This window comes from Roseospira goensis (assembly GCF_014197795.1).
GTDB lineage: Bacteria > Pseudomonadota > Alphaproteobacteria > Rhodospirillales > Rhodospirillaceae > Rhodospira > Rhodospira goensis.
The window spans coordinates 1-55,586 of the sequence record NZ_JACIGI010000022.1 but is presented as its reverse complement, the minus strand read 5'-3'; the positions used below and the strand labels follow the sequence as shown (position 1 = coordinate 55,586).

Annotated in this window: 55 protein-coding genes (1 of these 55 running past the window's edge); 22 read left to right on the top strand and 33 right to left on the bottom strand. The window is 70.3% G+C overall.

What is annotated here, in order from left to right; all coding sequences use genetic code 11:
• Both cysN and cysD read right to left on the bottom strand, forming a co-directional pair.
• Nucleotides 1–1,006: the 5' portion of a sulfate adenylyltransferase subunit CysN gene (cysN, locus tag GGD88_RS12925; protein ID WP_184436080.1), read on the bottom strand. Its footprint begins 905 nt before the window's first position; only the first 1,006 of its 1,911 coding nucleotides appear in the window; its start codon is at nt 1,004–1,006; its stop codon lies off the left edge, out of view.
• Nucleotides 1,006–1,899, bottom strand: coding sequence for a sulfate adenylyltransferase subunit CysD (cysD, locus tag GGD88_RS12920; protein WP_246423745.1), 894 nt, complete (start codon nt 1,897–1,899; stop codon nt 1,006–1,008). Before cysD ends, cysN begins: the two co-directional genes overlap by 1 nt.
• A 445-nt stretch (nt 1,900–2,344) precedes the next feature.
• On the opposite strand from cysD, the gene GGD88_RS12915 reads away from it, so the two are divergent.
• Nucleotides 2,345–2,635, top strand: coding sequence for a hypothetical protein (locus GGD88_RS12915; protein ID WP_184436076.1), 291 nt, complete (start codon nt 2,345–2,347; stop codon nt 2,633–2,635).
• A gap of 17 nt (nt 2,636–2,652) precedes the next feature.
• Here the strand turns inward: GGD88_RS12915 and GGD88_RS12910 are convergent, their stop codons facing one another.
• The 10 genes from GGD88_RS12910 to GGD88_RS12865 all read right to left on the bottom strand — a co-directional run bounded on the left by GGD88_RS12910 (nt 2,653) and on the right by GGD88_RS12865 (nt 11,818).
• Complete coding sequence (locus GGD88_RS12910) at nt 2,653–3,498, bottom strand: 4'-phosphopantetheinyl transferase family protein (RefSeq protein WP_184436074.1); 846 nt, start codon at nt 3,496–3,498, stop codon at nt 2,653–2,655.
• A 10-nt stretch (nt 3,499–3,508) separates the two neighbouring features.
• Nucleotides 3,509–4,804 (bottom strand): MFS transporter, encoded by a 1,296-nt coding sequence (locus GGD88_RS12905; RefSeq protein ID WP_221237137.1) that lies wholly within the window; start codon nt 4,802–4,804, stop codon nt 3,509–3,511.
• 246 nt (nt 4,805–5,050) lie between these two features.
• Nucleotides 5,051–5,698 (bottom strand): nitrogen fixation protein NifQ, encoded by a 648-nt coding sequence (locus GGD88_RS12900; protein WP_184436070.1) that lies wholly within the window; start codon nt 5,696–5,698, stop codon nt 5,051–5,053.
• A gap of 33 nt (nt 5,699–5,731) precedes the next feature.
• Nucleotides 5,732–6,034, bottom strand: a complete 303-nt coding sequence (gene fdxB, locus GGD88_RS12895) for a ferredoxin III, nif-specific (protein WP_184436068.1) — start codon at nt 6,032–6,034, stop codon at nt 5,732–5,734.
• Nucleotides 6,035–6,063: 29 nt separating this feature from the next.
• Nucleotides 6,064–6,555 carry a NifX-associated nitrogen fixation protein gene (locus tag GGD88_RS12890; protein WP_246423741.1) on the bottom strand — a complete coding sequence of 164 codons (492 nt, stop codon included), beginning with the start codon at nt 6,553–6,555 and terminating at the stop codon, nt 6,064–6,066.
• Between the two features lie 3 nt (nt 6,556–6,558).
• Nucleotides 6,559–6,990, bottom strand: coding sequence for a nitrogen fixation protein NifX (nifX, locus tag GGD88_RS12885; protein WP_343056356.1), 432 nt, complete (start codon nt 6,988–6,990; stop codon nt 6,559–6,561).
• Between the two features lie 55 nt (nt 6,991–7,045).
• Nucleotides 7,046–8,458, bottom strand: coding sequence for a nitrogenase iron-molybdenum cofactor biosynthesis protein NifN (gene nifN / locus GGD88_RS12880; protein ID WP_184436065.1), 1,413 nt, complete (start codon nt 8,456–8,458; stop codon nt 7,046–7,048).
• Nucleotides 8,455–9,894: a nitrogenase iron-molybdenum cofactor biosynthesis protein NifE gene (gene nifE, locus GGD88_RS12875; protein WP_184436063.1), complete on the bottom strand. Its 1,440-nt coding sequence runs from the start codon at nt 9,892–9,894 to the stop codon at nt 8,455–8,457. The genes nifN and nifE overlap by 4 nt, the downstream gene beginning before the upstream one ends.
• Nucleotides 9,895–10,189: 295 nt before the next feature.
• Nucleotides 10,190–10,408: a hypothetical protein gene (locus GGD88_RS12870; RefSeq protein WP_184436061.1), complete on the bottom strand. Its 219-nt coding sequence runs from the start codon at nt 10,406–10,408 to the stop codon at nt 10,190–10,192.
• A 549-nt stretch (nt 10,409–10,957) separates the two neighbouring features.
• Entirely contained in the window at nt 10,958–11,818 is an 861-nt protein-coding gene (locus tag GGD88_RS12865; RefSeq protein WP_184436059.1) for a squalene/phytoene synthase family protein, read from the bottom strand.
• Between the two features lie 251 nt (nt 11,819–12,069).
• Between GGD88_RS12865 and GGD88_RS12860 the strand changes: the two genes are divergently transcribed.
• Complete coding sequence (locus tag GGD88_RS12860) at nt 12,070–12,669, top strand: superoxide dismutase (RefSeq protein ID WP_184436057.1); 600 nt, start codon at nt 12,070–12,072, stop codon at nt 12,667–12,669.
• 103 nt (nt 12,670–12,772) lie between these two features.
• On the opposite strand, the gene GGD88_RS12855 is transcribed toward GGD88_RS12860, so the two are convergent.
• The 4 genes from GGD88_RS12855 to yajC all read right to left on the bottom strand — a co-directional run bounded on the left by GGD88_RS12855 (nt 12,773) and on the right by yajC (nt 16,764).
• Nucleotides 12,773–13,135 carry an Mth938-like domain-containing protein gene (locus GGD88_RS12855; protein ID WP_184436055.1) on the bottom strand — a complete coding sequence of 121 codons (363 nt, stop codon included), beginning with the start codon at nt 13,133–13,135 and terminating at the stop codon, nt 12,773–12,775.
• Between the two features lie 270 nt (nt 13,136–13,405).
• On the bottom strand, nt 13,406–14,524 hold the full coding sequence (gene secF / locus GGD88_RS12850; RefSeq protein ID WP_184436053.1) for a protein translocase subunit SecF: 1,119 nt from the start codon (nt 14,522–14,524) through the stop codon (nt 13,406–13,408).
• 12 nt (nt 14,525–14,536) lie between these two features.
• The gene (secD, locus tag GGD88_RS12845; protein ID WP_184436051.1) at nt 14,537–16,099 is read right to left on the bottom strand and encodes a protein translocase subunit SecD; all 1,563 of its coding nucleotides are present in this window, start codon (nt 16,097–16,099) and stop codon (nt 14,537–14,539) included.
• A 155-nt stretch (nt 16,100–16,254) separates the two neighbouring features.
• Nucleotides 16,255–16,764, bottom strand: a complete 510-nt coding sequence (yajC, locus tag GGD88_RS12840) for a preprotein translocase subunit YajC (protein ID WP_184436048.1) — start codon at nt 16,762–16,764, stop codon at nt 16,255–16,257.
• 234 nt (nt 16,765–16,998) lie between these two features.
• On the opposite strand from yajC, the gene GGD88_RS12835 reads away from it, so the two are divergent.
• Entirely contained in the window at nt 16,999–17,877 is an 879-nt protein-coding gene (locus GGD88_RS12835) for an ATP-binding protein (protein WP_184436090.1), read from the top strand.
• A gap of 78 nt (nt 17,878–17,955) precedes the next feature.
• On the opposite strand, the gene GGD88_RS12830 is transcribed toward GGD88_RS12835, so the two are convergent.
• The 7 genes from GGD88_RS12830 to GGD88_RS12800 all read right to left on the bottom strand — a co-directional run bounded on the left by GGD88_RS12830 (nt 17,956) and on the right by GGD88_RS12800 (nt 23,122).
• Nucleotides 17,956–18,591 carry a MerR family transcriptional regulator gene (locus tag GGD88_RS12830; protein ID WP_343056355.1) on the bottom strand — a complete coding sequence of 212 codons (636 nt, stop codon included), beginning with the start codon at nt 18,589–18,591 and terminating at the stop codon, nt 17,956–17,958.
• A gap of 38 nt (nt 18,592–18,629) precedes the next feature.
• Entirely contained in the window at nt 18,630–18,947 is a 318-nt protein-coding gene (gene ihfA, locus GGD88_RS12825) for an integration host factor subunit alpha (RefSeq protein ID WP_184436044.1), read from the bottom strand.
• A 277-nt stretch (nt 18,948–19,224) separates the two neighbouring features.
• On the bottom strand, nt 19,225–20,199 hold the full coding sequence (locus GGD88_RS12820) for a beta-ketoacyl-ACP synthase III (protein WP_184436042.1): 975 nt from the start codon (nt 20,197–20,199) through the stop codon (nt 19,225–19,227).
• Nucleotides 20,199–21,260: a phosphate acyltransferase PlsX gene (plsX, locus tag GGD88_RS12815; RefSeq protein WP_184436040.1), complete on the bottom strand. Its 1,062-nt coding sequence runs from the start codon at nt 21,258–21,260 to the stop codon at nt 20,199–20,201. The genes GGD88_RS12820 and plsX overlap by 1 nt, the downstream gene beginning before the upstream one ends.
• Nucleotides 21,261–21,329: 69 nt before the next feature.
• Nucleotides 21,330–21,512, bottom strand: a complete 183-nt coding sequence (gene rpmF, locus GGD88_RS12810) for a 50S ribosomal protein L32 (protein WP_184436038.1) — start codon at nt 21,510–21,512, stop codon at nt 21,330–21,332.
• 384 nt (nt 21,513–21,896) lie between these two features.
• Entirely contained in the window at nt 21,897–22,466 is a 570-nt protein-coding gene (locus tag GGD88_RS12805; RefSeq protein ID WP_184436036.1) for a YceD family protein, read from the bottom strand.
• Complete coding sequence (locus GGD88_RS12800) at nt 22,463–23,122, bottom strand: ubiquinol-cytochrome C chaperone family protein (RefSeq protein WP_184436034.1); 660 nt, start codon at nt 23,120–23,122, stop codon at nt 22,463–22,465. Before GGD88_RS12800 ends, GGD88_RS12805 begins: the two co-directional genes overlap by 4 nt.
• Nucleotides 23,123–23,276: 154 nt before the next feature.
• On the opposite strand from GGD88_RS12800, the gene GGD88_RS12795 reads away from it, so the two are divergent.
• Nucleotides 23,277–23,771 (top strand): outer membrane protein assembly factor BamE, encoded by a 495-nt coding sequence (locus GGD88_RS12795; protein ID WP_184436032.1) that lies wholly within the window; start codon nt 23,277–23,279, stop codon nt 23,769–23,771.
• Nucleotides 23,772–23,893: 122 nt separating this feature from the next.
• Here GGD88_RS12795 and GGD88_RS12790 read toward each other — a convergent pair whose 3' ends face one another.
• Genes GGD88_RS12790 through GGD88_RS12775 form a run of 4 tightly spaced genes read right to left on the bottom strand, consistent with a single transcriptional unit; the run spans nt 23,894 to nt 27,284 of the window.
• Nucleotides 23,894–24,829 (bottom strand): branched-chain amino acid ABC transporter permease, encoded by a 936-nt coding sequence (locus tag GGD88_RS12790; RefSeq protein ID WP_184436030.1) that lies wholly within the window; start codon nt 24,827–24,829, stop codon nt 23,894–23,896.
• Entirely contained in the window at nt 24,829–25,689 is an 861-nt protein-coding gene (locus GGD88_RS12785; protein WP_184436028.1) for a branched-chain amino acid ABC transporter permease, read from the bottom strand. The genes GGD88_RS12790 and GGD88_RS12785 overlap by 1 nt, the downstream gene beginning before the upstream one ends.
• 6 nt (nt 25,690–25,695) lie before the next feature.
• A complete protein-coding gene (locus GGD88_RS12780) occupies nt 25,696–26,400 on the bottom strand; it encodes an ABC transporter ATP-binding protein (RefSeq protein WP_184436026.1) in 705 nt (234 codons plus the stop codon).
• Entirely contained in the window at nt 26,397–27,284 is an 888-nt protein-coding gene (locus GGD88_RS12775) for an ATP-binding cassette domain-containing protein (protein ID WP_184436024.1), read from the bottom strand. The genes GGD88_RS12780 and GGD88_RS12775 overlap by 4 nt, the downstream gene beginning before the upstream one ends.
• A 357-nt stretch (nt 27,285–27,641) precedes the next feature.
• On the opposite strand from GGD88_RS12775, the gene uvrA reads away from it, so the two are divergent.
• A complete protein-coding gene (gene uvrA, locus GGD88_RS12770) occupies nt 27,642–30,512 on the top strand; it encodes an excinuclease ABC subunit UvrA (protein ID WP_184436022.1) in 2,871 nt (956 codons plus the stop codon).
• A 9-nt stretch (nt 30,513–30,521) separates the two neighbouring features.
• Here uvrA and GGD88_RS12765 read toward each other — a convergent pair whose 3' ends face one another.
• From GGD88_RS12765 to ectA, 4 genes are all read right to left on the bottom strand, one after another.
• Nucleotides 30,522–31,205: a FecR domain-containing protein gene (locus GGD88_RS12765; protein WP_184436020.1), complete on the bottom strand. Its 684-nt coding sequence runs from the start codon at nt 31,203–31,205 to the stop codon at nt 30,522–30,524.
• Between the two features lie 149 nt (nt 31,206–31,354).
• Nucleotides 31,355–31,750 carry an ectoine synthase gene (locus GGD88_RS12760; RefSeq protein ID WP_184436018.1) on the bottom strand — a complete coding sequence of 132 codons (396 nt, stop codon included), beginning with the start codon at nt 31,748–31,750 and terminating at the stop codon, nt 31,355–31,357.
• Between the two features lie 262 nt (nt 31,751–32,012).
• On the bottom strand, nt 32,013–33,302 hold the full coding sequence (gene ectB / locus GGD88_RS12755; protein ID WP_184436016.1) for a diaminobutyrate--2-oxoglutarate transaminase: 1,290 nt from the start codon (nt 33,300–33,302) through the stop codon (nt 32,013–32,015).
• A 63-nt stretch (nt 33,303–33,365) separates the two neighbouring features.
• On the bottom strand, nt 33,366–33,956 hold the full coding sequence (ectA, locus tag GGD88_RS12750; RefSeq protein WP_184436014.1) for a diaminobutyrate acetyltransferase: 591 nt from the start codon (nt 33,954–33,956) through the stop codon (nt 33,366–33,368).
• A 635-nt stretch (nt 33,957–34,591) separates the two neighbouring features.
• Between ectA and GGD88_RS12745 the strand changes: the two genes are divergently transcribed.
• The 9 genes from GGD88_RS12745 to GGD88_RS12705 all read left to right on the top strand — a co-directional run bounded on the left by GGD88_RS12745 (nt 34,592) and on the right by GGD88_RS12705 (nt 46,534).
• A complete protein-coding gene (locus GGD88_RS12745) occupies nt 34,592–34,834 on the top strand; it encodes a hypothetical protein (RefSeq protein ID WP_184436012.1) in 243 nt (80 codons plus the stop codon).
• Nucleotides 34,835–34,999: 165 nt separating this feature from the next.
• Nucleotides 35,000–37,159 carry a VTT domain-containing protein gene (locus GGD88_RS12740; RefSeq protein ID WP_184436010.1) on the top strand — a complete coding sequence of 720 codons (2,160 nt, stop codon included), beginning with the start codon at nt 35,000–35,002 and terminating at the stop codon, nt 37,157–37,159.
• A 3-nt stretch (nt 37,160–37,162) separates the two neighbouring features.
• The gene (locus GGD88_RS12735; protein WP_184436008.1) at nt 37,163–37,966 is read left to right on the top strand and encodes an endonuclease/exonuclease/phosphatase family protein; all 804 of its coding nucleotides are present in this window, start codon (nt 37,163–37,165) and stop codon (nt 37,964–37,966) included.
• A 160-nt stretch (nt 37,967–38,126) separates the two neighbouring features.
• On the top strand, nt 38,127–39,887 hold the full coding sequence (frdA, locus tag GGD88_RS12730; protein ID WP_184436006.1) for a fumarate reductase (quinol) flavoprotein subunit: 1,761 nt from the start codon (nt 38,127–38,129) through the stop codon (nt 39,885–39,887).
• Nucleotides 39,884–40,630 carry a succinate dehydrogenase/fumarate reductase iron-sulfur subunit gene (locus GGD88_RS12725; RefSeq protein WP_184436005.1) on the top strand — a complete coding sequence of 249 codons (747 nt, stop codon included), beginning with the start codon at nt 39,884–39,886 and terminating at the stop codon, nt 40,628–40,630. The genes frdA and GGD88_RS12725 overlap by 4 nt, the downstream gene beginning before the upstream one ends.
• Nucleotides 40,627–41,019, top strand: coding sequence for a fumarate reductase subunit C (locus tag GGD88_RS12720; protein WP_184436004.1), 393 nt, complete (start codon nt 40,627–40,629; stop codon nt 41,017–41,019). The genes GGD88_RS12725 and GGD88_RS12720 overlap by 4 nt, the downstream gene beginning before the upstream one ends.
• 2 nt (nt 41,020–41,021) lie before the next feature.
• Complete coding sequence (gene frdD / locus GGD88_RS12715; RefSeq protein WP_184436003.1) at nt 41,022–41,369, top strand: fumarate reductase subunit FrdD; 348 nt, start codon at nt 41,022–41,024, stop codon at nt 41,367–41,369.
• 178 nt (nt 41,370–41,547) lie between these two features.
• Nucleotides 41,548–44,664, top strand: a complete 3,117-nt coding sequence (gene treY / locus GGD88_RS12710; protein ID WP_184436002.1) for a malto-oligosyltrehalose synthase — start codon at nt 41,548–41,550, stop codon at nt 44,662–44,664.
• 163 nt (nt 44,665–44,827) lie between these two features.
• Complete coding sequence (locus GGD88_RS12705) at nt 44,828–46,534, top strand: PAS domain S-box protein (protein ID WP_184436001.1); 1,707 nt, start codon at nt 44,828–44,830, stop codon at nt 46,532–46,534.
• Nucleotides 46,535–46,869: 335 nt separating this feature from the next.
• Here the strand turns inward: GGD88_RS12705 and GGD88_RS12700 are convergent, their stop codons facing one another.
• Nucleotides 46,870–47,745: a hypothetical protein gene (locus GGD88_RS12700; RefSeq protein WP_184436000.1), complete on the bottom strand. Its 876-nt coding sequence runs from the start codon at nt 47,743–47,745 to the stop codon at nt 46,870–46,872.
• A 413-nt stretch (nt 47,746–48,158) separates the two neighbouring features.
• Between GGD88_RS12700 and GGD88_RS12695 the strand changes: the two genes are divergently transcribed.
• The 8 genes from GGD88_RS12695 (at nt 48,159) to GGD88_RS12660 (ending at nt 54,566) form a co-directional block, all read left to right on the top strand.
• Complete coding sequence (locus GGD88_RS12695; RefSeq protein WP_184435999.1) at nt 48,159–49,358, top strand: tyrosine-type recombinase/integrase; 1,200 nt, start codon at nt 48,159–48,161, stop codon at nt 49,356–49,358.
• 197 nt (nt 49,359–49,555) lie between these two features.
• Nucleotides 49,556–49,873, top strand: coding sequence for a DUF4258 domain-containing protein (locus GGD88_RS12690; RefSeq protein WP_343056354.1), 318 nt, complete (start codon nt 49,556–49,558; stop codon nt 49,871–49,873).
• 12 nt (nt 49,874–49,885) lie between these two features.
• Complete coding sequence (locus GGD88_RS12685; RefSeq protein ID WP_184435995.1) at nt 49,886–50,437, top strand: helix-turn-helix domain-containing protein; 552 nt, start codon at nt 49,886–49,888, stop codon at nt 50,435–50,437.
• Between the two features lie 377 nt (nt 50,438–50,814).
• Nucleotides 50,815–51,201 carry a hypothetical protein gene (locus GGD88_RS12680; RefSeq protein ID WP_184435993.1) on the top strand — a complete coding sequence of 129 codons (387 nt, stop codon included), beginning with the start codon at nt 50,815–50,817 and terminating at the stop codon, nt 51,199–51,201.
• Between the two features lie 73 nt (nt 51,202–51,274).
• Entirely contained in the window at nt 51,275–52,081 is an 807-nt protein-coding gene (locus GGD88_RS12675) for a bifunctional DNA primase/polymerase (RefSeq protein ID WP_184435991.1), read from the top strand.
• Nucleotides 52,074–53,597, top strand: coding sequence for a DUF3987 domain-containing protein (locus GGD88_RS12670; RefSeq protein WP_184435989.1), 1,524 nt, complete (start codon nt 52,074–52,076; stop codon nt 53,595–53,597). Before GGD88_RS12675 ends, GGD88_RS12670 begins: the two co-directional genes overlap by 8 nt.
• A gap of 241 nt (nt 53,598–53,838) precedes the next feature.
• A complete protein-coding gene (locus tag GGD88_RS12665) occupies nt 53,839–54,246 on the top strand; it encodes a hypothetical protein (RefSeq protein WP_184435987.1) in 408 nt (135 codons plus the stop codon).
• Nucleotides 54,243–54,566 (top strand): hypothetical protein, encoded by a 324-nt coding sequence (locus tag GGD88_RS12660; protein WP_184435985.1) that lies wholly within the window; start codon nt 54,243–54,245, stop codon nt 54,564–54,566. Before GGD88_RS12665 ends, GGD88_RS12660 begins: the two co-directional genes overlap by 4 nt.
• 867 nt (nt 54,567–55,433) lie before the next feature.
• On the opposite strand, the gene GGD88_RS19415 is transcribed toward GGD88_RS12660, so the two are convergent.
• On the bottom strand, nt 55,434–55,586 hold a 153-nt coding region (locus tag GGD88_RS19415; RefSeq protein ID WP_184435983.1), incomplete at its 5' end, for a DUF1353 domain-containing protein.

The window sequence follows — 55,586 nt, the reverse complement described above, 5'->3', positions numbered from 1 at the left end:
CCATCTGGTCCGCCACCTGCGGCCGGTCGCCGGCCGGCACGATCAGGTCGCCGCGTGCGACGTCCACCGCGTCCGCGAGCGTCAGGGTCACCGATTCGCCGGCCGCCGCCTGCGCCCGGTCGCCGTTGAAATCGACGATGCGCGCCACTGTGGTCTCGCGACCCGACGGCTCGATCACCACGCGGTCGCCCGGCCGCACCGTGCCCGAGGCCACGGTCCCGCAGTAGCCGCGGAAATCCAGGTTCGGCCGGTTGACCCACTGCACCGGGAAGCGGAACGCGGCGTCCGGGCTCTCCGGCGCGACCTCCACCGTCTCCAGGTAGGGCAGCAAGGCCGGTCCGTCGTACCAGGGCGTGGCGGCGCTGGGGTTGACCACGTTGTCGCCCATCAACGCCGAGACCGGGATGCACACCGGCTCCGGCAGGCCAATGGCGGCGGCGAAGGCGCCGAAGTCGGCGCGGATGGCGTCGAAAACGTCCCGGTCGTATGCGACCAGGTCCATCTTGTTGATGGCCAGGACGACGTGGCGCAGGCCCATCAGGCGGGCGATGGTGGCGTGGCGGCGGGTCTGCACCAGCACGCCCTGGCGCGCGTCCACCAGCAGCACCGCCAGTTCCGCGTTGGAGGCCCCGGTGGCCATGTTGCGGGTATACTGCTCGTGACCCGGGGTATCGGCGACGATGAACTTGCGCCGGTCGGTGGTGAAATAGCGCCAGGCCACGTCGATGGTGATGCCCTGCTCGCGCTCGGCCTGCAGGCCATCCACCAGCAGCGACAGGTCCAGCGCCCCGCCGGCGTTGCCGCGCGCCTTGCTGTCTCGCTCCAGGGTCTTGAGCTGGTCCTCGAAGATCAGGTTGGAATCGTAGAGGATACGCCCGATCAGGGTGCTCTTGCCGTCGTCCACGCTGCCGCAGGTCAGGAACCGCAACAGGTCGCGCTGGCCGCGGCGGCCGGAGAGGACCGCCTCGGTGGCGGCGGCGTCGAAAAGGCGTCCGTCGTCGGCCATCAGAAGTACCCGTCCCGCTTCTTGAGTTCCATGGACCCGGCCTGGTCATGGTCGATGGCACGGCCGGCGCGCTCCGAGGTGCGCGAATTGAGCATCTCGGCGACCACCTCGGCCACCGTGGTCGCGGAGCTCTCCACCGCCCCGGTCAGCGGGTAGCACCCCAGGGTGCGGAAGCGCACGCGCTTCATCTCCGGCTGCGTCCCTTCCGGAATGGGCAGCCGGTCATCATCGACCATCACCCACATGCCGTTGAAGCGGATCACCGGGCGCGGCTTGGCGAAGTACAGTGGGACGACCGGAATATCCTCCTGCAGGATGTACTGCCAGACGTCCAGCTCGGTCCAGTTGGACAAGGGAAAGGCGCGGATGCTCTCGCCGGTCGTGATGCGGCCGTTGTAGATCGACCACAGTTCCGGGCGCTGATTGCGCGGATCCCACTGGTGGGTGGCGGTGCGGAAGGAGAACACGCGCTCCTTGGCGCGGCTGGCCTCCTCGTCGCGCCGGGCGCCGCCGAACGCGGCGTCGAAGCCGTGCTTGGTCAGCGCCTGCTTGAGCGCCTGGGTCTTCATGACGTCGGTGTGCACCGACGACCCATGGGTGATCGGATTGACCCCGTCGCGCAGGCCGTCCGGGTTGGTATGCACCAGCAGCTCCAGCCCCAGGTCCCGGGCGGTGGCATCGCGGAAGGCGATCATCTCGTGGAACTTCCACGTGGTGTCGATGTGCATCAGGGGAAACGGCAGCGGCCCGGGCGCGAACGCCTTGCGCGCCAGATGCAGCATCACCGAGGAGTCCTTGCCGATGGAGTAGAGCATCACCGGCTTGCGGAATTCCGCCACCACCTCCCGGATGATGTGGATGCTCTCGGCTTCGAGACGTTGCAGGTGCGACAGACGCGCGGCGGTGCTGGACATGGGCACTCCGGCCTGGGGGAACGGGGACGGGCGGGACGGCGCACGGGGAGAACCGAAAACGGAGGACGGCCGTTATGTGTGGAATCGGGCCGGCCGATGCAATGCAGAATCGCGCCCCCATGCCGTCTCGGCGGGCCAACAACACCGTGCCGGTAACACCGTGCCGGCAACACTTTGGCAACCTGTATGCCAGAGGATGGCCCACTGATCACCGCTCATCGGCCCGCGCGACGGTGTCGCGCCAATGGATGGTCGGCGAGACGATGACGAGACCGGCGACGCAAACGATGCCGTTTGCCTGGCCCCCGTCCCCGCCGGTATGGTGGCGGCCGTCGAGACCAGAGTGGCGTCCGGGCCGCCCAAGAGCCGATCACCCAGCCCGCCGGTCGCGCCGGCAACGTGTACCTCAGGGAGACCGAAGACGATGTCCGATCTCGCAATGCAGCAGGTGGCCGAACTGGTCCACAAGGTGGCCGGCGACGTCCGCCGCATGGGCGACATGACCACCGAACAGTCGACCCAGATGCTCAGCGCCCTGGACGACCTGGCCGCCACGATCATGGCGCTGAAGGCGGTGGCTGCGGCCCAGCTCAAGGTGACCCCCGTCGACCCCACGGCGGTCCACGCCTGGATCGACACCAATATGGACCCCGCCGGCGAGGGCACCGACAAGGCCCGGGCGGTCGTCGACGATCTCCTTCAGGCCCAATCGTAACCGCCCTCGCCGGCCGGTCAGAGCGCCCAGCCCACCGCGTCGCGCCGCGTCAACCGGACGCGGCCGGCGCGGCGGTGGCCCGGCAGCCGGACGGCCCACGACAGGCGGTGCACGGGGGTGGCATCCTCGCTGCCCAGTTGCCAGCAGTCGGGATCGCCGACCAGGGCGGCCGACCCGGCAAGGTGGGCCGGTTCTCCGACGCAGGAGTACAGCCCCAGATTGTTGGCGATGCCGAGGCCAAGCGCCTTCAGAACCGCCTCCTTGCGTGTCCACAGCGTGAAAAACAGGGACTCCCGGCGCGGCCCGCGCGGCACGGCCTCCAGCGCCGATGCCTCGTCAGCATGGAAGAACCGGCGGGCCAGCCGGCCGGCCGGCAGGCTGCGTGCCGTCCACTCCGCGTCGACCCCCAGGTCCGCCCCCTCCGGCCAGGGTCCCAGGCTGACCGCGCAGGCCGCCAGGCCACGGGTGTGGCTCAGGCTGAAGCGCGGCCGGGTCTCCGGGGACAGGGCGTGTGGCGTGCGCGTCATGTCCACGTGCGGGCGCCCGCCCGGTTCCGTGACGAAGTGCCACGCCAGCGGATCGGCGCCATGGAACCGGCTCAGCATGACCCGCAACAGGGCGCGGGTGGCCGCGCTCGACCAGGCGTGATCCGGGTCGCGAAACGACGAGACCCGGGCCCACTCGTTCTCGGACAGGTGCCCGCGCAGAGCGCCCAGATCGGGCTGGCCGTCGGCGTCCGGCCGCAGCGTCCACAGGGCCAGGTCAAGCGGCGGCTCCGGCGCCGTGGGGTGGGCGCCGGGGTGGGCGGCGGCGTGGTCGTCGGGGACGGCCGAATCCTGGGGGGACGGCGGTCTGGCGTCCATCCTCGCGGTCTCAGTCCTCTCGCTGGCGGCAGCGGGTCTCGCGCGTCAGCACGGCGGCCACCAGGGCGACCCCCTGCATCCCCACGAGCACCCAGACGGCGCTCTGGAACGCCTCGACCGAGTAGACCGGACGCCCCGCCTCCATGGTGCCGTCCCAAGCCCGGTCCAGCAACCATCCCAGCAGCGGCTGGAACACCGCGCCCGCCGCCATCGCCAGCATGTTGACGACACCCAGCGCCGCCCCCGCGGCCCAGGCCGGGTTGTGCTCGCGACCGGTGGCGAAACACAGCACCATGCCACCGCCGACCACGCCGTTCAGCACCATCAGCGCAGCCACCGCCTCGAACGGCAGGCCGGGCGCGTACAGCGCCGCGGCCAGGGTCGCCAGCGAGCCGCCCGAAGCGATCAGCATCACCCGCCGCCGGCGCCGCCAGCGATCCGACAGCCACCCCATGGCCGGCGCGCCCACGGCCCATCCGATCATCATGCCCGAGGTGGCCAGCGCCGCGACCTCGCGCTCCACGTCGTACAGGCGTTGCAGGTACGGCACGCCCCACAGGCCGGCGAAGGACAGCATCGGCGAGGTCAGCGCCGCCCCATAGAGGCCGACGATCCAGGTCTGCGGGTTGCGCACCACCCGGGCCAGGCCGCGCCCCAGCGACGGCCGCGGCGCGTCCGCCGCGGCCGACCCCGGCGCCGGGAGCGGCGGCGAGAACGGTCCCCGGTCGCGCACCAGCAGCGCGATCAGCGCCGCCAGCACGAGCGCCAGGGCCGCCGCCGTGGTCAGCGCACCGCGCCAGCCGATCTCGCCGATCAGCAGCGCCAGCGGCGCCTGGCCACCGACGCCGCCGGCCATGCCGAGGGCCAGCGTCAGGCCGGAGACCATTGCGAACCGATGCGGCGGGAACCAGCGCGTGATGATGAGCAGCGCGCCCACCCAGGTGAACGCCACGGCACCGCCGATCATCAGGCGCCCGGCGTAGGCCACCATGAGCGACTCGGCGAGCGCGAACAGAAGGCTGCCGGCGCCCGCCAGGGCACAGGCCACGGCCAGCACCCGGCGCGGCCCGAACCGGTCCAGGATCAGGCCCACGGGAATCTGAATGCCGGCATAGGTGTAGAAGTACAGGCCCGACAGCGTGCCCGTCAGCGCGGCGCCGACGGCAAACTCGCGCATCAACTCGTCGACCATCACGCTGGGCGCGGTACGCTGGAAGAAGCCGTAACAGTAGAACAGCGCGCCCAGACCCCACATGACCCAGGGCAAGGCCCCCTGCCAGGCCCCTTTTTCGTTTTGTTTCAACACTTTAATGAACCTGAACAAGACCCCGGTCGAAACCGCCCCGTGACGCCGAGAACCATATGGGAGTTGTTGCCCGGTGTCTTGTTCGATTTTTCGCAGCTTGTCCACGCAGGCGCGCACGCCGCGGTCGTGCCGCGCGCCGGCGACCGGACCGCCCCGCTACAGCCGATTGCGACAAACCGGACTCGCGACGCGATCTCGGCGTGCCACAATCATAGGCCGCGACTCATCCAGTGATCGCGATCTCCGCTATCGCGCGCCATCCCCCGCCAGAGCGCCGCCGGCCGGGGTGCGGGCCGGCCCGAACAGGACGCCGGCTCCGGCGATCGCCTCCTCCGGCGCGAAGCAGAGCGCGTAGTCCTCGCAGACCTCGCAGTTGGGAGCCTTGCAGAGCAGGACCCCCTCCTGCTCGCACAGGCTGCGGTAGAAGAACTTCTTCCAGCGCATGCCTTGATTCCGCTCCGACAGCGGCCCGAAATGGCGGGCCATGAGGCGGCTCAGGTCGGCCCGCGCGCCGAGCCCCAGGTCCTCCCAGAGATGGCGGTCGCCCAAAGACCGGCGGGCGATGATGCGCGCCAGCCAGCGCGCCAAGTCGGGATCGCCGCCGGGCGTGCGGTTGTCGTACAGCAGGGCGCGCAGGGCCGGCTCCTCGGGCTCGTCGTCGCGCGGTCCGGGCCAGGGCGGCTGCCAGTCCAGCAGGGCGCCGGCATGCGGGAACACGGTGGCGATCAGGCGCGCCAGATCACAGGGCGACAGCGCCAGGGACTCCGTCAACGCCCGGTGCGGCGGCAGGCAGCCGGACGCGATCGCCGCCGCCAGCACGTGGCGGTCGAACGGGTCCGGACCAGACTCCGCCGTCGGGCCGTCCATCAGATGGGTGTACAGGTCCTCGGCCATCGCCCCCTCCCCGGGTCGCTGGGTCCTTGCCGGCTACGCCGCCTCCTCGACCGGCGCGTGGTGCTGGGCGCCGGTCCCGCACACCGTGGCGCAGGACCCGCAGCCGACACAGTCGCCGGCGGCCACCAGAACCGAGATCTTGCGCTCGATCTCCTCGTCGTCGTCGAAGGGATCGCACAGGTCCCCGTCCTCGGTCACACCGCGCAGCGCGATGACATCGCGGGCACAGACCTTCACGCAGCGACCGCAACCGATACAGACGTCGGGGTCGATGGCCTCCAGGTAGGACGGCACCCAGGGGCGCCCGTCGCGGGTCGCGAAGGTCCGGACCGACATGATGGTCTCCTTTCGAGTCAGGGTTGGGATCACGCCGCCACCAGGGCGGGGTGGCCGGCGATCATGGCCGCCCCCTCCTCGACCAGGGCGGCCCCGGCGGCATCCAGGGCCGCCAGATCGTCGAAGCCGAAGCGGTGTACGTCGCGCAGCGGCCGGGCCACGGCCACCAACCGCCCGGCGATCAGCACGACGCGGCCGAAGCCCTCGTCCGAGAGGTCCACCAGCGGCGTCGCCACATGGCCGGTATGGCGCCCGATGGCGGTGCCGACGGCCTGGTAGTACGTGTGCAGGCGGCGCAGCACGCGCGGGTCCGGCTCACCGAGGATGGGAATGGCGCGCCGCTGGTCGCGCGTGACCACGTAACCACCGAGCAGGCGGGCGTCACTCTTGCCCTCCCACAGGCCGCAGCAGTCGCCGGCCCGGATCAGCGCCGCCAGTTCGGGCAGAAACACCGGGTCGGCGGGCCACGCCGGTTCGGGCGCCAGAGTGCGGGCGGCCATCTTGCGGGCAAGCGCCGTCATCGCTCAGGCCTCCGCGCCGGTCTCGGCGTCCTCATCGAGGAAGGCCGGGCGCCGCCCGCCCTCGCCCCCCATGGCCTTGCGCAGCCACGGCGGCGGGGTGCCGTTCAGCATGGTCCGCACCCGCTGCAAGACCTGCTCCAGGGGGGCGTCGTCGGGCAGCTTGATGGGATGCACGCGCGCGCCCACGACCCGCGCCGCGGCCGGCCCGCCGATGGCCCGCACGAACAGCAGCGTGCAGCCGTCCAGCGCGGCGACGCGTGGTGCCACCCGATCATCGTCGTGCCCGGCGCCGTCCTCGGCGCTGGCGTCGTCGAACTGCACCGCCTCGACCAGCGACCAGCCGGCCGGGGTGACGTCGTAGATGGCCAGGGTCCGCGCCCCGGCGAAGTGGGCGTTCACGGCGAACATGTCCTGGGTGGCGAGGGCGACTTTCACGGTCGGGACCTCCTCGGTCGGGGGTGGGGGCGCGGCGTGCGCGCCGCCGCCGGTGTCAACGAGCCGCAGACGGCGAGCCGGCCTCATGGTCACTCTCCTGCGCGGACGGCTGGCCCTGGCAAAGGGGCACGGGGGCACGGGGATCAGCATGGGCGGGACCCTCGCGGTGGACGGCGTCGGTGAGGGCGTTGGCGACGGCAAAGGCCAGGTCGCGGCTGCCGCGGTAGCCGACGGACACGACGTGCTGGCTGCCGACGCGGTCGAGCTGCGGAAACCCGGCGCGCAAGAGCGGCGCGCCCAGGGCCTGGGCGGCCCTTTGGGCGGGCGACGGCCCGATCACCAGATCGACCCCGCCGGCCGCGTGGGCGGCGGTCTCCAGGTCGTCCAGGTCGCCGACCAGCAGGCGCTCCACCGGCAGTCCATCCAGCCCCGGCGCCCGGGTGGTGGTCACCGCCACCGGCACCCGACAGCCCAGATCCGTGACCAGGGTCACCAGGGCGCGCAGCAGATCCGGTTCGGCCGCCACCGCCACCCGCTGGCCGACGGCGGCGAAATGGGCGTCGATCAGGGCATCGAGCAGCCGGGAGCGGTCGCGCCGCACCCCGGCCGGGGCGCGGCGGCCGGCCAGGCGCGACAGCCACGCCACCAGCCGGTCGGCGGCGCGCAGCCCGGTCGCGGTGTCCATCACCGTCGCCGGCACGCCGGTGCGGGCCTCCAGCAGCGCCGCCGCCGGCGCCATGTGCGCCCCCACGGCCAGCACGGCTTCGGCCGCGCCCAGGTCGTCCAGCGCGGCGCGCGGCGTGCCACCCAGGCTGACCGGGCTCCAGGTGTCGGGGATATGGCCGTCGAGCGCATCCGACAGGTCGGGCAGCAGGGTGCAGGTGAGACCAAACGCTTCGATCAGATCGCGCAGCGCGTCGAGGTCGCCGACCGTCAGATGGGCGCCCGCCAGCACGACCACATGCCCGGACCGCCGCGGGCGCGGGCGCGCCGCCGCATCGACGATGCCCTGCACCGCCGCCGCCCAGCCCTCCTGAAGGCCGCCGACGAAATCGGGCGCGGGCGCGTGCACCAGCAGGGTCTCGCCCAGCTCCGGCCCCAGTCGGGTGGCGATGCCCTTGAGGTCGGCCGCCAGATCCTCGCTTCGGGTATCGGTCAGGGCGGTCGGACAGACCCCCAGCACCGCCGGTTTGGACTTGCTGCAAATGGTGCGGATGGCGGCCTCCAGGTTGTCGGCCCCGCCCAGGATGGTCTCGATCTCCCCCAGGGCCGTGGTCTGCAACGGGATGGCCTCGCGGAAGTGCCGCACCAGCAGCACCAGGGCGAACGCCGTGCACCCCTGGGCGCCGTGCAGCAGCGGCAGGCCGCGCTCCACCCCCAGCAGCGCCAGCGCAGCACCCAGCGGCGGCGACACCTTCAGCGGGTCGATGGTGAGGGCTTTGGTCCGACGGGTCTCCATCGTGGTCATGCCAATCCCTCCCCGGTCGCCGTCCCATCCCAGCCGTCATCCCAGTCGGGGTCCCAGCCGTCATCCCAGGGCGCCGGGCCGTTGACCAGCGGCCACACCGGCGCATCCAGGGTCAGGGCGATGCGCTCGGCCAGCACCAGGAAGCCCGCGTAGCCGGCGTAGGCATGGTGGCGCTCCTGGTTGGTGTCCAGCCACGGCCGGCGCGCCTTCAGCGCCACGAACTGGCTGCGGCCGCCGGACAGCATGATGTCGGCCTCGCCGTCGCGCAGCATGCGGTACATCTCGGCATTCGGGATGGCGCCGAAGAGCTGGCCGTCCTCACCGAGCAACGCCCGGGCGCGGGCAGCGTCGTCCTCGGTGGCCTTGCGCACCGAGGTGCCGATGACGGTCATGCCCATGTCCTGGAGCGTCGAGACGATGGACCAACTCTTGTGGCCGCCGGTGTAGAGCAGCACCCGCTTGCCGGCGAGACGGTCGCGAAGCGGCGCGAAGCGGCGCCAGACGGCCGCCTCCTCCTCCGCGATCAGGGTTTCGGTGCGGTCGATCAGATCGGCCGGCGCGCCGCGTTCGACCAGCAGGCGGGCGAAGCCGCGCAACGCCTCTGACGTCGCGCGCACGCCGTGGAACGAGCCCTCGAAGAACGGAATGCCCCAGCGCTCCCGCAGGCCCCGGCCGACGTTCAGCATGGCCTGGGAGCACACCACCATCGCCGCCCGCGCCCGATGCGCCTGCGCCACCGAGCGGAAGCGGGCATCGCCGGTGATGCAGGACAGCAGGCGGATCCCCAGGCGCTCGAACAGCGGGGTAAGCTGCCACAGCTCGCCCTGGATGTTGTACTCGGCGATCAGGGCAATGTCGGTCGGGGTGGTCGTCTCCGGCTCGACGGTGCCGATGACATGGTCGACCAGGGTCTGCCCCGCCAGCCGGTTGCCCAGGTTCTTGCTGCCGACGAAGCCCGGCGTCTCGACCGGGATGACCGGCCGGGCGAACCGCTCCGCCGCCGCCTGGCAGACCGCATGCAGGTCGTCACCGATCAGGGCGGGAACGCAGGTCTGGTAGACGAACACGGCCGGCGGATCAAACCGCTCCACCGCCTCGCGGATGGCCCGCCACAGCTTTTTCTCACCGCCCTGGATGACGTCCATCTCGCCGAGGTCGGTGGTCAGGCCCCGGCGGTACAGGTCGGGTCCGGACGAGGCGGCGTGCCGGTTGTCCCAGTTGTTGCCCTCGCAGGCGATCGGGCCATGCACGATATGGGCAGCATCGACAATGGGCTGGAGCGCGATCTTGGCACCGTCGAAGGCGCAGCCACCCGCCGCCGCCCCGGGCGCCGGCCCCTTGGTGCGGCAGCCGGCCTTGCGGTCCGCGTCGGTCTTGGCGCGGTTGGTGGCGCAGGCCGGTTCGTCGAACACCGGGGCCAGACGATCGGTGAGCATGCGCGACCTCCTGAAGGCGAACACCCCCCACGGGGCGACGCCCGAAGCCGCAGCAAGACCGGTGCCAACTCCCTCTGTGCCGCGATTTCAATGTGTTGGGCCGGGTGTGCACCACACCGTGTCGGAGATCCGACATGCCGACTGTCGCACCCGCGACGCCCGGCGCCGACGGCCCCGATACACAAAACCCGGCGGTGTCCGGCCGCCGGGTCTGGTCCGATGAAGGGCCGCGCCGTCACCCGGCCTGGCCTCTGTCGTTGTCACAGGTCGCGGGTCGCGGGTCGCGGGTCGCGGGTCAGGGCATGCCATTGAGGCGGAGCACCGCCCGTCCCCAAACCGCGGAATCCGGCGCCGCAATGTGCGGTCCGGGGCCGTCCTCCAAGCCCGGGATCGACGCCGGCGCCGCCAGGTAGGTGGCTCCGGTGTGCAAGCCGGCGTGCAGGATCATGCTCAGCCCCACCACCGCGACGACACCGGCCAGATGCTCAAGCGGGGAGCATGTGTCACGTTTCATCCGATCCTCCGTCACGACCCATCGCCCGGTCTGCCCGTTCGATCCGGTTCCGGTCGCTCTGCTTGCCGGTCGTTTTGTTTGATGACTCTGTCTGAATTTCTTCAGTCTACAGACCGTCCCGAGGGATGGCAACCCTCGGCCCTGCAAGACAGCCCCGTCGCCGATACAGGACAGCCGGTTGACTGCTTCGCCCGTGACACGGCATGGCGGTCCGAAGCCGGACCGATACCTCCTGAAGGCATATGATGTTATAACGAATGTATGAGATCGCGGCTGAACTCCTGGGGTCACTGCACGCGGCACGCGGGGCCGGCTTCCGGTCGACGCGTCGCCGGGGCCGGTCAGAATACACCCCGCCACACCGAAATAATTCGCCCGGTCAGGGGCTTGGCGCGGCAAGTCACAGCACAATCACAGCCACGCTCCAACCGCCGCCGTCCATGTCCTTGTCCTGTCGACACCCCGTCAACACCCTGTCATCACCGTGTCGTGACCCTGTCACCTTCACCGTCCCACCGTCCGCGTCCTCACGGGGGCCGGTCGGACCGATCAGGCCCCCCACCGCAGGCGGTCCCAGACCAACGCGGTCAGAGGCGGCGGCACCCGGGCCAAGCGCCCATCGAACGGGTCGCAGCCGGCGCGGCGCAGCGCGGCCAGGATCCGGCGGGCCTGCACCGCCTGCCGCAGCGCCGGGCGGGCGGCCCGCTCCACGGGCCCACCCCGCACCGCCGCCGTCGCGGCCGCGAGTTCGGTGTCGGCCAGCGCCACCAGGGCCGCCACGCCGGCGCGGATCCCGATCCTCTCGGCATCCGCGCCGGCCAGCACGGTCCGGGCGTCGCGACCGGCTGCGCGCAGGGCATCGAGCGGCAGCCGCAACCGCCCGTGCGCCAGCAGCCCCGGCGTGGCCCGGGCCACCGCGACCAGGCCCCAGGCGGTGCCCACGTGGCGGGCGACCGTGAGGCTGTCGGCCTCCCGCGCCCCCAGCAGCCGGGCCGAGGCCTCGGCCAGGGCACCGGCCGTCGCCGCCGCCTGTCGCCGCGCCGCGGCCTCGTCGGGCGGCGCCTCCGGGGCCAGATCCGCCCCCCACCCCTCAAGGTGTTCGACCAGCAGGGCCCGCCCCGCCGTGTCCACATCCACCAGGACCGTCGCCGCCAGCGCCTCGGCCACCGGATTGCCCCGTGCCGCCGCCGCCGGATCGTCGGCGGTGACCAGATCGCGCCAGTACTGAAGCCGGATCACCCCGAGCATGGGCTCGCTGACCAGCCCCGGCACCCGCGCCGCCTCGGTGGCCATGGCGTACAGCGCCAGCAGCGCCGGCCGGCGCTCCGGCGGGGCCAGCATGGCGAGCAGATAGCGGTCTCGGTCCTGCCGCCGCACCAGATCGGCACACGTCTCGGCGCCCCGGGTCATGGCCCCGTCCTCCCGTCAGCCACGGGCCGGGCGCCGGATGCGCCCGGCCTCCCGCGCCCGCTTTGAACGGTTCCACACTTCACACGCCCGCGACCGCGCCCTATGTACGCTGGTGTTCGGTGCATCCCACGTTCGTTTCGCACTTTCGCAGCACCCGCGGACCGGGACCGGCCCGCCTCCCCGATGGGGCGACCCGTCGGGGCCGCCCACAGCACAGTCAGACGAGACAGCACAGTCAGACGAGGTTGAGAATGGCGTTCGAGCTTCCCCCCCTGCCCTACGACACGTCCGCGCTGGAGCCGCATATGTCGGCGCAGACGCTGGAGTTCCACCACGGCAAGCACCATCAGACCTACGTCACCAACCTGAACAACCTGACCAAGGACACGCCCATGGCGGACATGGGTCTGGACGAGGTCATCATGAAGTCCTGGACGGACAAGAATACCGGCGTGTTCAACAACAGCGCCCAGGTCTGGAACCACACCTTCTTCTGGCACGGCATGAGGCCCGGCGGCGGCGGCGCCCCCACCGGCGCGATCGCGGGCAAGATCGACGAAGCCTTCGGCTCCTTCGAAAAGTTCAAGGAGGAGTTCAAGGCCGCCGGCGCGACCCAGTTCGGATCCGGCTGGGCCTGGCTGGTGCTGGACGGCGGCACCCTCAAGGTGACCAAGACCCCCAACGCCGAGAACCCGATGGTGCACGGCCAGACCGCGCTCCTGACCTGCGACGTCTGGGAGCACGCCTATTACCTGGACTTCCAGAACCGGCGCCCGGACTTCCTGACCACGTTCCTGGACCACCTGGTGAACTGGGACTTCGTCAACGAGAACCTGGCGAAGGCCGCCTGATCCGCCGGCCACACCGCTTTGATGACGAACGGGGCTCCGCCGCGGAGCCCCGTTTTTCGTTGGTAAGGCGCGGTCGCGACCACGGGCGGCGATGCGTGCGCGATCACACCGCGACCAGGGCCGCCGCCACGCGCCGCTCCTCGGCCAGCAGGACGTTGTAGGTGCGGCAGCCGGCCCCGGTGTCCATCGGCTCGACCGCGATGCCGTGGGCGCGCAGGGTCTGGCGCAGCGTCGACGGCACCAGCGTCATCGCAGGTCCGCAGCCGAGGATCAGGATCTCGACCGCGTCCGCCGCACCCACCACGGCGTCGAGGCCATCGGCGCTGATCTCGCCGGACCAGGGCAGCACACGATCCGGAAATACGATGACCGAGCCGGCGTGCTGGACGCCGCTGATCCGGAATGCGCCGTCACCATACGCCTGCACGAGTTGGCGGTTGGCGGGAACAAGGGGGGTAATGTCCATGAGCGGCCGCCTGCCTGGGTCCTGAGTTGACGCGTCCTGACCTGTCCGCGTTCAGACGTGTCCGCGTTCAGACGTGGGGCCGGGGCGGACGCGATCAACCCCGCCCCGGTGCCACTCTGGGCCGGCCGGCCCCTGACAGCCGATTGCGACACACCGGACTCGCGGCGGGATTTCGGTGTGTCGCGATCATCGGCTGCAACTCATACAATGATCGCGGAATCAAGCGATCAATCCGTACCACGTCGTGGTTCAGATTGATCGCGATCCGCGCTAGCGCCGCTTGCCGCGCCCCTTCTTCTTGCCGCCGCGCGCCTTGGCCCCGCCGCCGCGGCCCTGCGCCGGGGACGCGGGCGGGGCGGCCGGCGCGCCGGCCGGTGCGGTCTCGGGGGCCGCCGTCGGCAACCCTTCCGCCGCGCCCGCTCCCGTCTCGTCGGGAGCCGACGCGTCCGTCTCGCCCTCGGCGGCGGCCTCCTCCTCGCCCACGATGGCCTCGCGGCGGAGGTCGAAATAGACCAGGATCGGCACCGCCACATAGATGGTCGAATAGGTGCCGATGACGATGCCGAAGGCCAGCGCGGCGCTGAAGTTGCGCAGCACGTCGCCGCCCAGGAACAACAGCGACAGCACGGCCATCAAGGTCGTCACCGACGTCAGGATGGTGCGTGACAGCGTCCGGTTCAGTGCCAGATTCAGCAGGTCCACCAGCGCCAGCTTCTTGTACCGGCGCAGCTTCTCCCGCACCCGGTCGTAGACCACCACGGTGTCGTTGATGGAGTAGCCGGCCAGGGTCAGCAGCGCCGCCACGGTGGTCAGGTCGAACTCCAGACGCAGGACCGAGAACAGGCCGAGCGTGATGAGCACGTCGTGGATCAGGGCCACCATGGCCCCGACCGCGAACTGCCATTCGAAGCGGAACCAGATGTAGACCACGATGGCCAGGATCGACAGCGACACCGCCCAGATTCCGGCCTCGATCAGCTCCCCGCCGACCTTGGGGCCGACCAGTTCGACCCGGCGGTAATCCACTCCGTCGCCGAGCACGCCCTGGATGGCGTTCAGGGCGGCGTTCTCCTGCTCCTCCGTGGTGTCGTCCGGCTGCTGCACGCGGATCATGACGTCGCGCGCATCTTCCCCGATGTGGGTCAGCGAGACCGCCCCCAGCCCCAGCCCGTTGAGGCGGTCGCGCAGGTCGGCCATGTCCGGCTCGCCGGGCATGCGGGCCTCGACCAGGATGCCACCAGCGAAATCAATGCCGAAGTTGAGCTGCTGGACGCCCAGGGAGACGACGGCCGCCACCATCAGGATGCCCGACAGGATCAGCGCCTGGATGCGGCGCTTCATGAAGTCGATGCTGGTGTCGACCGGAACGATGTTGATCAGCGGACGCATGGGATCGGGACCTCAGATCGGCAGGGCTTTGGCGTGGCCGCGCCGCAGCCACGTGACGACCATCAGGCGCGTGACCATGACGGCGGTGAACATCGACGAGAGGATGCCGATGCTGAGGGTCACGGCGAAGCCCTTGACCGGGCCCGACCCGAAGTAGAACAGCAACCCCGCCGCCACCAGCGTCGTGACGTTGGCGTCGACGATGGCCTTGAACGCCTGGCGGAACCCGGTGTCGATACTGTTCATCAGCGAGCGGCCGTTGCGTGCCTCTTCCCGCATGCGTTCGAAGATCAGCACGTTGGCGTCGACCGCCATGCCCATGGTCAGCACGATGCCGGCGATGCCGGGCAACGTCAGGGTGGCCCCCAACAGGCTGAGCGCGCCCAGCAGCAGGAACAGATTCACGAACAGGGCCACCACGGCCATGCCCCCGAACAGGCCGTAGGCGCCGATCATGAACACGATCACCAGGATCAGGCCCAGCACGCTGGCCAGGGCGCCGGCCTCGATCGAATCCGCCCCCAGGCCCGGACCGACGGTGCGCTCTTCCAGGACGGTGAGCGGCGCCGGGAGCGCGCCGGCACGCAGCAGCAGCGCCAGGTCCTGGGTTTCCTGCACCGAGAAGCTGCCCGAGATGACGCCGGATCCGCCCAGGATGGGCTCCCGGATCACCGGGGCGCTGATGACCGCTCCGTCCAGCACGATGGCTAGGTTCTGGCCCACGCTCTCCTGGGTGACGCGGCCGAACTGGCGGCCGCCGGCGGTGTCGAACCGGAAGCTGACGACGGGCTGGTTGTCCTGGAAGTTGGGCTGCGCATCCACCAGCCGATCGCCGGAGACCTCGACCCGCTTGCGCACGGCGTAGCGCGGCGGCCCGGCGGCGTTGTTCTCGGCCGCGGGCATGATCGCCGTGCCGGGCGGCACCTGCCCGGACGCCAGGTCTTCCGGCGACACCCGCTCGTCGAGCAGGTGGAAGTTGAGCTTGGCGGTGCGCCCGATCAACTCCTTGATGCGCTGCGGATCGTCCACGCCCGGCAATTCCACGATGATCCGGGTCTGGCCCTGGCGTTGGATCGAGGGCTCGCGGGTGCCGGTCTCGTCCACGCGCTTGCGCACGATCTCGATGGACTGCTCGACGGCCTGGTTGCGGCGCTCCGCCATCGCCTGCTCGGTGAGGGTCAGCACGAAGCGGCCGTCGGCCTCGGTGGTCATCTCCACCTGGTCATCGAGGTCGCGCAACAGGCGCCGCGCCTGATCGCGCTGCGCCGAGTCCGGAATGGTGACGGTCGCGGCCGTGCCCTCGACCCCGAGCCCGAGGTAGCGGATGCGGGCCTCGCGCAAGGCGCTGCGCGCGTTCTCCACCAGCGCCTCGAGCTGCTCACGGACCACCACGTCGGTCTCGACCTCGAGCAGCAGGTATGAGCCCCCTTGCAGGTCGAGGCCCAAGGTGACCGGCTGCCACCACTCCGGCAGCGCGTCCGCCTGGCCCCGGATCACGTTCGGCACCGAGAAGACCAAGCCGGCCAGGCAGATGGCCAGGACCAGCCCGATCTTCCATTTCGCGAAATACAGCATTGCGGCTCTTTCTCGGACAGGGGATCCGGGGCCGCGCCCCGGACCACGCAGCGTCACGGTCGGCGGCGCCGCCGGCCGTGGGTGCCCCGGACGGCTCAGGGCTTACGGCGCCAGGGCTTACGGCGCCACGACGACCGGCGCCGGGACGGACGGCGTCAGGACTTCTTGCCCGACAGCAGGCTCTTCAGCTTGCCAGACTGCCCGGCGTCGCCCGTGCCCGACCCGCTGGTCGCGGAGTCCGGGCCATCGTCCGCGTCGTCGCCGGCGTCCCCGTCGTCGTCCCGGCCTTCGTTGGCCGCATCCTTGCGCGGCTTGCCGCCCTTGGTCTTGTCCGCCCCGCCCGAAACCGGCTCGGTCTTGGACAGCACGTTGGCGATCATCTCGCGCATCACCCGCACGCGGACGCCCTCGGCGATCTCCACCGACAGCTCGGTCTCGTTCACCACCTTGACCACGGTGCCGACGATGCCACCATTGGTGACCACGCGATCACCGCGGCGGACCGCCTCCAGCATGGCCTTGTGCTCCTTCATCCGCTTCTGCTGCGGGCGGATCAGAAGGAAGTAGAAGATCACGAAGATCAGGATCAGGGGCAGGAAGGCCCCCAGGCTTTCCATGGCACCGCCGCCACCGGCGGCCTGGGCATAGGCGGGGCTGATGAGCATCCGCGCGCTCCTTGCATGCGGTGAGTCGCCGAAGCGGCGGGCCATGAGAGCGTCGGCCCGGCCGCCCTGTCGTAGGAGCCCGGACTATACCCATCCGCGCCCCCGTTGCAAACGCAGCCGCACAAAACGGCATGCCGGGCGGGCGCTGCCGAAGGGCACCGCCTTGCTGGCCCGGGAGGCCATGGTATGGTGCGCGCCACCGTCGACCCCCCATGCCGGAGCTTCGCGCTGCCCATGCCCGAACAGGATGCCACCCTCGTCACCGTCGCGCAGGCCCTGACCCGCATCGCCGACAGCCTGGACCGCCTGGCGCCCCCGGCGCGCCCCGAGCCCGACCTGGACGCCGCCGACGCCTTTGTCTGGCACGCCGACCGCGAGTGGCTGGAACCGGTGGCGGCGGTGAACCGGATCCCGCTCGGTCTGCTGCGCGGGATCGACCGCCAGATCGACACCCTCGCCGAGAACACCCGGCGCTTCGCGCGCGGCCTGCCAGCCAACAACGCCCTGCTGTGGGGCGCGCGCGGGACCGGCAAGAGTTCGCTGGTCAAGGCGGTGCATGCGGCCGTCGCCGAGGCGTTGCCAGACGCCCGTCTGGCGCTGGTGGAAATCCACCGCGAGGACATTCCCACCCTGCCCCGCCTGCTGGCCATCCTGCGCGGCAGCGGGCGGCGCTGCCTGCTGTTCTGCGACGACCTGTCGTTCGATGGCGACGACACCAGCTACAAGTCCCTGAAGGCCCTGCTCGAAGGCGGCATCGAGGGGCGCCCGGCCAACGTCCTGTTCTATGCCACCTCGAACCGGCGTCACCTGCTGGCGCGGGAGATGGTCGAGAACGAGCAGTCCACCGCCCTGCACGCCGGTGAAGCGGTGGAGGAGAAGGTGTCGCTGTCGGACCGCTTCGGCCTATGGCTGGGCTTCCACAACGTGGATCAGGCCACGTTCGTGGAGATCGTGCGGGGCTACGTCCGCCACCACGGCCTGACCGTCGACGACGAGACGCTGCGGCGCGAGGCCATCCAGTGGGCCACCAGCCGGGGCAGCCGCTCGGGACGCGTGGCCTGGCAGTTCATCCAGGATCTCGCCGGCCGCCTGGGCCAGCCGCTGGCGGAGTAGTCGGAGGGAGGTTATGGAGACCGCCCCGGCGCCGGGCCCGGGGCGAGACTCCGATGCCACGCATGGGCCCGGGCGCGATCAGGCGCTGTCCGGGGGGGCCGACGGCGGACGGGTCGCCTCAAGGGCCTGCGTCAGCAGGCCGCGCAGCGCCGCCAGGTCGTCCGCGATGGCCGTCAGTTCGGCCCGTTGCGCCGGTGTCAGGCCCGTTGCCGCGGGTGTAGCGGGTGTCGCCTCCGCCTCGGCCCTGGGCTCTTCGGGGGCCACCATCCCGGCGTCTGGCGACTCCGGCGTGAGGGCCTCGGCCTCGTCGCCCTCCGCAGCCGTCCCGGTGTCCTCGCTGGCGCGGCTTTCCGCCAGCGCCAGCCCCACCGGACCGACGGTGCCGCCCTCGGACCGCTCCTGGCGCTCCTTGACGGTGTTGACCAGGGCCTTGGCGCCGTTGTCCCGCAACAGCTTCTGCACGCCCTTGATGGTATAGCCTTCGCGGTACAGGAGATCGCGCAACGTGGTCAGCAGGACCACGTCCTCGGGCCGGTAGTAGCGCCGGCCGCCGCCACGCTTCATGGGACGGATCTGCGAGAACTTGGTCTCCCAGAACCGGAGCACGTGCTGCGGCACGTCCAGTTCGGTCGCCACCTCGCTGATGGTGCGGAAGGCGGCATCCGACTTCCTGGACCGCCGCCCGCCATTGTCCCGGGCCTGGCCTTCCGCCACGGCCTTCTCCTTTCGTTCCGGCGTGCCGGCGCCGCCCATCAGGCGCTCCCGGAGCCGTCGGACGCGGCCTTGTTGATGCGGTTCTTCAGCAGTTGCGAGGGCCGGAACACCAGGACCTTGCGGGGCATGATGGGCACTTCCTCGCCGGTCTTGGGGTTGCGGCCGATGCGCTGGCCCTTCTCGCGCACCGAGAAGCTGCCGAACGAGGAGATCTTCACCGTCTCGCCGCGCGCCAGGGCCTGGGACATCTCCTCCAAAACGGATTCGAGCAGGTCCGCCGACTCGTTCCGTGACAGCCCAACCTCCTGATAGACCGCTTCGCTGAGCTGCGACCGCGTGATGGTTTGCCCGCTCATGACCTCCGACCCCTCGTGTTCGTCCGAGACATCCCGTCCACTCCGGGGCTCCCGCGGCGCCGCCGCACCCCCGATCGCGTCACCCGCGACCGCGCTCGTCCACGGCCGGAGATCGCACCCTGTGGCGCCACGGGGCCGAGACACAGGCCGCCGCGCGCCGGGCGGACCCCGAAAAGCCCGCATGGACGGAAAGAGTACCGGCTCGCCGGAAAGCCGTCAATATCAGGGATTTGTGGGGAAGAGATTAAACCGGTATGGAAGCCGGTTCCGCGGCCCCCTACACCCGCACGAGCACGGAGCCCCAGGTGAAGCCACCGCCCATGCCTTCGAGCAGGACCAGATGACCGGGCCGGATGCGGCCGTCCCGCACCGCCTCGTCCAACGCCAGCGGGACCGACGCGGCCGACGTGTTGGCGTGGCGGGCCACCGTCGAGACCACCCGCTCGGCCGGCAGTCCGATCTTGCGGGCGGTACTGTCCAGGATGCGCTGGTTGGCCTGGTGCGGCACCAGCCAGTCGATATCATCCACCGTCAGGCCATTGGCCGCCAGGGCCTCGTCCACCACCTGCGCCATGTTCACGACCGCGTGGCGAAACACCTCGCGCCCCTGCATGCGCAGGTGCCCGGTGGTCTGGGTCGAGGACGGCCCCCCATCGACATAGAGAAGGTCGTGCTGGCGCCCGTCGGCATGCAGATGCGAGGACAGGATGCCCTGGTCGCCGGCGTCGCCGCGCCCCTCCCCCGCACGCAGCACCACCGCCCCGGCGCCATCGCCGAACAGGACACAGGTCGCGCGGTCCTCCCAGTCGAGAATGCGGGAGAAGGTCTCGGCGCCGATGACCAGCGCGGTCCGGACCTGACCGGCCCGGATGAACGCATCCGCCGTGGCCAGCGCATAGATGAAGCCGGTGCACACCGCCTGAATGTCGAAGGCGATGCAGCCATGGGCGCCCAGCGCCGTCTGCACCTTGGTGGCGGTGGCCGGAAAGGTGTGGTCGGGGGTCGCGGTGGCGACGACGATCAGGTCGAGCGCGTCCGGCGCGACGTCCGTCCCGGCCAGCGCGTGGCGGGCCGCGGCGATCGCCAGATCCGACGTCACCTCGCCCTCGGCGGCGATCCGCCGCTCGGCGATGCCCGACCGGTCACGGATCCACGCGTCGCTGGTGTCGACCCGATGCGACAGGTCGTCATTGGTGACCACCCGGGCCGGCAGATAGGACCCGGTCCCGACGAGCACGGACCGCGTGACCATCAGCCGTTCGCCGCCCGTTCAAGTCCCTTCAGGTCGAGCCCCGAGGCCCGCTGGACCTTCATGAACTCGCCCTTGATGGTGTCGTTGAAGCCGTGAGTCACCAGATCGACCGCCACCCCCACGGCGTTGGCAAAGCCGAGCGCGTCGGTGCCGCCATGGGACTTCACGGCGATGCCGTTAAGGCCCAGGAACATGGCGCCGTTGTAGCGGCGCGGATCGGTGCGCACCCGCACCTTGTTCAGGGACGGCCGTGCCAGAAAGTAGCCGATCCGACTCAGGATCGAACTCTCGAAGGCCCCGCGAATGAACGAGGTATACAGCTTTGATGTCCCCTCGATGGCCTTCAGGGCCACATTGCCGGTGAAGCCGTCGGTCACCACGATATCGACCGTGCCCTTGCCGATGTCGTCGCCCTCGACGAACCCCTGGAACCGGATGGGCAGGGTGCTGTCGCGCAGGAGCGCCGACGCCTGGCGGAGCGTGTCCGTGCCCTTCTGATCCTCGGTGCCGATGTTGAGCAACCCGATGGTGGGGTTGCTCAGGCCCAGGACGGTCCGCCCGAACACTTCGCCCATGATGGCGAACTGCACCAGGTTGTCGGCATCGCACTCGGCATTGGCGCCGAGGTCAAGCATCACGCAGTCGCCCCGCAAGGTCGGCATCAGGGCCGCAATCGCGGGGCGGTCGATCCCCGGCAGCGTCCGCAGCGCCAGCTTCGCCATGGCCATGAAGGCGCCGGTGTTGCCGGCCGACACCACGCCGGCCGCCTCGCCGCTCTTGACGGCCTGGATTGCCTGCCAGAGGCTGCTGTCACGGCCCCGGCGCAACGCCTGGGATGGCTTCTCGTCGTTGCCAACCACGCCGTCGGTGTGGCGCACCTCGCAGACCGCCGCCAGGTCGCGCTCGCGTTTCAGACTCGGCCCCAGCGCGGCCTCGTCCCCGAAGAGCAGGAAGTGCGCCTGTGGATGCCGCTTGCGGGCGATCTGAATCCCTTTCAGCACCATTTCGGGGGCGCGGTCGCCGCCCATGGCATCAAGGGAAAGGGTGAGGCGTGCGCTCACGAGGACCCCATTTCACCGGTGTCGGGTGTGTTGCCGCCCGGATCGGACGGCCCCCCTGCCATCACTCTATCAAGCCGCTTCGGGGTTGACGACCTCGCGGCCATCGTAGTGGCCGCAGTGCGCGCACACATGATGCGGTCGCTTCAGCTCACCGCAGTTCGCGCACTCGTTGTACGGGCCGTTGGTGAGGGCGTGATGAGCGCGGCGCATGTTGCGCCGGGACTTGGAGACTTTACTCTTGGGAACCGCCATTGGACTTGTCCACGTTTCTGGGCTGCGAGGGCCTGGGATGGAAGCCGCCGGCCGCACGGCCACCGACAGGCGGTAGCCCCGGCACGGCGCGTCGCCGCGGCGACGCGCATCGGGGACTCGCCACGAGTGGAATTCGCCGCGGGTCGCGGGCCGTCGCGGCGGCCCCAGGCGCGAGCGCGTTTGTGTAGCGGAATTCCGATGCGCCCGCAAGCGACGGGATCCGGCCCGCCGATGCTTTTTCCACGTCGCTTTTTCCGCGTCGGCCGAGCGGCGCTGGCCGGCGGCCCCCGCGCCCTCCTCTTAGATAGGGGGCGGGCCGGGCCGCGTCACCCCGTGGAGGACCAGCGCCCGATCCGGCCCGGCCGGACGCGGGCCAGCGGACCGTCAGGACTCGTCGGCGCCGCGCTTCAGAGCCGCCAGCGCCGCGAACGGCTTCGGGGCCGGCGTTTCCGGGATCGGCTCGGGCGGGACGGCCGTCGCCTCGAAGGTGGCATCCGGCGCCCGCGGATGCGGGTCGATCGCCAGGCCCAGCGTTTCCGCCAGCAGTTCCCCCACGTCAATGACCCCGCCGACGATCGGCCCGGGGGGCTCTTCCAGATCGCCCTCCCCGGCATCAATGTCCACCGCCCCGGGCGTCGCGTCGTCCTCGTCGGAGTAGCGCTGACGCACGGCTTCCTCGATCCGGCGATGCAGCGGCGCCAGCGTCACCACGCAGGTCTGACCCACGTCGGCCTCCAGCCGGCCGGCTACCTCCAGCCGCGTTGCCCCGCGCCGAGCGCCCAGCCGGCGCACCGTCAGTTCGGCCACCAGCCGGTCCAACGCGTCCAGCCCGAACCGCTGGGCCAGGGCCGCCCGCTCGGCCTCGGTGGCGTCCAGAGTGAGGACGCGGCCCTCGGGCGTGATCTGGTCCGCCACGACGGGACGCGCGAATTCCGCCACCGGCCCCGCCGTCATGCCGGGGTCTCCGCCGTCCCCGCGTTCCGGGCGGCCGGCGCGGACGGCGCGGCCGCCGCCGGCAGCTCCGGGAACCGGATCACGCCATGCGACAGATCGTCCCACGTCCAGGTCTCGGACGCCGCCACCAGGGCATGCACATAATCCGCCAGCGCGGCCAGACCCTCCGGCGGCGCGGTGCTCTTCTGGAAAACGTTGCGGTCCAGCGCATCGCGCAGCGCGGCCTCGTCGCCGGCCGCAAGGGCCGTGTCATAGCCGCCGACGCGCCCGTAAAAGCCCTTGGTCAGCTTCTTCATGCGCGAGCCGATGCGCATGTCGCTCACCCCCGCCTCACGCAGGTTCGTGTCCAGGTCGCGCAGCATGTGATCGAACACGGCCTGCGACAGCCCGCCGGCCTCGGTCTCCGCCTCGTCCCGCCCGGTCCGCGCCGCCTCCTCGCGACGCAGCGCTCCCAGGCGCCGGAACAGCACATAGGCGTGCAGCACCAGCATGTCGTAGCGGCCGTCCAGGGTGTCCGGCACGCCCCAGGTCAGATACAGCGCCGGCTGGCGCGCCCGCCGCACCACCTCGCCGTAGAGGCTTTCCACCACGGCCCGGGCTTGGGCGCGGTCACGGGCGCGCGCCCGGGCACGGGCGCCGAACAGGGTGTCGAACATGACGTCAGGTTATCCATTCACTTCACTGTCGATCGATCGCGGCGCGACGGCGCCGGCGGCGCTGTTTCTCCGCACCGCCCGCGTGCTATATAGGCGCCTGTACCGGCCGGTGCAAAGAGACCGGCGATCCGCGGGGTTTTCGGGAGGGTCAGCCATGCTCAACGGACTGGGATCGCGTCGAGTCGGCCCGGCGCGCGGGGTGGCCGCCGCCCTCGCCCTGGCCGTCGTCGTCGGGGCCTGTGCCCCGGAGATCAGCGCGCGCGGCAACGAGCCGACGCGGGAGCGGCTGAGCCAGATCCAGGCCGGCGAGCAAAGCCGCGCCGAGGTGGCCGCGCTGCTGGGCACGCCGTCCACGACGGCGACCTTCGACGACGAGACCTGGTACTACATCAGCGCCCAGACGCAGCAGTTCGCGATCTACGAGCGCGAGGAGCTGGAGCGGCGCGTGATCGCGATTTCGTTCGGCGACGACGGCCGCGTCAGCGACGTGCGCGAGTTGACCCTGGACGACGGGCGCGAGGTCGAGGTGGTGGATCGCGAGACACCGACGCTCGGCAACGAACTCAGCGTTCTGGAACAGCTTCTCGGCAACCTGGGGCGGTTCGAGGGCGGCGAAGGCGGCCTCAACCAGACCATCGACGGACTCTAGCGCGGATCGCGATCACGCCGCGCTCCATGTATGAGTCTCAGCCGAGTATGGCGGCACCCCGAAATCGCGCCGCGAGTCCGGGGTGTCGCGATCGGTCGTAGGGCGCGGCCGGCCGCCGCGCCTCAGCGGCGGCCCTTGCGGCCGTGTTCCGGCAGGATGCCCTGCGGTCGCAGGATCAGGATTACCTGGAGCAGTACGCCGATCAACAGCACCCGCAAGGCGCCGGCCTGGGTGGCATACTCGGCGCCCAGGGCGTCGGTCATGAACTGGGTGGCCGACCACAGCATCCAGATGGCGAAGGCGCCCAGAACGGCGCCCCGGTTGTTGCCGGCGCCGCCCGCGATCAACATCACCCAGACCAGGAACGTGCCGTACAGCGGCAGGAACGCCTCCGGGCTGATGAACCCGATGAAGTGCGCATACAGGCCGCCGGCCATCCCCATCAGCCCGGAGCCGAACACGAACGCCTGCAGGCGGAAGCGCGCCACATCCTTGCCGGCGGCCATGACGCCGTCCTCGTTCTCGCGGATGGCCCGCAGCACGCGCCCCCAGGGCGAGACCCGGGCGCGCTCCACCAGCCAGTAGGCCAGCAGCACGAACGCGAGGATGACCGCCAGGGAGATCAGCGGGTCCGTGCCCAGGGTCTCGACGAACGGGCGCGGAATGCCGGGCACGCCGCGCACGCCGTTGGTCAGCCAGTCCTCGTTCTTGAGCGTCAGGCGGATGATCTCGGCGATGCCGATGGTGGCGATGGCCAGATAGTCCGAGCGCAGCCGCATGGTCACCCAGCCGATGCCGACCGCCACGATGCCGGACGCCACCACGGCACCCGCGATTCCGACCAGGAACGGCAGATCGAAGCCGCCCAGGTGGGCCGGCGTGACACTGGTGGTCAGGATCGCGCTGGTATAGGCGCCGACTGCGAAAAAGCCGGCCACACCGATGTTGATCTGCCCGGTCAGGCCGAACTGGACGTTGAGGCCCAGGGCCAGGACGGCGTAGATGCCGGCCTGGGTCAGGAAGAAAACGCCGTACGTGAGAAGACCGCCCAGTTCCATCACGCGTTCCCCTTGAAGAGCCCCTGGGGCCGCACAACCAGCATCAGCACCATCAGCGCGAACGCGACGGCCGGCTTGTAGGTCGGGTTGATGACCATGGTCGACAGCTCCATCGACAGCCCGATCACCATGCCCCCCGCGATCGCCCCGTAGGGCCGCCCGATGCCACCCAGGATCGCGGCGGCGAACACCGGCAGCAGGAGCGACCAGCCCATGACCGGATGCAGGCGGGTGTCCATGCCCAGAAACACCCCGGCCACCGCGGCCAGGCCGCCGCCGACCGCCCATGTGACCATGATGACGCGTTCCGACGGGATGCCGGAGACCAGCGCCAGGTCCATGTTGTCGCTCATGGCGCGCATGGCCTTGCCCATCTTGGTCCGGGTCAGGAACAGATGCAGGGCGGTCACCAGTACCACCGCGCCCAGCACGATCCAGACGTGGTCCGGCTTGATGACCAGATCGCCGAGGCGGTAGGGCATCTGGATGCCGCTGGCATAGACCTGATTGTGCGGCCCCCAGATGAGCTGGACGACGCTGCGCAGGGCGATGGCGATGCCGAACGACGAGATCAGCAGGATGATGGGTTGGACGCGTCGCAATCGGCGGTAGACCGTCTGGTCGATGGCGATCGCCAGCAGCGCCCCGCCGACCACTGCGAACGGCGCCGAGGCCCAGATCGGAAAGCCCAGCCCGACGACCAGGGCGAACGCGAAGTAGGCCCCCATGGTCATGATGTCGCCGTGGGCGAAGTGGGCGAAGCGCAGGATGCCGTAGATCAGCGACACGCCGATGGCGCCCAGGGTGAGGATGCTCCCCAGCACCACGCCGTAGATCACAAGCTGCAGGAACTCGGTCATGCCCGCTCAGCCCCCCAGGAACATTTCGGCCACGTCCTTGTTGGCCAGCAGGTTGGCGCCGGTGTCGTCGATGCGGTTGCGGCCCATGGTCAGCACATAGCCGCGATCGCACACGGCCAGCGCCTGCTTGGCGTTCTGCTCGACCATCAAAATGCCGATGCCGGCCTCGTTGATCTTGCGGATCCGCTCGAACGTCTGGTCGATGAACAGCGGCGACAGTCCCGCCGTGGGCTCGTCGAGCAGGAGCAGCTTGGGGTCGAGCATCAGCGCCCGTCCCATCGCCAGCATCTGGCGTTCGCCGCCCGACATGGAGCCGGCGATCTGGTCGCGGCGCTCACCCAGGCGCGGGAAGAAGTTATAGATGCGCTCCAGTTGCGGCCGGATGTCGTCGGTCCGGATGAAGGCGCCCATCTCCAGGTTCTCCTCCACCGACAGGGAGGGGAACACGTTGTTCTCCTGCGGCACGTAGGAGATCCCCTGACGCACGATCTGGTCGGGGCGCAGCGGCGTGATGTCGCGCCGTTCGAACAGCACGGCCCCCTCGCGGATCTTCACCAGGCCGAAGGCGGCCTTCATCAGCGTCGACTTGCCGGCGCCGTTGGGGCCGATGATGACCACCATCTCGCCCGGCTCGACGCGCAGGTCGACCCCGTGCAGGATATCGGCCCCCCCGTACCCGCCGGTCAGTCCCTCGATGGCCAGCAGGGTCATGGGCGCCACTCCTCCTCGCCGTTGTCCGTGCCGTTGTCCGTCCCGTCACCGGCCTCCTCCCCGGGCCCGCCCGCGCCGCGGGTGCGCGCGACGTCGGCCTCGGTAATCGCCGAAACGCCGCGGCCGGAGACGCCGCCGCCGAGATAGGCGTCCTGCACCAGGGGATCGGCGCGCACCTCGTCCATGGTGCCCTGCGCGATCACCTGGCCCTGCGCCATCACCACCACGGGATCGCAGAGCTGGGCGATCAGGTCCATGTCGTGCTCGATGAGACAGAAGGTGTAGCCGCGATCCCGGTTCAGCCGCCGGATGGCATCGCGGATGTTGTTCAGAAGGGTGCGGTTGACGCCGGCGCCGGGCTCGTCCAGCAGGACGACCTTGGCGTCGATCATCATGGTCCGGCCCAGCTCCAGCAGCTTCTTCTGCCCCCCGGAGAGGTTGCCGGCCAGTTCATCGGCCACATGGGTCAAGTTGAGAAAATCCAGGACCTCGTCGACCTTCTCCCCGATGCGGCGGTCCTCCCGCTTGACCTTGCCCCAGCGCAGCCAGCTCATGGACAGCCGTTCGCCCGACTGCGCCGGCGGCACGATCATCAGGTTCTCCCGCACCGACATCCGGGAGAATTCCTTGGGAATCTGGAAGGTGCGGACCAGACCGCGATGAAACAGCTTATGCGGCGGCAGGCCGGTGACGTCGTCGCCGTCCAGCAGCACACGGCCCTGATCGGCGGTCAGGAATCCGGCCAGGATCGAGAACAGGGTCGTCTTGCCGGCCCCGTTGGGCCCGATCAGACCGGTGATGCCGCCGCGTTCGACGGTGAACTGCACCGAGTCGACCGCCTGCAGGCCACCGAATGCCTTTGAGATGCCTTCGATCTGGATCACGGGAGGACCTTCCGTCGCGGCGCGCACCAAGGGAACAGCCGGGGCCGGGGGGCCCGTCAACCGTCGCGCCCGGGCGCGCCGTCTCCCCCCGCAAAGCGCGGCTATGTAAACCAAGGCCGGCCAACGGACAAGCCCCCTCGGCGCCACACCCGCGCGCCCCGGCCGAGATGAAGCTCCGCGCTCCGGACCCGCGACTCGGACAGGGACTGTCACAATGCCGGGCCGGCGCCGGCAGGGCAAGGTTCCCGCAGCGCCCCGTCCCCGGGCCGTCGCCTTGCCTTGGTCCCGGCCGGCTTCTATGTAGCGAGGACAGGGCGTCCCCGCCTCCCTCCGTCCGTTTCTCGCCAGAAGGGCCGCATGACCGCGCCAACCACCCAGGATATCCGCGTCACCGGCGCGCGCGAACACAACCTGAAGGGCATCGACGTGACGTTGCCCCGCGACCGGCTGGTGGTCATCACCGGCCTGTCCGGCTCGGGCAAGTCGTCGCTGGCCTTCGACACCATCTACGCCGAGGGACAGCGGCGCTATGTCGAATCCCTGTCGGCCTACGCGCGCCAGTTCCTGGAACTGATGCAGAAGCCGGACGTGGAGTCGATCGAGGGCCTGTCGCCGGCCATCTCCATCGAGCAGAAGACCACCAGCCGCAATCCGCGCTCGACCGTCGGCACCGTCACCGAAATCCATGACTACATGCGCCTGCTGTGGGCGCGCGTGGGCATTCCCCACTCCCCCGCCACCGGGCTGCCGATCGAGAGCCAGACCGTCGGCCAGATGGTGGACGCCATCCTGGGCATGGGCGAGGGCACACGGCTGTACCTGCTCGCCCCGATCGTGCGCGGGCGCAAGGGCGAGTATCGCAAAGAGCTGGGGGAGTTGCAGAAACGCGGCTTCCAGCGGGTGCGGGTGGACGGCACGGTGTACGACATCGCCGACGTGCCGGCGCTCAACAAGAAGCTCAAGCACGACATCGAAGTCGTGGTCGACCGTTTGATCGTGAAGGCCGGGATCGAGAGCCGTCTGGCCGACTCGGTGGAGACGGCGCTCGGGCTGTCCGATGGCCTGCTGATCGCCGAGGACGCCCGCACCGGGGCCACAACCGTCTTCTCGGCCAAGTTCGCCTGCCCGGTGTCCGGGTTCACCATCGAGGAGATCGAGCCGCGCCTGTTCTCCTTCAACAACCCGTTCGGCGCCTGCCCGGCCTGCGACGGGCTGGGCGTGAAGCTGCACTTCGACCCCGACCTGGTGGTGCCGAACCCGGAGAAAACCCTGCGCCAGGGCGCCCTGGCGCCGTGGTCCGCGTCGGGGTCGCCGTCGCCCTACTACGCCCAGGCGCTGGAAAGCGTTGCGGCCCACTACGGCGCCGATATGGACACACCCTGGGCGCGGCTGCCCACGCGCGTGCGCGAGACCCTGTTGCATGGATCCGGCGACGAGGTGGTGGCGCTGCGCTTCGACGACGGCAGCCGCACCTACCGCACCGAAAAGCCGTTCGAAGGCGTCATTCCGAACATCGCCCGGCGCTGGCGCGAGACCGAGTCCCAGGGCATCCGCGACGAGTTGTCGCGCTATCAGGCGTCGCATCCCTGCGAGGCCTGCGGCGGCTACCGCCTCAAGCCGGAGGCGCTGGCGGTCAAGGTCGACGGCCGCCACATCGGCGAGATCTCCGACCTGTCGATCGGCGCCGCGCACGCCTGGTTCGCCGACCTGGAGGACCGCCTGCGGCCCAAGGACCGCGAGATCGCGCGCCGCATCCTGCGTGAGATTCACGAGCGGCTGGGCTTCCTCACCAGCGTGGGGCTGACCTACCTCACGCTGTCGCGCACCTCCGGCACCCTGTCCGGCGGTGAAAGCCAGCGCATCCGTCTGGCGAGTCAGATCGGCTCCGGCCTGACCGGCGTGCTGTACGTGCTGGACGAGCCCTCCATCGGCCTGCATCAGCGCGACAACGACCGCCTGCTCGCGACCCTGCGGCGGCTGCGCGACCTGGGCAACACCGTCATTGTGGTCGAGCACGACGAGGACGCCATCCGCGCTGCCGACCATCTGGTGGACATGGGACCCGGCGCCGGCCTGCACGGCGGCCGCGTCGTGGCCGAGGGCACCCCCGAGCAGGTGATGGCCAACCCGGCCAGCCTGACCGGGCAGTACCTGACCGGCCGGCGTCAGGTCCCGGTCCCGCCGACGCGCCGCCCCGGCAGCGGCAAGGTGCTGCGGGTCGAGGGTGCGCGCGCCAACAATCTACAGAACCTTTCGGTCGACATCCCGCTGGGGACCTTCACCTGCGTGACCGGTGTGTCCGGCGGCGGCAAATCCACCCTGGTGGTCGAGACGCTCTACAAGGCCCTGGCGCGCCAGCTTCACGGCGCGCGCGAACTGGCGGGGGCACACGACGCCATCCGCGGCATCGAGCACATCGACAAAATCGTCGACATCGACCAATCGCCGATCGGGCGCACCCCGCGCTCCAACCCCGCCACCTACACCGGCGCGTTCACGCCCATCCGCGACTGGTTCGCCAATCTGCCCGAGGCCAAGGCGCGCGGCTACAAGCCGGGCCGGTTCTCGTTCAACGTCAAGGGTGGCCGCTGCGAAGCCTGCCAGGGTGACGGAGTCATCAAGATCGAGATGCACTTCCTGCCCGACGTTTACGTAACGTGTGATGTCTGCAAGGGCCAGCGCTACAACCGCGAGACCCTGGAAGTTCTGTTTCGCGGCAAGTCGATCGCCGACATTCTTGACCTGACGGTCGAGGAAGCGGTGGACGTCTTCAAGGCCGTGCCGGCGATCCGCGACAAGATGGAACTGTTGCAACGGGTGGGGCTCGGCTACATCCATCTGGGCCAGCAGGCGACCACCCTGTCCGGCGGCGAGGCGCAGCGGGTCAAGCTGTCCAAGGAGCTGTCACGGCGCGCCACCGGCCGCACGCTCTATATCCTCGACGAGCCCACCACCGGGCTGCACTTCGAGGACGTGCGCAAGCTGCTGGAGGTGCTGCACCACCTGGTGGATCAGGGCAACACGGTGCTGGTGATCGAGCACAACCTGGAGGTTATCAAGACCGCCGACCACATAATCGACCTGGGACCGGAAGGCGGATCCGGCGGCGGCCGCCTGATCGCTCAGGGCACCCCGGAAGAGGTGGCGGCGACGCCGGAGAGCCACACCGGTCAGTATCTGAAAGGCCACCTGCCAGGCTTCGATGCGCGGGCGCGCAAGCCGGCGTGACCCCGCGTCTCAGGGGTACGACGCCCGCAGCCGCATGTCCGTGGCCCGGCTGGCCGGCCAGGCGGTCGGCGCGTAGGGCGGCTGACCGCGCGCCACATCCACCCCGCTGCCGGCGCCCAGCACCGTGACCGTCCCGTCGTCGCCCGCGTCCGTGCCCCGCACCATGACGCGGCCGTCGTCGGCGTAGACGGTGGTCAGGAGGCCGTTGGACTCGACCAGGAAATGCCCGCCCTCGCAGGTGGCGGTGGCGGCCCGCGTCGCGACGGTGAAGCCGGCCCACTGCGACCCCGATGCGAACTCGATCCGCACCAGACCGCGCCGCAAGGTCGCCCGACCCTGCCAGCCGTCGGGGTCCGGGGTCTGCGCCTCGATCCGCAGGTCGGTGGCGGCGCCCAGGGTCAGCACGACGCCGCCATCCAGGCGCACGGAGGCGCGCGCGCCCTCCCCGGTCACGACGTGCGACCCGGCTCGCACCCGCATGCCGGTCTGCATCGGCCGCGCGAAGGCGTCCTCGATCACGCTGGCGCGCCCCATGAAGAGGGTGACATGCCCGATGCTGTCGGCACCGATGCCGTCGGGGGCGGCGGTCGCCGCTCTCGGCGGCCCGGCTGCGATCATGCCGGCCGCCACGGCGAACAGCCCACCCCCGAGCCGCAGCGCCGTGCGCCGTCCGATGCGCGCGCCCTTCGTCATCGGCGATCCTCTTTTTCCGTCATCTTTCCGTCTTCCGCCCCGCGCCGGACTGGCGGTCGCCACCGGGACACGAAAAACCCGGCGGGCGCGGGCCAGTGTCGCCCACACCGCCGGGTCACGCCAGCCCTTTTCGGCGCGCCAGGGTGGCGCTACGCGTCGTCGGTCAGGACCGGATAGACGCCATTCTCGTCGTGTACCTCGCGCCCGGTCAGCGGCGGCGTGAAGACGCAGACCATGCGCATGTCCTGCGTGCCGCCGCGCAGCTTGTGGCGTTCGTGGCCGTTCAGGACGTAGAGCATGCCGTCGCTGATCGGGTGGACGGTGCCGGTCTCCAGGTCCTCGATCTCCCCGTTACCGGCGACGCAGTACACCGCCTCCAGATGATTGGCGTAGTGGATGTAGGTTTCGGTGCCAGCACGGATAACGGTGTCGTTCAGCGAGAAGCCGGCGCCGTCCTTGCGCAGGAGAAAGCGGCGGCTGACCCAGTTGCCGCCGTCCACCTCGGCGTCGGTGCCAACGATATCCTTCAGGTGCTTCACGATCATGGGTCTGGATGCTCCGTAGTTCGGGTCCGCATCGAACCGGGCGATGCACAGAAAAGGCTTATCCCCCCTGCGCCCGGCGACCAAAGAAAAGAATGGTGCGGTCGCATGGATACGAACGGCTCTCCATTATGGGCCGACCTGCAACAGGGGATAAGCCGGGCACAGAAAAGCACCCGCCCCGGCCCAGAGAGCGGGCGGGGCGGGCGAGGGTCTTGCCCCGGACCGCGCGGGCGCGGACCGGGAGGTCATGATGCGACCGCCGTCAGGCGGCGGGCCGGTCCGCGCCGGCGATGCGCGCGGCCACCGTATCGACGGCGCGGGCCATGATGTCCAGGCCCTCGCGCAGGGCGTCTTCCGGGATGGTCAGCGGCGGCAGCAGCTTGGCGACCTCGGAGTCCGGCCCCGAGGTCTCCATGATGACACCGTTGGCGAACGCCTCGGCGCAGACCTGATCGGCCGCCCCCTCGACCCCCAGGGCGATGCCGCGCATCAGGCCGCGGCCGCGCACCTCGGGCTGCAACTGCGGATGCTTGGTGGCCATGGCGGTCAGCGCCTCCTCGATGATGGCGCCCTTGCGCTCCACCTCGCGGGACAGCGCATCGTCGGTCCAGAAGCGCAGCGCCTCGGTCGCGGTGACGAAGGCGGTCGCGTTGCCGCGGAAGGTGCCGTTGTGCTCGCCCGGGCTGAACACGTCCATGTCGGGGCGCACCAGGACCAATGCCATGGGCAGGCCGTAGCCGCTGATCGACTTGGACAGACAGACGATGTCCGGCTTGATGCCGGCCGGCTCGAAGCTGAAGAACGGGCCGGTGCGGCCGCAGCCGGCCTGCACGTCGTCGACGATCAGGGGCAGGTCCCAGCGCGCGCACAGGTCGTTCAGGCGCTTGAGCCAGCCGAACGACGCGGCGTTGATGCCGCCCTCGCCCTGCACGGTCTCGACGATCACGCCGGCCGGCATGTCCATGCCGGAACCACCGCCCGCCAGCATGCGCTCCAGGTAGTCCAGGCTGTCGAAGCCGCCGTCGATGAAGTCGGCGAACGGCATGAACACCGTGTTGTCGAGCGGCAGACCGGCGCCGCCGCGCTTGAAGGCGTTGCCGGTCACCGCCAGCGAGCCCAGCGTCATGCCGTGGAAGGCGTTGGTGAAGCTGACGATCTTCTCGCGACCGGTGACCTTGCGGGCCAGCTTGAGCGCGGTCTCCACGGCGTTGGTGCCGGTCGGCCCCGGGAACAGCACGCGATGTTCCATTCCGCGCGGGGCGAGAATCACCTCGTGGAACCGCTCCAGGAAGCGGGCCTTGGCGCTCGTACCCATGTCGAGGGCATGGGTGATGCCGTCGTTGGCGATGTAGTCCAGCAGCGCGGCCTTCATGCCGTCGTCGTTATGGCCGTAGTTGAGCGCCCCGGCACCGGCGAAGAAGTCGATGTACTGGCGACCGTCCTCGGCGTGAATCAGGTGCCCCTTGGCCGTGGTGAACACGGTCGGGAAGGAGCGGATATAGCTGCGGACGGCCGACTCGTGGCGGTCGAAGACGTCGAGGGTGGCGGTCATGGAAGTCATCCGTATTCGGTTACTCTCAGGTCGGATCGGGTCGGGCGGGTCGGGGACGCGGCGTCAGGCCGCCTGGGCCTGGCGCAACGGGCCGATGCGGAACAGGCGCTCGGCCTCGAAGGTGGCGTCGGCCTCCTCGGGCGACGGGAAGGCGTCCTCCTCGAACAGCGGCGCCACCTCGCAGGGGGCGCCGTGGCGCCGCGCGATGGCGCGGAACAGGCGCTCGGACGGCTCGTTCGACGGCGTGACCGAAGCCTCCAGCCACCGCGCCTGGCCCTTGAGCGGCGCGGTCCACAGCAGGTGCTCGATCATCCGCGAGGCCAGACCCTGGCCGCGCGCCTGTTCGGACACGGCCACCTGCCAGACGAACAGCGCGTTCGGACGCGCGGGCGGCGCGAACCCGATCACGGATCCGACCGGCTCGTTGTCCATTTCGGCCAGGACGCAGGTCTCGGGGAAGAAGTGGCCCATCATCATGTACGCATAGGGCGAATTCAGATCCAGCTTGCCGCTGTCGCGCGCCAGCGTCCAGATCGTGGCGCCGTCGTCACCCGTCGGCCGGCGCAGGCGCACCGGCGGGGTGGCCTTCGCCTCGGGCGCGGACGGCCGGGCGGCGGCGGGAGTCCGGATGGGGGAGATGGACGTCTGGGTCATCGATCCCTCGGTCTTCTGTGGCTGGGGCGGGTGGGGCTGCGGTGCGTGGGGGGCCGGAGCGCCGCAGGGCCTCCGGTTCGGGACAGTCACGGTCTGGAAAAGCGCCGACCCGGCAAATGCTCGCCGCGGAACGACCGGATGCCCGACAGGCACGGGCGCCATGGTCGGGCATGCCCGACCGGCGACGACGCCGCCGCCACACCGGGCGGTCCAGGAGATCGGGTCGGATGATCTCGCATCGTCGGAGAGGAGAATACGCCTCTCGTCGAAATTGTCAACCCCTTAGCCATAACACTCGCACTGGCATGAAAAGAAAATATCTGGAAATAAAATTTATTTTCCCTCATGGCCCTCTCAAATTTTGCTTCAATATAGCGATTTCAGAACGTCATGGTCGGATTTTTTTCTCTTTCGGGGGGTTGCGTTTCCCCGTCCAATCCGTATCCTCCTCACCGAACGCCGGGCTCTGCCGCCTGGCGCGCCACGGGTCCCACGCGCTGTGCGGTGCGACCCGCTCTCTTGGGGATGCCGCCGGCCCGGACACCCTGTTGTCTGCCGTGACCCTGTGCAACGCCGGCGCAATTCTGGCTCACCCTTCGTTTCTTCAGCCATTTCCGTAGTGGAGGATGACCGCCATGAAAGGTCATATTGTCGTCGTCTCGCATCACGCCGAGGGCTACCGGGCCGACGTGGTCGGCGTCGCGAACTGCCACGCCGTCGCACCGACGGTGGACGACGCCGTCAACGAAGCGTCCAAGGTGCTGACCGAGCGCGTCCGGACCGGCGCCAGGCTTCCGGCGCCCCGCCCCTCCATCGCCATGCTGGACGAGGTCGCGCGCCGCGACGGCTGCGCCGGTGCGTGCCTGCGGGTGGCGTAAGACCGGGCGCGGCATTACCTTCGGGGCATGTCGCACATCCCACCCTCCGATGGCGCCGGTATCGGCGCAAACGGTGGCGCGCGCCCCGCGGGGGCGCCGCCACCGCCGCCTGTGGCCGAACCCGGCCGCACCTGCTGGCAGATCAGCCGGGCTGACCGCCTCCGCGTGCTGGTCGACGGCGCGGCGTACTTCGAGACGCTGCGCGCCGCGCTGATTCAAGCGCGCCGGCAGATCCTCATTACGGCCTGGGACATCTCCAGCGCCGTCGCCCTCGTGGACTCCCGGACGCCGCCCGACGACGGCTGGCCGACGACCATCGCTCCGCTGCTGCGGGCGTTGACGGAGGCACGGCCGGCGTTGGAGGTGCGCATCCTGTTGTGGGACTTCCCGATGCTGTACGCCAGCGACCGGGAACTGCTGCCCGCCCTGCGCCAGGACTGGAATCCCAACCCGCGCATGCGCCTGCGCCTGGACGGCAGCGGTCCCGTCGAGGCCTCGCACCACGAAAAGATCGTCGTCATCGACGACCGCGTCGCCTTCACCGGCGGGCTGGACATCGCGCCGGCGCGCTGGGATACCCGCGCCCATCATGCCGACGACACACGTCGGCGCTTGAGCGGCAACGGCGACCCCTACCCCGCCTTCCATGACATGCAGGTGATGATGGAGGGGCCGGTTGCCGGCGTGCTTGGCGCCCTGGTGCGCGAGCGCTGGGCGCGGGTGACCGATGAACCGGCACCCGCCGCGCCCCCGGCCGACCTGCCCGCGCCCTGGCCGGCCGGCGCGCCCGCCGACATCGACCGCCTGCCGGTGGCGCTGGCCCGGACCGCCCCGGCGACGGCCCATGCCGCGCCGGTGGAGGAGATCGCTCGCCTGATCGAGGCCGACATCCGCGCTGCCCGGCGCTGGATCTACATTGAGGACCAGTACCTGACCGCCCGGGTGGCGGCGCACGCCCTGGCCGACCGGCTGGCCGAGCCCGACGGACCGGAGGTGGTGGCGGTGGTGCCGCGCATCTGGGACGGCTGGCTGGAGACCGCGACCATGGGGGTGGGGCGCGAGCGGTTCCTGCGCCTGATCAGGGCGGCCGACCGTCACGGCCGGCTGCGCGTGGTCACGCCGGTGGTGGAGGGCCGGGGGCCGGGCCATTTGAAGATCCACACCAAGCTGATGATCGTCGATGACATCGCCCTGCGGCACGGCTCGGCCAATCTGAACAACCGCTCGATGGGCCTGGACACCGAACTGGACCTGCACATCGAACCCGGCCTGCCGGATCCTGACACCGGCGAGCCCCGAGGCGCCGCCGTGTCGGACTTCATCGAGCGGGTCCTGTGCGACCTCCTGGGCGAGCACCTGGCGACGGCGCCGGACACCGTCCGCGCCACCCTGCGGGAGACGGGATCGCTGCGCGCGGTGCTGGACCGCCATGGCGATCCCCAAAGGCGCGATCTGGTCCCGGTCGAAAGTGGCGATGCCCCGCCCGAACTGGTGGAAGCGCTGCCCTACCCCGTCCCCGGGGACTTCGAGAAACCGGTGGCCGCCGAGGACCTGCCCAACGTCTTCCTGCCCGAGGGCACCGAACTGGTGGGCCGCCGCCGGCATCCCTACGTCCGCGCGGCGGCGTTGATCGGGGTGGTCGTGACCCTGGTGGCGGTGTGGCGGCTGACGCCGCTGCACGGCTCGCTCACGCCGGAGGTCGTCTCGGCCTGGATCGAGGCCGTGCGCGCCCATCCGCTGGCGCCCCTGGGGGCGATCGGCACGATGTTCTTCGGCACCCTGCTGCTGGCGCCGATCACCGCGCTGATCGTCGCCATGGCCCTGGTCTTCGGACCCGTGCTCGGATTCATCTACAGCACGGTTGGGGCCCTGGCGAGCGCCGCCGTCGGCTTCCGGATCGGCCGCGCGCTGGGCCGCCAGGGCGTCTCCAGACTGATCGACCATCACGAGCGCCCGCGCAAGGTGATGACCGCGCTGCGCCGTCACGGCATCAAGACGGTGCTGTTCTTCCGCATCGTGCCCGTGCTGCAGTACACCCTTACCAACCTGGCCTGCGGCGCCGCCGGCATCTCGTGGCGGGCCTACATCTGGGGTACGCTGATCGGCATGGTGCCCGGCATCGCGGTGATGAGCCTGTTCGGCGAGGGGCTGGGCCGGCTGCTGCGGGCCAGCACATGGGGAGAGGCCGCCGTCATCGCCGCCGCCCTGTTGGGCCTGGTGCTGCTGGTGCGCGCCGGCTCGCGGGCGCTGGCGCGCCGGCGTGGCCCCGAGACGGACCCGGCGGCGTCGGCGACCGGCGCGCCGACGGCGGACCGCGGGGACTGATCCATGCCGGTCCCGACCGCCGCGCCGGCCCTGCGCGTCGCCACCTATAACGTGCATGCCTGCGTGGGCCTGGACCGGCGCCGGGATGTGCGCCGGGTGGCCCGCGTCCTCGGCGAACTGGATGCCGATATCATCGGCCTTCAGGAGGTTCTGGGTCCCGGCGCCGACCTGGAGGACATGACCGTCTGGCCGCTGACGTCGGACAGCGACAGCCGCGACATCGACCAGCTCGCGGTGTTCGCCGACACCCTCGCCTACGAGGCCCGCGCCGGCGCCAACCTGCTGCGTGCCGGCCGCCGCTATGGCAACGCGCTGCTCAGCCGCCACCCCATCGTCACCGCGCGGCGGCTCGATCTGGCCCAGGACGGGCGCGAACCGCGCGGCGCCATTGACGCCCTGGTGCGCACACCGGGCGGGCCGTTACGGGTTGTCGTCACCCACTTCGGTCTCGCCGGTCCGGAACGGGCCTGGCAGGCGGACCGCCTGGCCGCCCTGCTGGAAACACCCCACGCCGAAGCCGGGCAGCCGCCGGCGGGCACCGTCCTGCTGGGCGATTTCAACGACATGTGGCCGCCCTCGCCGACCTACGGCCCGCTGATCGACCGTCAGGGCTCGCAGCCACCGTGGCGGCGCACCTGGCCGGCCCTGACGCCGCTGTTGCCGCTCGACAAGGTGTGGCCGTGCCGGGGCGCGCCGCTGGTCTCCGCCGCCGCCTGGCGCAGCCGGACGGCCCGTCTGGCCTCCGACCACCTGCCCCTGGTCGGTCGACTGGCGCTCCCGGCCGGCGCCGGACCGGTCCTGCCCTGATCTGCCCCAGGCCCGCAGCGCGGGCGGTCGGTGAACTTTCACGGGCCGCCGGGCATATCCGCCTTACCCCCTGTGGCGGAAATCTGTTAGCGTTTCGCTCCCGTAGCCTGAGCACGGATCCGGGCTGTCGGGCCGGATCCCAGAGCGTGGAGCCCACCTTATGGAAACCATCCAGTCCGATGTCGTGATCGTGGGCGCCGGGGGCGCCGGTCTGCGTGCCGCGATCGCGCTCGCCGAGGCCGACCCCAAGCTGCGGATCGCGCTGCTGTCCAAGGTCTACCCGATGCGCAGTCACACCTGCGCGGCCGAGGGCGGCGCCGCCGGCGTCGTCAAGGGGGACGACAGCCTGGACCTGCACTTCGACGACACCGTCGGCGGCGGCGACTGGCTGTGCGATCAGGACGCCGTCGAGTTCTTCATCAACGAGGCCCCGCGCGAACTGACCCGGCTGGAGCACTGGGGCTGCCCGTGGAGCCGCGAGAGCACCGGCGCGGTCGGTGTGCGCCCGTTCGGCGGCATGAAGATCATGCGCACCTGGTTCGCCGCCGACAAGACCGGCTTCCATCTGCTGCACACACTGTTCCAGACGTCCCTAAAGTATCCGTCGATCCGGCGCTTCGACGAGGTCTTCACCACCGACCTGCTGGTGGCGGACGGCCGCATTCAGGGCTGCTGCGCCCTGGAGATGCGCAGCGGCGCCATGCTCCAGTTCCAGGCCCCGGCGGTGATCCTGTGCACCGGCGGCGCCGGCCGGGTGTTCCCGTTCACCACCAACGGCGCGATCAAGACCGGGGACGGCATGGCCCTGGCCTACCGGGCCGGCGTGCCGCTGAAGGACATGGAGTTCGTGCAGTACCATCCCACCGGCCTGCCCGGCACCGGCATCCTGCTGACCGAGGGCTGTCGCGGCGAGGGCGGGGTGCTGCGCAACAAGAACGGGGACCGCTACCTCAAGGACTACGGCATGGGGCCGGAGACACCCCTGGGCGAGCCGGTGCTGAAGACCATGGAGCTGGGGCCGCGCGACCGCCTCAGCCAAGCGTTCTGGCACGAACAGCAGAAGGGCAACACGGTCCCGACCAAGTGGGGCGACTGCGTCTACCTTGACATGCGCCACCTGGGCGAGCAGAAGATCAACGAGCGCCTGCCCTTCGTCCGCGACCTGGCCAAGAGCTACGTCGGCGTGGACATGGTGAGCGAGCAGGTGCCGATCCGCCCCGTGGTGCACTACATGATGGGCGGCATCCATACCGACATCCACGCCGCCACCCCGCTGCCCGGGCTGTTCGCCGCCGGCGAGTGCGCCTGCGTCAGCATCAATGGCGCCAACCGGCTCGGCTCGAACTCGCTGACCGAGCTGCTGGTGTTCGGCCGTCGCGCCGCCGAGAGCGCCGCCGCCTACGTCAACAGCGACGCGCCGCCGATCGACACCGCGGCCGCCGACCGCCAGGCGGCCGAGGCCGAGGCCCGCATCCACGCCCTGTTCGACCGCGCGGACGGGGGCGAGACCCTGGCCGGCATCCGCACCGCGATGACCGACACGATGGAAACCGGCGCCGGCATCTATCGTGACGAGGCCCTGCTCACGGACACCGCCAACACCTTGGCGGCGCTGCGGCGCCGGCAGGGCGGCATCGCGCTGAAGGACAAGAGCAAGGTCTTCAATACCGAACTGACCCAGGTGCTGGAACTGGCCTGCATGCTGGAGGTGGCGGAGACGGTCGCGGTCAGCGGCCTGGCCCGCAAGGAATCCCGCGGCTCTCACCAGCGCCTCGACTACGTGGACCGCAACGACAGCGACTACCTCAGGCACTCGATGGCCTATTCCCAGGGCGAGGAGGCGCCGCGCATCGACTACCTGGACGTCGTCATCACCAAATCCCGTCCCGGCGTGCGCGACTACTCGGGAGCGAAGTCATGAGTCAGCGGCAGATCACCTTCGAAGTCCTGCGCTACAATCCGGAGGCTGACAGCGCCCCCTGGATTCAGACCTATTCCGTCCCTTGCGAGGAGGAATGGGTGATCCTCGACGCCATCAACTACATCAAGGACCACCTCGACAGCACCCTGAGCTACCGCTGGTCCTGCCATATGGCCGTGTGCGGCAGTTGCGGCATGACGGTGAATGGGGAGCCCACCCTGTCCTGCAAGGCGTTCCTGCGCGACTACAAGGGCAGCAAGATCCGCGTCGAGCCGCTGACCCACTTCCCGGTCGAGCGGGATCTGGTGGTCGTGCTGGACGACTTCATGGAAAAGCTGCAATCCGTGAAGCCCTATCTCATGCCCAAGACGGAAAAGCCGGTCGAAGAGGGTGAGTACAAGCAGACGCCGCGCCAGCTCAAAAACTACAAGCAGTACACCATGTGCATAAACTGCATGTTGTGCTACGCCGCCTGTCCCCAGTACGCCCTCAATCCCGAGTTCATCGGTCCCGCCGCCCTCGCCCTCACCCACCGCTACAACCTCGATTCCCGCGACGCCGGCCGCAGCGAGCGCCAGGAGGTGGTGGCCCAGCACGAAGGTGTCTGGGAGTGCTCGTTCGTCGGCGCCTGCTCCGAGGTCTGCCCGAAGGACGTCGATCCCGCCGGCGCCATCCAGCAGATGAAGATCGCCAGCACCGTCGACTGGCACCTGGAGCACCTGATGCCGTGGAGGCGGAAATGAGCCGCAATCCCTACATGCGCGTGGTCCCCAAGACCACGTGGTACCTGCGCAATGGCCGGTATCTGCGCTACATGGCGCGCGAGGTCACCTGCATCTTCATCGGGCTCTACGCCATTATCCTGACCATGGGACTGGTGCGGCTCGCCCAGGGACCCGATGCCTGGAACCGCTACATCGCCGGCATGGCGGAGCCGGTCGCCCTGGTGTTCCACCTGGTGGCGTTGGGCTTCGCCTGCTATCACGCCATGGGCTGGTTCAACGTCACTCCCAAGGCCATGCGGATCCCGAAGGGGGACGGCTTCGTGCCCGACAAGACCATCATCGGCGTCCACTACGGCATCTGGGGCGGTGTCTCGCTGGTGTTGCTGATCCTGATGGGAGTGCTGTGATCATGGCCAAGTCCAACAAACCCATCGTCTGGGGCCTGTTCGCCGCCGGTGGCACGGTCTCGGCCTTCGTCATCCCGGTCATGATCCTCATCACCGGCCTCCTGGTGCCGCTGGGTGTGTTCGGGTCGGAGGCCATGTCCTACGACCGCATGACGGCCTTCGCCGGCAACTGGCTAGTGAAAGTCATCCTGTTCGGCGTCCTCACGCTGACGCTCTGGCACGCCGCCCACCGCCTGCGGGTGACGGCGCACGACTTCGGCCTGCGCAATGACGGGCCGATTGCCATCGCCGTCTACGGGCTGGCCGGGCTCTTTACCGCCGTCGCCCTGTTCGCGCTGCTGTCCATCTGAGCGTCGCGGCCCGGAGCATGGTCACGGACCGTAGGGCACGGACCGTAGGGCACGGACCGGAGGCCACGGAACGGAGGGGCGGTCGGCGGCGTTGCCGCATCGCCATCGGTCGCGGTCGCAGGCGTCCGCGGCGTGGCCGGCCCGTCCGTCCGTCCGTCCGTCAGCAAAGAGGTCTCCGATGCCGTCCCATCCGGCTCTCGATCCGTCCGCCGCCCCGCACGCCGGCACCGCGGCGCAGGGATCTCCGCCGGCCGCGCCGCGCGCCACCTACCGGCTACAGCTCACGCCCGATTTCGGCTTCGATGCCGCCACCGCCATCATCCCCACCCTGGCCGCCCTCGGGGTCAGCCACGTCTATCTGTCGCCGATCCTGACCGCGCGACCGGGCTCGGCCCACGGCTACGACATCATCGACCACGGCCGCATCAACCCGGAGCTGGGCGGCGCCGAGGGCTTCCGTCGGTTCAGCGACGCGCTCCTGGTGCAGGGCCTCGGGCTGATCGTGGACTTCGTGCCCAACCACATGGGCATCGGCGTCGGCGAGAACCACTGGTGGCGCGACGTGCTGGAGTGGGGCCGGGACAGCCCCTATGCCGACTGGTTCGACATCGACTGGGAGCCGGCGGAGCCGTCGCTGTACGGCAAGATCCTGCTGCCGGTGCTGGGCGACCACTACGGCGCCAGTCTGGAGCGCGGCGAGCTGACCCTGCGCCACGACGCCGAACAGGGTGGCTTCGTGGTGCGCTACTACGAGCACGCCTTTCCGATCCGGCCGCACGACTACGGCGACATCCTGCGCCGGGGCATGCGCATGGAGCGTCCGGAGGACAGCGTCCTGGCGCTGGTCGTGGCCGGCGCCGACTCCCTACGCGCGCCGATCCAGGACACCGGCGGCGTCCTCAGCCGGCACCGCACCGCCCAGGTGGTGAAACGCCGGCTGGCCGAGCTGATCGCCGACACCGCCGAAGCCCGCGCCGTGGTCGCCGCCGCCGAGGCCGCCTTCAACGGCACGCCCGGCCGGCCCGCCAGCTTCGACGACCTCGACGCGTTGATCGAACGCCAGAGCTACCGCCCCGCCTTCTGGCGCGTCGCCGCGCACGAGATCAACTATCGGCGCTTTTTCGAGATCAACGACCTCGCCGCCCTGCGCATGGAACGCGGCGACCTGTTCGAGACCGCCCACCGTCTGCTGTTCGACCTGATCGCCGAGGGCCGGGTGCAGGGCGTGCGGCTGGACCATGTGGACGGGCTGTGGGATCCGCAAGCCTACGTCCAGCGCCTCCAGGCCGACGCCCGCGACGCCCTGGTGCGCGGCGTGAAGGCCGGTCGGGTCCAGCCGGGACCGGCGACGGAGACGACGACCGAGCCCGCGCCGCCCCCCTCGCCGTTCGGCCCCGACCAGCCGATGTACGTCCTGGTGGAAAAGATCCTGGCGCCGCATGAACGCCTGCGCGCGGCGTGGCCGATCGCAGGGTCGACCGGCTACGAGGCCCTCAACCAGATCCTGGGGCTGTTCGTGGATCCGGTCGGCGAAGATCCGCTGAACGCGACCTACGCGGCGGTCGTGCCCGGCAGTATCCCCTTCGAGGCCGAGGTGCGCGCCGCCAAGCGGCTGGTCATGGAGGAATCCCTGGCCAGCGAGATTGGCGTCATGGCCAACCGCCTCAACCGTCTGGCCAAGCGTGCGCGCGCCACCAAGGACTACTCGCGCATGGCCCTGCGCGCCGCCCTCATCAACGTGATCGCGCACTTCCCCGTGTATCGCACCTACGTCAGTCCGCGGCCGATAGGCGAATGGGCCGGCCCGCCCCAAGAGGCGCCCGACGCCGACGCCGCCCGCATCGACGACCAGGACCGGCGCGACCTGCAATGGGCCATCGGGCGCGCCCGCAAGGCCGCGCGCACGCCGGATCTGTCGGTGTACGATTTCCTCTACGACGTGCTGACGGGCGATCTGGCCGGCGCCGGGGCCGGTCACCCGCCCGATGCCGTGCTCGAAACCGCCATGCGGGTGCAGCAGATCACCGGCCCGGTGATGGCGAAGGCGATGGAGGACACCGCGTTCTATCGCTACGTCCGGCTGGCGGCCCTCAACGAGGTGGGCGGCGAACCGGATCGCTTCGGAGTGTCGCCGGCGGCGTTCCACCATCTGTGTCAGGCCCGCCAGGAGCACTGGCCGTTCAACCTGATTGCGACAGCAACCCATGATCACAAGCGCGGCGAGGACGCCCGCATGCGCCTGGCCCTGATCTCCGAATGCCCGGAGCTGTGGACCGACCGCGTGCGCCGCTGGCAGGACCTCAACCACCGGCGCCTCACCACGCTGGCCGAGACCCGTCGCGGCCCGAGCGCCAAGGACGAATACCTGCTGTACCAGACCCTGCTGGCCACGTGGCCGCTGGAGATGGCGCGGACGGACGACACCGGCGCCCCGCTGCCGCCGGAGCCGGAGGCGCTGGCGGCCTATACCGAGCGAGTCGCGGCCTACATGCTGAAGGCAGCGCGCGAGGCCAAGGTGGATACCGCCTGGACAGCCCAGGATTCGGACTACGAGGCCGCTCTGGACGGGTTCGTGCGGGCCGTGCTGTCGCCCACGCTGGGCGGCGCCTTCGTCGCCGACATGGCCGCCTTCGTGGCCCGGCTGGCCCCGGCCGGCGCGGTCAACGCCCTCAGCCAGACCACGGTGAAGCTGACCATGCCGGGGGTGCCCGATCTGTACCAGGGCACCGACCTGTGGGATTTCAGCCTGGTGGATCCCGACAACCGGCGCCCGGTCGATTTCGCGGGCCGGGCCCGCAGCCTGCGCGAGGGCGCCCGGCCGCCGGCACGGCTCGACACCTGGCGAGACGGCCATGTCAAACAGGCGTTGATCGCGGCCGTGCTGGATCTGCGTCGCCAGGCCCCGGCCCTGTTCGCGCAGGGCGGCTACGTCCCGCTGGAGACGACCGGCGCCGAAGCCGACCGGGTGCTGGCGTTCGCCCGTACCGCGCCCGAGACGACGGCGTCCACCGAGACCACGACCGTTGCTTCGCCCACCGTCGCCGCCATGGTGGTCGTGGTGCCGCGCCTGGTCTGGCCGCTGATGGGCGACGCCGCGCGCCCCCTGCCCCAAGGCTGGGGCGATACCCGCGTCATGCTGCCCGACGCCGACGGCTGGCCGGCCGGCGCGCTGCGGTCGGCCCTGCATGCGCCCGACACCCCGCCGCACCGTGCGGCGCCTGCGGACGGGAGCCTGTCCGTCGCCGACCTGCTGGCGGACTTCCCGATCGCGGTGCTGGTGGCGGACGCCCGGTAACCCGGCCCGCCGCGGTGCGCGCGGGCCCGATCACCGGTATAGTCCTTATGGCTATACGACGTCCTTGTACTGCCGTGGTATAGGGTGCCTGTTGGCAGCGGCCGCGTCGCGACCGTGTTCGGGCGCCGGCCGTCGTCCGCATTTCCGGACGCGAGCGTGACCCATGTTCTCGTCAATCACAACGCGGCGCGCCCTGAAGCTGGCCGCGACCTACGGCGCCATTGCGGCGGTGTGGATCCTGTTCTCCGACGCGGCGCTCCACCTTGTCGTGCCCAATTCGGACGGGTACGTCGCCTGGTCCACCGTCAAGGGCTGGGGCTTCGTCGCCGTCACCGCCACGGTGCTGTTCTTCGGGGCCCGCGCCATGCTGCGGCGCGGCTGGTCCGAGGGCAACCAGGCTCGCCGGCTCCTGGCCTGCACCGGTGACGGGATCTATGGCTTGAATCTCGCCGGCGCCTGCACCTTCGCCAACGATGCGTTGGCCGAGATGCTCGGCTACGACTCGGTCGACGCGCTGATCGGCCAGACCATGCACGACCGGATCCACCACCACCACCCGGACGGCGCGCCATATCCGGCCGAAGAGTGCCCGATCCACGGCGGCCTGATGAAGGGCCGCAGTTTTCACAGCAGCCGCGAGGTGGTGTTCCGACGCGATGGGACCCCGGTTCCCGTGGCGGTGTCGAGCCAGCCCCTGACCGATGATCGGGGCGCGCTGGTGGGGGCGGTCATTGCGCTCCGGGACGTCACACCGCTGGAGCGGGCGCGCGCCGCCGTGGAGGAAAGCGAGCAGAGGTTCCGCCGCCTGTTCGAGAACACCCCGGTGCCGTACCAGTCGCTCGATGCCGATGGTCGCATCGTCGCCGTCAACAAAGCCTGGCTCGATGCCCTGGGCTACCGCCGCTCCGACGTCATCGGCCAGTGGTTCGGCGATTTTCTGGTCGAGGCGGACCGACGGCTCTTCCCCGAACGGTTCGAGGCCTTCAAGGCCCAGCGCGTCGCCGCCGGTGCCGAGTACGACGTTCTGACCGCCGGCGGGCACGTCCGCCGCGTCTCGTTCGAGGGCCGGGTCAGCCTGGATCTCGCCGGCGCGGTGGTCCAGACCCACTGTGTGATGACCGACCTGACCGAACGCCGCGCCTTCCTGAACGCGTTGGAGAGCAGCGTGACGGGGATGGCGAAGTCGGACGCCGAACTCGTCCGGTTCAGTCAGGTCGTGGCCCACGACCTGCAGGAGCCGGTCCGGGAAGTGGTCAGCTTTTTGGACTTGGTCCAGCGCCGCCTCGGCGGCTCCCTCTCGGCCGATGCACAGGAGTACATGCACTTCGCGCAGTTGGCGGGCGAGCGCATGAAACAGCACCTGTTGGCGCTCCAGAGCTTCGTGGCCGTGGTGGCGCAACGGCACGCCTTCGTGCCGGTCTCGCTGAACGGGGTCTGTCGCGACGTGCTCGCCTTCCTCGACCCGGCCCTGGCCGACGACAAGGACCGGGTGACCGTCGCCGACCTGCCCACCGTGGCCGGTGATCCCGGCCTGCTGCGGATCCTGTTCCGGGTGCTGGTCGACAACGCCTTGCGCTACCGGCGGCCGGCCGTCGCCCCCGAAATCCGGATCGACGCACGCCGGGACGACGGCGCCATCGTCATCCAGGTGATCGACAACGGCCGCGGCATCGACGCCAGCCAGCGGTCCCGTGTGTTCGAAGCGTTCACGCGACTGGCGGCACCGGGCGAGCCCGTCACGGCCGGCATGGGCCTGACCGTGGCCCGCAAGATCTGCGACATCCACAAGGGGAGCATCTGGGTCGAGGACCGGCCGGACCGGACGCCGGGCACGGTGGTGTCCGTGCGCCTCCCCCTCGACCGTATCTGATCCTGGACGGTACCCCCTTGGCGCCGGCTCGTCGGGACACGGGCGAGACACCGCGTCGCGGCGCCCCCCGGGGGGCCGGCTCATACCGCCACACGGACGACGTGATACCGCCGCGGCTATGAGGGAAGCGGCGGCAACCACGGCTGACGGCAGAGCGAACGGATGACGTAGAGCCGATGGTTCGAAATCGGAACCGGAGAGGCGATCCGATTTCGAACCTGAATCGGCTCGAAAATGTTCGATTTTGGAGCAGATTCACGCGCCAAAATGGGACCGTGGCGCGATTCCATTTTGGCGCGATCTGCTCCAGTCGCTGTAGGTCATGAGACCATCCGTCAGCTCGCGTCGATCTTTTCGGCCATCTGCGTCCGCATATCCCTCCCGTCCACCGTCTTCTCAACGACAATGAACAGACCTCTGCCGCCGCTCGTCTTCTCCCATAGTTGGCCGATGGTGCGTTTTTCGGCCGTATCGGGGCCGTCGGCGATGTGGGCGCCCTTGTATTCGATCACGAGAAGACGGCCATCCTCGAGGTGTGCGACGAAATCGGGGTAGAACTTGTCCGTTGCGGTCGGCAGCCAGAACGAGTTGGGATGGCGGGCAACGTTGCGGATCCAGAACCTGACCCCCGGCAGGCTGTCGATGGCCTGGGCGCACTGGACCTCCTCGCCATTTTCGGCGCCGTCGAAGGCCGGCACATGGTCGGGGCCGAGGAAGTGCTTGCGGGGTTTCCAGCGGCCACGATACCGGCGCTGGTCCCAATACATCCTGTCCTTGAAGGCGAAAGCCTCGTCGAACGACACGTCAACCTTGGCGTCCGCAGCGAACAGGTAGCGCTCGAAGGCCTCGTCCAGCGCCGCCCTGTAAGGATGCCTCGCGTTCTTGAGCGCCTCGGCGGTCTGAAGCCGGATGGTGTTCGACGGCACCAGCCACAGCACCATCGGATAGTTCTTCTCGATCCAGGCGTCCCGCGCGATGCCGACGGCATAAGCCCCCAGGACCGTCTTGCCGCCGCCCGTCGGCAGGCGCAGGCAGACATAGGGCACGGCCGACAGGTCCCCCAGCGGCTTGTAAGTGCCGCCGAACCGACCCAGCCGCCTGGCCTGCTCCGGCTCCCGCGTAATTGCCTCATACGCGCCCTTCGGACCCGCGACGCGCGCGTCTTCGAAGAAGCGGCGCAGGACGGAGAGCGATTTCGGCCCATCCGCCACAGCCGAAGGTGAACAGCCCGCCCCTCATATCCCTTTGAACCAACGCAAAAACCCGGCCGAAGCCGGGTTTGGAGAGCGCGTTCTCTAGCATAAATGGCGGAGGGGGTGTCCGCCGAACCAATATCCCGACCCGTCCGGACCCGTCCGAAAATCCTGAGTGACTGCAGCATGTTGCAAACCACCTGTCCCGACCTGTCCTATTGCAATCCAGTTCCAGCCGGCGCATAATGTGGGACGAAATGTGGGACTGAGGGTGTGTGCGCACCGTGGGACCGAAGTAGGGCGAGAATCGAACCCGCCCCTTCTAAGCCCCTGATTGCATTGGCCCCGATTTTTGGTTTCGGACTCCGGCCCGGAAATCGAAGCCCGTCCCACAGAAATCGCACCGAGAGGGCGGCGGAAAGGTGCAGACCATGGGCAGGCTGACGGCGGCGGCGGTCCGCGCGCTCAAGACCCCGGGGCGCTACGGCGACGGGCGCGGGCTCATGCTGGTGGTGGACAAGGGCGGGTCCCGCAAGTGGGTCCTGCGCATCCAGGTGGATGGCCGCCGGCGCGATATCGGGCTTGGCTCGGTCGAGACCGTCTCCCTGGCCGAGGCCCGGGCGGCGGCGGAGGCGATCCGCAAGCAGTACCGCGACGGCAAGGACCCGGTGGCGGACCGGCGCAAGGCCCGCGAGACCATCCCCACCTTCGCGGACGCCGCGCGTCTGTGCCACCAGGAAAACCGCCCCGCCTGGAAGAACCCCAAGCACGCGGCCCAATGGCTGTCCAGCCTCGAACAGCATGTGTTTCCGTCGCTGGGCGATATCCGTGTGGACCGGATCGACGGCCCGATGGTGCGCGACACGCTGGCCGGCATCTGGCTCACGGTGCCCGAGACGGCGCGGCGGGTGCGGCAACGCATCCTGACCGTGATGGACTGGTCCCGCGCCAAGGGCTTCCGCAGCGAGGAACTGCCCGTGCGCGCCATCGCCAGGGGGCTGCCCCGCCAGCCGAAGCAGGATCGGCATTTCGAGGCGCTGCCGTGGCAGGACGTGCCCGCGTTCGTGCGCGGCCTGCGCGCCTACACCGCCGGCCCGGCCGTCAAGCTGGGGTTCGAGTTCATGATCCTGACCGCCGCCCGCTCCGGCGAGATGCGCGGGGCGCGCTGGGACGAGATCGACCGCGAGGCCCGGCAATGGCGCATTCCGGGCAACCGGATGAAGGCGGGCCGGCCGCATGTCGTGCCCCTGTCCGACCGCGCGTTGGAAATCCTGGACCAAGCATGGGCGCTCCGCCGCTCCGACGATCAGGCGCTTGTGTTCGAGGGTGCCCGTCCGGGACGGCCGATGTCCGACATGACGCTGACCATGACGTTGCGGCGCATGGAGGTGAACGCCACCGCGCACGGGTTCCGGTCATCGTTCCGCGATTGGGCAGCGGAAACGACGAACGTCCCGCGCGAAGTGGCCGAACAGGCGCTGGCGCACACGCTGAAAGACAAGGTGGAGCGCGCCTACCGCCGCTCCGACCTGCTGGAAAAGCGGCGCCTGCTGATGGAGCAGTGGGCCGCCACCGTGACCGCCGAGGACCGGGGGGCCACCGTCGTCCCCATGGCCCGGCCGGGCGCCTGATCACCCCGCGCCACCGTGGATTGTGCAGGCGTCCTGATCGCCACCCCGCCCGCCCGCGCCTGCGACCTGAAACAACCTGAAGCCATGGGGCCGGCTGACGATGATGGGCCATCAATCCGGCGGAGCCTTAACGCCTTTCCATGAGAGGGAACGGGGCAACGTCGAATTGACATTTCGTCACCCTTGACCCATCTTCGATGGTGCTCCATCGCGTCCCAAGGCGTGCCATGCCGTATCATGACGAAACCCGGCGCATTCATGCTCTGGCCCGCAATCCGGGGACGCGGTGGAAGTGGACCGGTCACGCGGAAACCCGAATGCGGGAGCGGGGAATCACCCGCCTCGACGTGCGCGCCGTTCTGCAACGCGGCGCCGTCGTCCGGGTGGAGCAACCCCGGTTCGATGAGACCTGGAACGTCCGGGGCCGCGACGGCGACGGCCGGCCCCTCGAAATCGTGGTGGTGGCGCGGGACGACGCGCTGATCGTCACCGTCATCACCGCCTGGGAAGCGTAGGAGACCCCGCCCATGTCCGAGCCCTGCCCGATCTGCGGAGGCGAGACCCGCGCCGAAGTGTTGCCCGAGTATGCCGACGACCTGCTGGGGCTGCCCGTCGTGCTGCGCAATGCCGTGGTCCGCGAGACCTGCACCGCGTGCGGGGCGACCACAACCGAAATCCCGGACCTGGATGGCCTGACCGCCGCCCTGGCGGTTACGCGCGGGCTCTACCCGCTGCAACTGACCGGGGCCGAACTGCGCTTCCTGCGCAAGGCCACGGGCATGAACGCGCGGGACTTCGCGGACGCCATCGACCTGGACACCGCGTCCCTGTCGCGCTGGGAGAACGACAAACAGACACTCGGGGGCTACGCCGAAAAGGTGATGCGGGTGTTCGTCTGCGAGGCCCTGCACGATCAGGCCCCGGCGATCCCGTATGCCGCCGGCATGATTGCGCGCCTGAAGCTGCGCCCGCACGGCTCCATGCCGCCGTTCCGGCCGGTCATGGATCGGGTGCGGTTCAGGATGGAGCGCGAAGACACCGCGCGCCTGCGATGGGAGACCGAGCCCGTCGCAGCGTGACACCGATCCGGCGGGGCTAGGGTAGCTCCCGAACACCCGGCACCGCACCGGGCCGCCCCGCGCGCAGACTGAAACGGGCGCCCCCTCCCCGAGTCGCTGACCGGTGGAGGCCCCATGCCCCCGCCCTCCCCTGCACCGAAAAGCGGCCCACGGCCTCCCACGCGATCAAAAGGCGTGGCCCCGCGCCAAGAGTAGCGAGTGCGCAGCACTCGGCTGTTCTCGCCGGGACTGCCCGGCCACGATCACCGCCACCCATCTCTTTGCGTGTCCGCATGTGGCTCAGGCACGCAAAAAATGCCGCACCGCGCGCAGACTGAAATCGATCACCGTCCCGTCATCGCCGGATGTATCCGGCACCACTCGACGGGATGCACGACATGATACACCCCATGATCCCCGGTCCGCACGACACCCGCGCCAGTCGGGCGGGCGATATCGCACCGCTGCTGGTGGATATCCCCACCACGTGCCGTCTGACCGGCAAGTCGCGGACATACATCTACGACCACCTGGACCAATTCCGATCAGCACTGATCGGCCGGACGCGGATGATCGACTATCGGTCGATCCGGGAGTGGGTAGACCGACAACTGGCCGAGGCCGGCCACGCCCCCGCGACCACCCCGCCCGCCCCCACGATCACCCCCGATCTGATCGCCGCCGCCGAGGCCGTGGCGATGTCCCCGCGCGCGATGGGCGACGCCCGGGCCCTGGCCCTGCGCGTGCTGGACCTGGCCGGGCAGGACGGCGAGGCCGCGCGATGACCCGCCTGGACTTCGACGCCCTCCCGGAGGCCATCGGTCGCTCGCGGGCGGTGGTCGCCGACAGGGGCGCCGCATGACTGCCGGCCTGCTACGCGCGGCGCTCTGGTACGCGGGGAGGGGGTGGCGCGTCCACCCCCTCCGGCCGCGCCACAAGCTGCCGCTGCTGCGGGGGTGGCCGGACCAGGCCACCACCGATCCCGACACGATCCGCCGGTGGTGCGCGGAGACGCCCGACGCGAACGTGGGCATCGCCACCGGCCCCGCGTCTGGCCTGCTGGTGCTGGACGCCGACACCGCCGACGCACTGGCCGGCTTGCCGGGCACGCTGCCCGAGGGGCCGACCGTCCGCACCGCGCGCGGGGCGCACTGCTACATGATGCACCCGGACGGCGACGCGCCGACCACCCGCTCGCACCTGTGGCCCGGTGTCGATACCCGAGGCCGGGGCGGGTACATCGTGGCGCCACCGTCCATCCATCCGTCTGGCCATGTCTATGAGTGGACCACGCGCCCGACCGTCCCGCTCCCGACCCCGCCCGATTGGCTGCTGGATCGCCTGACCCCACCACCGCCACCGCCGCGCCGGGAGGTGGAGTTTTCCGACCCGGCCGGCGCCAGTCGGTACGCCGCCGCCGCGCTCCGGCGGGAGTGCGAGGCCGTTGCCCAGGCCGGCCCGGGCACGCGCAACGCCACCCTCAACGCCGCCGCCTACAGTCTCGGCACCCTGGCCGGGGCCGGGCTGATCGACCCTGTGGTGGTCGCCGAGGCACTGTCCCGCGCTGCCCTGGCCGCCGGGCTGACCGCACGGGAGGTCGAGCGCACCGTTGCATCCGGCTTGCGGGCCGGGGCCGCAAATCCCCGCGAGGTGACCCATGTATGATGATGCTGCCCGCGCCGCGCGGGAGGGCATGGCCAGCGCCACCCGCGCGCCCGGCCCCGATGACTGGCCAGACCTGGATCCCGCCCTGTGGCGTGGTGGCCGGGCCGATCCGCCGACCCTGCCCATGGACCTGTTCGGGGCGGTGTGGGCCGCGTGGATCGCCACCGCTGCCGAGGGGGCATCGGCGCCGCCGGACTATGTGGTGGCCGGCCTGCTGCCCACGGTCGCCACCCTGATCGGCACCACCCGGCGGGTGTCCCCGTGGGCCGATTGGGCGGAGCCGTCCGTCCTTTGGTGTGGTGCCGTCGGCGACCCGTCCAGCGCCAAATCCCCGGCCGCCGATCCGATCATGCGCGCCCTGCGCACGGTCGAGCGCGACATGGGGGCCGACTTCCCCGACCGTCACGCGCAATGGACCGCCGATCAGGAATTGGCATCGGCGCTGAAAGACCGGTGGAAGGCGGAGGTGAAGGAGGCCGCCAAGATCGGATCGCCCGCGCCCCTCCCGCCCGAGGGCATGGACCCCGGCCCGGAGCCGCGTCCGCCGCGCGTCATCATCTCCGACACGACACCGGAGGCGATGGCCGACGTGTTGGCCGCGAACCCGCGCGGACTGCTGACCACCCGGGACGAGTTGGCCGGATGGCTGGAATCGTTCGAGCGCTACTCCGGCGGATCGAGCCGCGCCCTGTGGATCGAGGCGTTCGGCGCCCGGCCGTACACCATCGACAGGGTGAGGACCGGCAACACCTATATCCCCGCGCTGTCGGTCTGCATCCACGGGACCACACAACCGGATCGGCTGGTGGACCTGCTACGGGACGCCGACGACGGGCTGGCCAGTCGGTTCCTCTGGTCCTGGCCGGACCCGATCCCGCCGCGCCGGCCGACCGGCCGCACGGATCATGGCATGGTCGAGCGGGCATTCGGTCGCCTGCTGACCCTGACCCCGGACGGCGACCGTCCGGTGATCGTCCCGGTGGATGCCCCGGGTTGCGGGGCCATGGATATGTTCCGGGTGCAGTCCTACCGCGACGGCCGCGCCGCATCCGGGCTCATGGCATCGGCCATCGGCAAGGCGCCCGGGCTGGTGCTGCGGCTGGCGCTGGCCCTGGAGCATCTGTGGTGGGCCGTCACCGCCGATCCGGCCCCGCCTTCCGGGGTGTCGGTGCGGGCGATCCATGCGGCCGCCGCACTGTGGATGACGTACTTCCGGCCCATGGCTGCCCGCGTCTACGGGGACGCCGCGCTGCCCCGGGCGGATCGGGACGCCGCCACCCTGGCCCGGGCGATCCGGTCCCGCCGCGCCACCACCATCAACCTGCGCACCGTCCGCCGGACGTGGCGTCTGCCCCGGCTGCGGGAGGCGGATCGCCTGGCCGCCGCTGCCCAGACCCTGGTGGATGCCGGCGCCCTTCACGCCGCCCCGGCCCGGGAGGGTGAGCGGGCCGGCCGGACCCGCGCCGACTATCTGGTGTCTCCCCGCCTGCTGGAGGGGGTGGACGATGAGAGCTGACCCTGCCGCGTGGGCGGAGGAATGGCTTTCCCTGGCCCGTTCTCATACGCCCACCCCCCGTGCCAATAGCGCCGTTAGCGCCAATCGCTACACCTATGCGGTAACAGATCATATAAAAACCCGCCAAGGTGGAGCTAACGGCACTATTGGCACTAACGGCAAGGCTTCGACGGATCCGCACGCCACCCTCGCCACCGAACTTGCCGCCCGGGCCGACCGCGCGGCGGAGGCCGTGGCCGGAATGGAGGATGACGCGGACGAGCGCGCCGCGATTGCGGAGTTCGACGGCGGGATCCCGCGCGAGTGGTGCGACGGCTGGGCACGGTTGCAGGCCATGGCACCGCCGGCCGGGTGCACGCCGCGCCAGTGGGCGCGCCTGATCGACGATGCCGGGCGCTTCCTGGACCAGTGGGCCGCCACCGCATCGTCCCTCGGCTGGACCACGGCCGACGTGTGGGGGGTGCACCCGACCCGCCCCATGGCCCGGTACGACCACATGGGCTTGGTGGGGCTGCTGGACGGCGCCCGTGTCGTGGTGTTGACCGCCGACACCGCGACCCTGCGCACCGCGTCCGGCGCGACGAACAACGCCTACCGCCGCCCGGTGACCGGATCGGTCCCGGTCTGGACGCTGCGGGCATCGCCATGATCGGCCCGGCCGACACCTGCGACCCGCTCCTGGACGGCGCAGGAGCCCGACCCCACCGAACCGCACCGACCTGGGGGCCGTGGGCTCTCAACCTGCCCGATACCGAGCGCGCCGCCCGATGCCGCGCCTTGGCGATGGCCGTCCGGCTTCATGCCGGTCCCGCTGGTGCCGATGCCGTCGAGGCCCTGCGACGGGCGGAGGCCGATCCCGAGACCCTGCCCGATGCCGCTGCCGCGTTCGACCGCTTGCCGACGCTGTACCTGCGCCGCGCATTGGCGTCGTTCGCCGCGCTGCATCGCCCCCGGAGGGATGCCGCGTGACGGTGTCGCCACACCACGTTGCCCGCTTGCGTCTTGACCATCATCTTGCGTTCGACTGGCGGGACCGATGCCCACGGCTTGGTCAACCCGCCCGGACAGCATATGGCCGACGCGCCACGCATCCCGCCAGAGCGGCCCGTGTGTGCGCATCATGGCCTTGGCCGGTGTTCCCCACCCGCGAGGGCGAGATTGCGCTGTACGGGCTTCCCAGGGCCGAAAAACGGCACATGCACCGGAGACCCCCTGAGTTATCCGAAGGTTCCCGCGCGAATTTCGCGACACCCTAAAAGGACGGCGCCCCGACGCCGACACAGGCGCCCGCCGCGTCTGGTGTGTCCGGTTTCATCCGGGCCAATTCGGTCCCAGCCGGGAACGGAATGTGGGACGAATTGTGGGACCGGCCTCCCTGCCCAGGAAAAAAGCAAGCCCGGTCAGGGACTTGCCTCTTCTGAATGGCGGAGGGGGTGGGAGAGCAGAGGCGAGATTTTCTGCCGCAGGCGTCGTACCCGGCGCCCGCCTGCCCATCACCCTGCCCATCATCCGGACGGGGGTGCGCGACCTGGGGGTCGGCGCCCGGCGCAGCCTCGACAGCCGCCCCGGCGGGCTCATCCCGATCGGCCGCCAGCGCAGCGGCATAGCGCGTCCGGCCATCCTCGTCCCGCGCTCCAGTGGCTCGGCGATTTCGAGCGCTGCCTCGCCTGGGCATGGCGCGCGATGCGCGCCGCCTAACCCCCACTGCCCCGGCTTCGGCCGGGGCGGCCCACCGAGGGCCGTCGCCATGCCCGACCCCCGCACCCGCCTGATGGACTCGGGCCGCCGGACCCTCACGGATGCCGGCCGTCGGCGGCGCGACACCCTGGCCGCCGGTTAGCCGGGCGCGGCGGCCCGGCCCCGCCAGTACGTCCAGCCGCCGGCTCGGACGGCCGCGTACATGAGGGTGCGGCGCAGCCAGGTGACGCCGGCGGCCCTCAGCAGGTCTCGGAAAATGGCGTCGGCCTGGGCGCGGGCGACCGGGGCGCC

Excerpts from the sequence above, each read along its gene's own strand:
- GGD88_RS12915 (WP_184436076.1), top strand. The coding sequence starts at position 2,345 with ATGTCCGATCTCGCAATGCAGCAGGTGGCCGAACTGGTCCACAAGGTG.
- GGD88_RS12910 (WP_184436074.1), bottom strand. The coding sequence starts at position 3,498 with ATGGACGCCAGACCGCCGTCCCCCCAGGATTCGGCCGTCCCCGACGAC.
- GGD88_RS12900 (WP_184436070.1), bottom strand. The coding sequence starts at position 5,698 with ATGGCCGAGGACCTGTACACCCATCTGATGGACGGCCCGACGGCGGAG.
- fdxB (WP_184436068.1), bottom strand. The coding sequence starts at position 6,034 with ATGTCGGTCCGGACCTTCGCGACCCGCGACGGGCGCCCCTGGGTGCCG.
- GGD88_RS12890 (WP_246423741.1), bottom strand. The coding sequence starts at position 6,555 with ATGACGGCGCTTGCCCGCAAGATGGCCGCCCGCACTCTGGCGCCCGAA.
- nifN (WP_184436065.1), bottom strand. The coding sequence starts at position 8,458 with ATGACCACGATGGAGACCCGTCGGACCAAAGCCCTCACCATCGACCCG.
- nifE (WP_184436063.1), bottom strand. The coding sequence starts at position 9,894 with ATGCTCACCGATCGTCTGGCCCCGGTGTTCGACGAACCGGCCTGCGCC.
- GGD88_RS12870 (WP_184436061.1), bottom strand. The coding sequence starts at position 10,408 with ATGAAACGTGACACATGCTCCCCGCTTGAGCATCTGGCCGGTGTCGTC.
- GGD88_RS12865 (WP_184436059.1), bottom strand. The coding sequence starts at position 11,818 with ATGACCCGGGGCGCCGAGACGTGTGCCGATCTGGTGCGGCGGCAGGAC.
- GGD88_RS12860 (WP_184436057.1), top strand. The coding sequence starts at position 12,070 with ATGGCGTTCGAGCTTCCCCCCCTGCCCTACGACACGTCCGCGCTGGAG.
- GGD88_RS12855 (WP_184436055.1), bottom strand. The coding sequence starts at position 13,135 with ATGGACATTACCCCCCTTGTTCCCGCCAACCGCCAACTCGTGCAGGCG.
- secF (WP_184436053.1), bottom strand. The coding sequence starts at position 14,524 with ATGCGTCCGCTGATCAACATCGTTCCGGTCGACACCAGCATCGACTTC.
- secD (WP_184436051.1), bottom strand. The coding sequence starts at position 16,099 with ATGCTGTATTTCGCGAAATGGAAGATCGGGCTGGTCCTGGCCATCTGC.
- yajC (WP_184436048.1), bottom strand. The coding sequence starts at position 16,764 with ATGCTCATCAGCCCCGCCTATGCCCAGGCCGCCGGTGGCGGCGGTGCC.
- GGD88_RS12835 (WP_184436090.1), top strand. The coding sequence starts at position 16,999 with ATGCCCGAACAGGATGCCACCCTCGTCACCGTCGCGCAGGCCCTGACC.
- ihfA (WP_184436044.1), bottom strand. The coding sequence starts at position 18,947 with ATGAGCGGGCAAACCATCACGCGGTCGCAGCTCAGCGAAGCGGTCTAT.
- GGD88_RS12820 (WP_184436042.1), bottom strand. The coding sequence starts at position 20,199 with ATGGTCACGCGGTCCGTGCTCGTCGGGACCGGGTCCTATCTGCCGGCC.
- rpmF (WP_184436038.1), bottom strand. The coding sequence starts at position 21,512 with ATGGCGGTTCCCAAGAGTAAAGTCTCCAAGTCCCGGCGCAACATGCGC.
- GGD88_RS12805 (WP_184436036.1), bottom strand. The coding sequence starts at position 22,466 with ATGACGGCGGGGCCGGTGGCGGAATTCGCGCGTCCCGTCGTGGCGGAC.
- GGD88_RS12800 (WP_184436034.1), bottom strand. The coding sequence starts at position 23,122 with ATGTTCGACACCCTGTTCGGCGCCCGTGCCCGGGCGCGCGCCCGTGAC.
- GGD88_RS12795 (WP_184436032.1), top strand. The coding sequence starts at position 23,277 with ATGCTCAACGGACTGGGATCGCGTCGAGTCGGCCCGGCGCGCGGGGTG.
- GGD88_RS12790 (WP_184436030.1), bottom strand. The coding sequence starts at position 24,829 with ATGGAACTGGGCGGTCTTCTCACGTACGGCGTTTTCTTCCTGACCCAG.
- GGD88_RS12785 (WP_184436028.1), bottom strand. The coding sequence starts at position 25,689 with ATGACCGAGTTCCTGCAGCTTGTGATCTACGGCGTGGTGCTGGGGAGC.
- GGD88_RS12780 (WP_184436026.1), bottom strand. The coding sequence starts at position 26,400 with ATGACCCTGCTGGCCATCGAGGGACTGACCGGCGGGTACGGGGGGGCC.
- uvrA (WP_184436022.1), top strand. The coding sequence starts at position 27,642 with ATGACCGCGCCAACCACCCAGGATATCCGCGTCACCGGCGCGCGCGAA.
- GGD88_RS12765 (WP_184436020.1), bottom strand. The coding sequence starts at position 31,205 with ATGACGAAGGGCGCGCGCATCGGACGGCGCACGGCGCTGCGGCTCGGG.
- GGD88_RS12760 (WP_184436018.1), bottom strand. The coding sequence starts at position 31,750 with ATGATCGTGAAGCACCTGAAGGATATCGTTGGCACCGACGCCGAGGTG.
- ectB (WP_184436016.1), bottom strand. The coding sequence starts at position 33,302 with ATGACCGCCACCCTCGACGTCTTCGACCGCCACGAGTCGGCCGTCCGC.
- ectA (WP_184436014.1), bottom strand. The coding sequence starts at position 33,956 with ATGACCCAGACGTCCATCTCCCCCATCCGGACTCCCGCCGCCGCCCGG.
- GGD88_RS12745 (WP_184436012.1), top strand. The coding sequence starts at position 34,592 with ATGAAAGGTCATATTGTCGTCGTCTCGCATCACGCCGAGGGCTACCGG.
- GGD88_RS12735 (WP_184436008.1), top strand. The coding sequence starts at position 37,163 with ATGCCGGTCCCGACCGCCGCGCCGGCCCTGCGCGTCGCCACCTATAAC.
- frdA (WP_184436006.1), top strand. The coding sequence starts at position 38,127 with ATGGAAACCATCCAGTCCGATGTCGTGATCGTGGGCGCCGGGGGCGCC.
- GGD88_RS12725 (WP_184436005.1), top strand. The coding sequence starts at position 39,884 with ATGAGTCAGCGGCAGATCACCTTCGAAGTCCTGCGCTACAATCCGGAG.
- GGD88_RS12720 (WP_184436004.1), top strand. The coding sequence starts at position 40,627 with ATGAGCCGCAATCCCTACATGCGCGTGGTCCCCAAGACCACGTGGTAC.
- frdD (WP_184436003.1), top strand. The coding sequence starts at position 41,022 with ATGGCCAAGTCCAACAAACCCATCGTCTGGGGCCTGTTCGCCGCCGGT.
- treY (WP_184436002.1), top strand. The coding sequence starts at position 41,548 with ATGCCGTCCCATCCGGCTCTCGATCCGTCCGCCGCCCCGCACGCCGGC.
- GGD88_RS12705 (WP_184436001.1), top strand. The coding sequence starts at position 44,828 with ATGTTCTCGTCAATCACAACGCGGCGCGCCCTGAAGCTGGCCGCGACC.
- GGD88_RS12695 (WP_184435999.1), top strand. The coding sequence starts at position 48,159 with ATGGGCAGGCTGACGGCGGCGGCGGTCCGCGCGCTCAAGACCCCGGGG.
- GGD88_RS12690 (WP_343056354.1), top strand. The coding sequence starts at position 49,556 with ATGGTGCTCCATCGCGTCCCAAGGCGTGCCATGCCGTATCATGACGAA.
- GGD88_RS12685 (WP_184435995.1), top strand. The coding sequence starts at position 49,886 with ATGTCCGAGCCCTGCCCGATCTGCGGAGGCGAGACCCGCGCCGAAGTG.
- GGD88_RS12680 (WP_184435993.1), top strand. The coding sequence starts at position 50,815 with ATGATACACCCCATGATCCCCGGTCCGCACGACACCCGCGCCAGTCGG.
- GGD88_RS12675 (WP_184435991.1), top strand. The coding sequence starts at position 51,275 with ATGACTGCCGGCCTGCTACGCGCGGCGCTCTGGTACGCGGGGAGGGGG.
- GGD88_RS12670 (WP_184435989.1), top strand. The coding sequence starts at position 52,074 with ATGTATGATGATGCTGCCCGCGCCGCGCGGGAGGGCATGGCCAGCGCC.
- GGD88_RS12665 (WP_184435987.1), top strand. The coding sequence starts at position 53,839 with ATGGAGGATGACGCGGACGAGCGCGCCGCGATTGCGGAGTTCGACGGC.
- GGD88_RS12660 (WP_184435985.1), top strand. The coding sequence starts at position 54,243 with ATGATCGGCCCGGCCGACACCTGCGACCCGCTCCTGGACGGCGCAGGA.